The 57,671-nt window shown below is 62.2% G+C and carries 36 protein-coding genes, 1 tRNA gene and 4 pseudogenes (2 of these 41 cut by a window edge); 23 read left to right on the plus strand and 18 right to left on the minus strand.

Annotated elements, in window-relative coordinates; translation table 11 throughout:
- From AUL36_RS19420 to AUL36_RS19460, 8 genes are all read left to right on the plus strand, one after another.
- Positions 1–1,185: the 3' portion of a GumC family protein gene (locus AUL36_RS19420; RefSeq protein WP_062223408.1), read on the plus strand. 915 nt of this gene lie to the left of the window's left edge; only the last 1,185 of its 2,100 coding nucleotides appear in the window; the start codon falls outside the window, past its left edge; the stop codon is at positions 1,183–1,185.
- 1 nt (position 1,186) lies between these two features.
- Positions 1,187–2,530 carry a VpsF family polysaccharide biosynthesis protein gene (locus tag AUL36_RS19425; protein ID WP_192843869.1) on the plus strand — a complete coding sequence of 448 codons (1,344 nt, stop codon included), beginning with the start codon at positions 1,187–1,189 and terminating at the stop codon, positions 2,528–2,530.
- Positions 2,531–2,749: 219 nt separating this feature from the next.
- Positions 2,750–4,228 carry a glucosamine inositolphosphorylceramide transferase family protein gene (locus tag AUL36_RS19430; protein WP_062223489.1) on the plus strand — a complete coding sequence of 493 codons (1,479 nt, stop codon included), beginning with the start codon at positions 2,750–2,752 and terminating at the stop codon, positions 4,226–4,228.
- A 29-nt stretch (positions 4,229–4,257) separates the two neighbouring features.
- A complete protein-coding gene (locus AUL36_RS19435; RefSeq protein WP_082655944.1) occupies positions 4,258–5,451 on the plus strand; it encodes an FAD-dependent oxidoreductase in 1,194 nt (397 codons plus the stop codon).
- A 145-nt stretch (positions 5,452–5,596) separates the two neighbouring features.
- Positions 5,597–6,754, plus strand: a complete 1,158-nt coding sequence (locus AUL36_RS19440; protein WP_062223412.1) for a DUF1972 domain-containing protein — start codon at positions 5,597–5,599, stop codon at positions 6,752–6,754.
- 17 nt (positions 6,755–6,771) lie between these two features.
- Positions 6,772–8,046: a glycoside hydrolase family 5 protein gene (locus AUL36_RS19445; RefSeq protein WP_082655945.1), complete on the plus strand. Its 1,275-nt coding sequence runs from the start codon at positions 6,772–6,774 to the stop codon at positions 8,044–8,046.
- A 492-nt stretch (positions 8,047–8,538) separates the two neighbouring features.
- Positions 8,539–10,566 (plus strand): methyl-accepting chemotaxis protein, encoded by a 2,028-nt coding sequence (locus AUL36_RS19450; RefSeq protein WP_062223414.1) that lies wholly within the window; start codon positions 8,539–8,541, stop codon positions 10,564–10,566.
- 789 nt (positions 10,567–11,355) lie between these two features.
- A protein-coding gene (locus AUL36_RS19460) for an IS5 family transposase (RefSeq protein WP_156418488.1) occupies positions 11,356–12,125 on the plus strand; the annotation gives its coding sequence in 2 pieces (ribosomal slippage) (positions 11,356–11,671 and positions 11,671–12,125; 771 coding nt in all).
- Positions 12,126–12,314: 189 nt separating this feature from the next.
- Here AUL36_RS19460 and AUL36_RS19465 read toward each other — a convergent pair.
- Positions 12,315–13,166: a hypothetical protein gene (locus AUL36_RS19465; protein ID WP_156418489.1), complete on the minus strand. Its 852-nt coding sequence runs from the start codon at positions 13,164–13,166 to the stop codon at positions 12,315–12,317.
- 104 nt (positions 13,167–13,270) lie between these two features.
- On the opposite strand from AUL36_RS19465, the gene AUL36_RS19470 reads away from it, so the two are divergent.
- The 9 genes from AUL36_RS19470 to AUL36_RS19510 all read left to right on the plus strand — a co-directional run bounded on the left by AUL36_RS19470 (position 13,271) and on the right by AUL36_RS19510 (position 21,294).
- Complete coding sequence (locus AUL36_RS19470) at positions 13,271–13,846, plus strand: ABC transporter ATP-binding protein (protein WP_062223423.1); 576 nt, start codon at positions 13,271–13,273, stop codon at positions 13,844–13,846.
- A 718-nt stretch (positions 13,847–14,564) separates the two neighbouring features.
- Positions 14,565–15,503: a hypothetical protein gene (locus AUL36_RS19475; protein WP_156418490.1), complete on the plus strand. Its 939-nt coding sequence runs from the start codon at positions 14,565–14,567 to the stop codon at positions 15,501–15,503.
- Positions 15,490–16,632, plus strand: coding sequence for a DGQHR domain-containing protein DpdB (gene dbpB, locus AUL36_RS19480; protein WP_062223427.1), 1,143 nt, complete (start codon positions 15,490–15,492; stop codon positions 16,630–16,632). Before AUL36_RS19475 ends, dbpB (AUL36_RS19480) begins: the two co-directional genes overlap by 14 nt.
- Entirely contained in the window at positions 16,632–17,921 is a 1,290-nt protein-coding gene (dpdA, locus tag AUL36_RS19485; RefSeq protein WP_062223429.1) for a tRNA-guanine transglycosylase DpdA, read from the plus strand. The genes dbpB (AUL36_RS19480) and dpdA overlap by 1 nt, the downstream gene beginning before the upstream one ends.
- Positions 17,918–19,012: a DGQHR domain-containing protein DpdB gene (dbpB, locus tag AUL36_RS19490; RefSeq protein WP_062223430.1), complete on the plus strand. Its 1,095-nt coding sequence runs from the start codon at positions 17,918–17,920 to the stop codon at positions 19,010–19,012. Before dpdA ends, dbpB (AUL36_RS19490) begins: the two co-directional genes overlap by 4 nt.
- A gap of 3 nt (positions 19,013–19,015) precedes the next feature.
- Complete coding sequence (queE, locus tag AUL36_RS19495) at positions 19,016–19,648, plus strand: 7-carboxy-7-deazaguanine synthase (RefSeq protein ID WP_062223432.1); 633 nt, start codon at positions 19,016–19,018, stop codon at positions 19,646–19,648.
- Complete coding sequence (gene queD, locus AUL36_RS19500) at positions 19,645–20,001, plus strand: 6-carboxytetrahydropterin synthase QueD (RefSeq protein WP_062223434.1); 357 nt, start codon at positions 19,645–19,647, stop codon at positions 19,999–20,001. Before queE ends, queD begins: the two co-directional genes overlap by 4 nt.
- Before the next feature lies 1 nt (position 20,002).
- Positions 20,003–20,719 carry a 7-cyano-7-deazaguanine synthase QueC gene (gene queC, locus AUL36_RS19505; protein WP_062223436.1) on the plus strand — a complete coding sequence of 239 codons (717 nt, stop codon included), beginning with the start codon at positions 20,003–20,005 and terminating at the stop codon, positions 20,717–20,719.
- A gap of 176 nt (positions 20,720–20,895) precedes the next feature.
- Positions 20,896–21,294: a VUT family protein gene (locus AUL36_RS19510; protein WP_244497178.1), complete on the plus strand. Its 399-nt coding sequence runs from the start codon at positions 20,896–20,898 to the stop codon at positions 21,292–21,294.
- Positions 21,295–21,663: 369 nt separating this feature from the next.
- Here the strand turns inward: AUL36_RS19510 and dpdD are convergent, their stop codons facing one another.
- Genes dpdD through dpdE form a run of 8 tightly spaced genes read right to left on the minus strand, consistent with a single transcriptional unit; the run spans position 21,664 to position 39,201 of the window.
- A complete protein-coding gene (gene dpdD / locus AUL36_RS19515; protein ID WP_062223439.1) occupies positions 21,664–23,805 on the minus strand; it encodes a protein DpdD in 2,142 nt (713 codons plus the stop codon).
- Positions 23,802–24,329 carry a phospholipase D-like domain-containing protein DpdK gene (gene dpdK / locus AUL36_RS19520; RefSeq protein ID WP_062223441.1) on the minus strand — a complete coding sequence of 176 codons (528 nt, stop codon included), beginning with the start codon at positions 24,327–24,329 and terminating at the stop codon, positions 23,802–23,804. The genes dpdD and dpdK overlap by 4 nt, the downstream gene beginning before the upstream one ends.
- On the minus strand, positions 24,329–28,915 hold the full coding sequence (dpdJ, locus tag AUL36_RS19525; protein WP_082655946.1) for a protein DpdJ: 4,587 nt from the start codon (positions 28,913–28,915) through the stop codon (positions 24,329–24,331). The genes dpdK and dpdJ overlap by 1 nt, the downstream gene beginning before the upstream one ends.
- A gap of 8 nt (positions 28,916–28,923) precedes the next feature.
- Positions 28,924–29,637 (minus strand): hypothetical protein, encoded by a 714-nt coding sequence (locus AUL36_RS19530; RefSeq protein ID WP_062223446.1) that lies wholly within the window; start codon positions 29,635–29,637, stop codon positions 28,924–28,926.
- The gene (dpdH, locus tag AUL36_RS19535; protein WP_062223447.1) at positions 29,627–32,668 is read right to left on the minus strand and encodes a protein DpdH; all 3,042 of its coding nucleotides are present in this window, start codon (positions 32,666–32,668) and stop codon (positions 29,627–29,629) included. The genes AUL36_RS19530 and dpdH overlap by 11 nt, the downstream gene beginning before the upstream one ends.
- The gene (dpdG, locus tag AUL36_RS19540) at positions 32,665–33,582 is read right to left on the minus strand and encodes a protein DpdG (protein WP_210168874.1); all 918 of its coding nucleotides are present in this window, start codon (positions 33,580–33,582) and stop codon (positions 32,665–32,667) included. The genes dpdH and dpdG overlap by 4 nt, the downstream gene beginning before the upstream one ends.
- Positions 33,579–36,074: a protein DpdF gene (gene dpdF, locus AUL36_RS19545; protein WP_082655947.1), complete on the minus strand. Its 2,496-nt coding sequence runs from the start codon at positions 36,072–36,074 to the stop codon at positions 33,579–33,581. Before dpdF ends, dpdG begins: the two co-directional genes overlap by 4 nt.
- Positions 36,067–39,201, minus strand: a complete 3,135-nt coding sequence (gene dpdE, locus AUL36_RS19550) for a protein DpdE (RefSeq protein ID WP_082655948.1) — start codon at positions 39,199–39,201, stop codon at positions 36,067–36,069. Before dpdE ends, dpdF begins: the two co-directional genes overlap by 8 nt.
- A gap of 105 nt (positions 39,202–39,306) precedes the next feature.
- Between dpdE and AUL36_RS23965 the strand changes: the two are divergent.
- Positions 39,307–39,411, plus strand: a pseudogene (locus tag AUL36_RS23965) (transposase); the annotation flags it as partial.
- 157 nt (positions 39,412–39,568) lie between these two features.
- Here the strand turns inward: AUL36_RS23965 and AUL36_RS19555 are convergent.
- Positions 39,569–40,109: pseudogene (locus tag AUL36_RS19555) on the minus strand (transposase); the annotation flags it as partial.
- Between the two features lie 829 nt (positions 40,110–40,938).
- Here AUL36_RS19555 and AUL36_RS19565 point away from each other — a divergent pair.
- Complete coding sequence (locus AUL36_RS19565) at positions 40,939–42,660, plus strand: hypothetical protein (protein ID WP_210168875.1); 1,722 nt, start codon at positions 40,939–40,941, stop codon at positions 42,658–42,660.
- 152 nt (positions 42,661–42,812) lie between these two features.
- Here the strand turns inward: AUL36_RS19565 and AUL36_RS19570 are convergent, their stop codons facing one another.
- The 5 genes and pseudogenes from AUL36_RS19570 to AUL36_RS19590 all read right to left on the minus strand — a co-directional run bounded on the left by AUL36_RS19570 (position 42,813) and on the right by AUL36_RS19590 (position 47,950).
- Entirely contained in the window at positions 42,813–44,537 is a 1,725-nt protein-coding gene (locus tag AUL36_RS19570) for a type IV secretion system DNA-binding domain-containing protein (protein ID WP_062223459.1), read from the minus strand.
- The gene (locus AUL36_RS19575) at positions 44,534–45,064 is read right to left on the minus strand and encodes a hypothetical protein (RefSeq protein ID WP_062223461.1); all 531 of its coding nucleotides are present in this window, start codon (positions 45,062–45,064) and stop codon (positions 44,534–44,536) included. Before AUL36_RS19575 ends, AUL36_RS19570 begins: the two co-directional genes overlap by 4 nt.
- Positions 45,057–45,896: a hypothetical protein gene (locus AUL36_RS19580; protein ID WP_062223463.1), complete on the minus strand. Its 840-nt coding sequence runs from the start codon at positions 45,894–45,896 to the stop codon at positions 45,057–45,059. The genes AUL36_RS19575 and AUL36_RS19580 overlap by 8 nt, the downstream gene beginning before the upstream one ends.
- A gap of 155 nt (positions 45,897–46,051) precedes the next feature.
- The gene (locus AUL36_RS23970) at positions 46,052–46,780 is read right to left on the minus strand and encodes a hypothetical protein (RefSeq protein WP_156418491.1); all 729 of its coding nucleotides are present in this window, start codon (positions 46,778–46,780) and stop codon (positions 46,052–46,054) included.
- Between the two features lie 209 nt (positions 46,781–46,989).
- A pseudogene (locus AUL36_RS19590) lies at positions 46,990–47,950 on the minus strand (IS481 family transposase).
- Between the two features lie 696 nt (positions 47,951–48,646).
- On the opposite strand from AUL36_RS19590, the gene mobF reads away from it, so the two are divergent.
- Both mobF and AUL36_RS23430 read left to right on the plus strand, forming a co-directional pair.
- Complete coding sequence (gene mobF, locus AUL36_RS19600) at positions 48,647–51,367, plus strand: MobF family relaxase (RefSeq protein ID WP_082655950.1); 2,721 nt, start codon at positions 48,647–48,649, stop codon at positions 51,365–51,367.
- Between the two features lie 415 nt (positions 51,368–51,782).
- Complete coding sequence (locus AUL36_RS23430; protein WP_082655952.1) at positions 51,783–53,450, plus strand: recombinase family protein; 1,668 nt, start codon at positions 51,783–51,785, stop codon at positions 53,448–53,450.
- On the opposite strand, the gene AUL36_RS19620 is transcribed toward AUL36_RS23430, so the two are convergent.
- The 3 genes and pseudogenes from AUL36_RS19620 to AUL36_RS19625 all read right to left on the minus strand — a co-directional run bounded on the left by AUL36_RS19620 (position 53,421) and on the right by AUL36_RS19625 (position 54,904).
- A tRNA-Arg gene (locus tag AUL36_RS19620) sits at positions 53,421–53,497 on the minus strand. The two genes, AUL36_RS23430 and AUL36_RS19620, sit on opposite strands and share 30 nt — an antisense overlap.
- Positions 53,498–54,035: 538 nt before the next feature.
- Positions 54,036–54,239: pseudogene (locus AUL36_RS24710) on the minus strand (hypothetical protein); the annotation flags it as partial.
- Positions 54,240–54,295: 56 nt separating this feature from the next.
- A complete protein-coding gene (locus AUL36_RS19625; RefSeq protein WP_062223475.1) occupies positions 54,296–54,904 on the minus strand; it encodes a TetR/AcrR family transcriptional regulator in 609 nt (202 codons plus the stop codon).
- A gap of 23 nt (positions 54,905–54,927) precedes the next feature.
- Here AUL36_RS19625 and AUL36_RS19630 point away from each other — a divergent pair, with 23 nt between their 5' ends.
- Positions 54,928–57,423: a TonB-dependent receptor gene (locus AUL36_RS19630; RefSeq protein ID WP_202814769.1), complete on the plus strand. Its 2,496-nt coding sequence runs from the start codon at positions 54,928–54,930 to the stop codon at positions 57,421–57,423.
- 44 nt (positions 57,424–57,467) lie between these two features.
- On the plus strand, positions 57,468–57,671 hold the beginning of the coding sequence (locus AUL36_RS19635; protein WP_062223477.1) for an MFS transporter. Its footprint extends 1,059 nt past the window's final position; only the first 204 of its 1,263 coding nucleotides appear in the window; the start codon lies at positions 57,468–57,470; its stop codon lies off the right edge, out of view.

Raw genomic sequence — 57,671 nt, forward strand, 5'->3', positions numbered from 1 at the left:
GACCGCGAGGCCGCGCTCGACCAGCGCATTTCCGAAATGACGCTCCAGCTCGGCGCGCGCCACCCGACGCTCCAGGCCGCCCAAGCGCAGAAGGTCGGCATCGAGCGCCAGATCCGAACCGAGCTCGCCCGCATCGCCCAATCCGCCACGGCCGACTACAATTGGGCCAAGGCGGCGGAAGATGAGTTGAAGACCCGTCAGGCGACATTGGAAAGCCAGACGCGCGCCACCGATCAGGTGCAGGTTCGCCTGCGCGAGCTGGAGCGGGACCGGGATGCCGTGCGCGAGGTCTATGCCAATTACCTCAAGCGCAGCCAGGAGGTGCGCGAGCAGTCCAATATCGACAGCACCAACGCGCGCGTGATCAGCCGGGCCATCGTGCCGATCGACAAGAAGGGGCCGCCGACGCCGCTTCTGGCGGTGGCCGGCTTCTTCGGCGGGCTTGGCCTTGGCGCGGCGCTGGCGCTGCTGGTGGAATACGCCTCGCCGACCGCCTTGTCGGAGCGTCAGGTGCGCCAAGCCGCCGGCGCGCCGGTTCTGGCCGTTCTGCCGGGCTCGATCCTGCGGGGTCGCCAGCCTGTCCGCTCCGGGCGCCGCGCGCGCAATCTGTCCGGCCTTCTGGGGCTGGTGCTGCGGCGTCTTTCCACCAGCCGCCGGGAACGGCGCTCGCCGGTTTCCGTGGTGCTGCTTTGCTCGGCCGAGGCGGATGCGCGGGCGCGCGGGCGCGTGGCGAGCGAACTGGCCGCCACGGCCGCTTCGCGCGGGGAGCGGGTGCTGCTGATCGACGCCGATCTGATGCACAGCCGCGCTCAGGGGCCGGCCGGGTTGATCGACGTTCTGTCGGGCGAAAGCCGCCTGTCGAACGCCGTGCAGGATTGCTACGACGATCAGGTCCGCTTCATGGCCATCGGTGGCGACCGGGCCGTTCTGAAGGAGCGGGATGCGCTGCGCTTCACCGAGCGGCTCTGGATGGACGCAGCCGACAGTTTCGACATCGTGGTGGTCGACGCCGGCGATCTCACGACCAATCTGCGCGCCTCCGCGCTGGTCGCCACAGCCGAGGACATTCTGGTGGTCGCCCGACTGCGCTCGACCCCGCTCGAAGCGATCCGGGCGCAGGCGACGGCTGCCGGCGTCATGGGCCGCGATCTCTCCGGCGCGCTCGTGATCGGCGCGGGGCGCTGACATGTCGTTGCGCGGAGCGCCCTCCGCCGGCCTGCCGCGCGCAGGGCTCGGGGCGCACGCGCGCGAGGCGAGCCCTGCGCGCCTCGACCCACTCTCGCGTTGGGGCATTCTCGCCATCGTCCTGGCGCTGTTCACCCTGTCGGGCGGCGTCCTCTGGTATGCCGGCTATAATTACGACGGGCTGATGGGCAGCGCGCTGACCAAGCTGCACCCCGCCACCTATCTGACGCTCTGTGTGCTCGGCTGGCGCGCCTGCGCCTTCGGCAATCCGTTCGGCTATCTCGCCCATGTCGGGCGTCTGCGACCCGCCTCGCTGCTTCTGGTGCTGATCTCGGTGGGCGCGCTCGTCTCGGTGATTCTGCGCCAGCGCCCCAACATGGCCGGGCTGGTGGACACGTTCCTTGCCGCCGGCCTCTTGGGCCTGCTTCTGGCGGACATGGACGAGCGGCTGCGCCGACAGATGGAGATGCTGCTTCACGGCGTGATGACCGTGAACGGACTGATGGCGCTGTTCGAATTCGCCACCAAGATCCTGATCTTTCCCTATCGATTCGACGGCGAGACCTTTCCGACCGATCTGCGATCGGCCGCGCTTCAAGGCCATCCGCTGGTCAACGCGACGCTGGCGGCCTGCTACGTGCTGGCGCTGATGAGCGGCGCGCGGCAGATGTCCACCCCGGTTCGCCTCGGCCTCATCCTTCTGCAACTGGCCGCCATGGTGGCCTTTGGCGGACGCACCGCCATCGTCACGGTTCTGGCGCTCGGCCTCTCCTACGGGCTCTGGCATAGCTTCGGGATGGTCCGGCGTCGGCGCATTCATCTGATGGCGGCGGCGCTGATTCTCCTGGGGCTCTGTCTGGTGCCGGTGGCGCTGGCCGTTCTGATCTCGGGCGGCTTCTTCGACGATCTGCTCGGCCGCTTCGTGTCGGACGGCGGCAGCGCCAACGCGCGCGTCGAGATGTTCGGCCTGTTCCAGCATTTTTCGCTGCCCGATCTTCTGATCGGCCCCGATGTCGAACTCCTGGAAAGCCTTCGGCGCATTTCGGGCCTGGAATGGGGCATCGAGAATCCGATCATCCGCATGATGCTCTATCAGGGGGCCTTCTTCATGGCTCTGATGTTCGTCGGCTTCGCCCTCTTTATGCGCGAGATAGCGCGGGGCCGGGCGGGAAGCTGGCTGCCGATGATCGCTTGGCTGATCCTGATCAACGGTTCGGAGAGCTTGGCCTCGAAAACGACGCTCATGTCGAAATTCGCGGTGATACTTCTCTGTCTTTACCGAACAGGAGAGCGGGACCGATCGATGGTTTCCCCTCTTCAGCCCCGTCCCGTCATCAGGCACTGAGCGAGATCATCGGCGTCTGCGATAGTTGGTGGAATGGCCAAGCCCTTCGATATGCTGGGCTCGCAGAAGCTGATGGCAGAAAGAATACCGTGCATGGGTGATCTTTAACCTGCTTCCGTTAGCGTCACTGATAAATCACAAGAGAGTGAGCGGATCGGGGTCTGATGCCTCGATAGCCGCTTGTTCTCGATGACTTCGAACGGTGAGGAGTGGCGCCGCTTGCGGATCGTCCTGCATGTGAACGAGGCGGACCTTCGCCAGTGGCATGAGTTGCTGCTGGAGCGTCTTGCCGCGCTTCCCGGTTGCTCCGTCGAACTGGCTTTGTCGCACGGGCTATCGCACGTGCCCGCCGGAACCCATGCGCTGTTCCAGCTCGAATCCGTGCTGCACGGCCTGCCGCCTCGGCGCTTGTCGGCGACGATCGCGCCCTCTGCCTTGGCTGCTATCTCGCGCAAGAGCGCGACACCGGCCGATCTCGCCATCGACCTGTCGGGTGACGCGCAGCCGGACGCCGACCGGATTTGGCGTCTGGCCTTCAACGGCGCGGCGGGGGAGGGCGGGCTGCTCGCCGCGATCCTCGCCAACGAGCCGATCCTGGCCGAGATCGTGGAAGACGGGCGCGCGATTGCGCAAGGCCGGCTCGGGACGGAATATCCCGGTGTCGCGCTCGCCACGTTCGAGGACGTTCTCGCCCGCGCGATCACCCTGATCACCGCCTGCGTCCAAACGGGCGGGCCGGGCGCGCTGCCGGTTCTACCGGACGAGGCACCGCGCGCCGCCATCGGCGCCGGGCGGCCGCTGCCTGAGCGTGCGCTGCGCGCGACTGTTGGCGCGGTGCTCCGGCGCATCTATCGCCTGTGCTATCGCACGCCTCATTGGCGCGTCGGCTGGCGGCGATGCGAAGGCGGCGATCTGTTCGACCTGAAAGCCCATCCGGCCTCGGGCTGGATCGATCTCAAGGACGACGGCAAGCGGTTCTATGCCGACCCCTTTCCGATCGAGGCGGACGGGGCGGTCACGCTCTTCGTCGAGGATTACGTCCATTCTCTTGGCAAGGGGCTGATCTCGGCCGTGCGCTTCGGCCCCGACGGGCCTGTTGGAGCGCCGGTTCCTGTCATGGAACAGGATTGCCACCTGTCCTATCCCTTCGTCTTCGAGCGCGAAGGCGAGATTTGGATGATCCCCGAAACCAACCAGCGCGGTACGATCGAGCTGTTCCGCGCCACCGCCTTTCCGGGCGGCTGGGTGCGCGAATCCGTGCTGGTGAGCGGCCTGTCGGCCAGCGACGCGACGCTGGTGGAGAAGGACGGGTTGTTCTGGCTCTTCGCCACGGTGCGCGACGGCGGCGGGGCCTTTTCGGACGCGCTGCATCTCTGGTCCGCTCCCGATTTCCGCGGTCCCTGGACGGCCCATCCCCGGAACCCCGTGCTGATCGACATCGCCTCGGCCCGGCCTGCCGGGCGCATGGTCTGGCGCGACGGCGCGCTGTGGCGGCCGGTGCAGGATTGCCGCCGGGGCTATGGCGCGGCCATGGGGCTCGCCAAGGTTCTGCGCCTCGACGCGGACGGCTTCGAGCAGAGCGTGGAAACGCTTCTCACGCCCGGCCCGCTCTGGCCCGGCCGACGCTTGCATAGCCTGAACCGCGCTGGTTCTTTTGAGTTTATCGACGGGTCCGGGACGGCGCCGCGCTGGTCCTGACCTGGATTGTCCAACGAGGCTTGAAGCCCATGTCGTCTCAGCCCACGCCTTCTTCCCTTGATCGTTCAGGCCCGGACGGGGCAGGCGTGTCGGTGGATATCGCCATCGTCGGTGCCGGTTTGGCCGGCACGGCCTGCGCGCTGCGCCTCCACGCCTTGGGCTACAAGGTGGCGCTTATCGATGCCCATGCCGAGCATGGCGAGGAATTCCGGGCCGAGAAGATGGGCCTCGTGCATCTGGCGCTGTTCGAGAAGCTGGGTCTCGACCAGATCGCCAAAGCCGCGCTGACGCCGATGCTCGACAATCACACCTATCGGCTGGGCCGGCTCTACGCGCGCAAGGACATTCCCGAATACGGCTTTTCCTACGCCACGCTCGTCAACGCGCTGCGCCATGCCGTACCGGACGACCTGCTGCGCATCACCGGCAAGGTCACCGAGATCCAGCGGTTGGACGACGATGTCAGGCAGCTCATTCTGGCCGATGGCACGAGGGTCGATGCGAGACTGGTCGTCGTCTCGACCGGGCTCGGCGAGGCCATCCGGCGCATGGCGGGCGTCAAGCGAACCGTCATCTCTCGCGCCCATTCGCTGGCCTTCGGCTTCGATCTGGCCGGGTCGGCGCGTGATTACGGCTTCGGCACGCTGAACTATTACAGCAAGCGCTTCGAGGATCGTTACGCCTATCTGACCTTCTTCCCGATCGGCGACACGATGCGGGCGAACTTCTTCACCTATCGCGAGATGACCGACCCGTTCGTAAAGCGGTTCCGCGCCGAGCCGCAGGCGGTGCTGCGCGAGCTGATGCCGGAAATCGCGCCGGTCTGCGGTGGTTTCGACGTTGCCGGCCCGGTCTCCGTGCGCCCCGTCGATCTCAGCGTCAGCGAGGATTACGAACAGCCGGGGCTGGTTCTGGTGGGCGACGCCTTCTGCACCACCTGCCCCGTGCCAGGCGTCGGCATCAGCCGCGTGATGACGGATGTGGAGCGCCTCTGCAATGTCCATATCCCGGGCTGGCTGGCGACGCCCGGCATGGGGCTGGACAAGATCTCGACCTATTACCGCGATCCGGTGAAGATCAAGACCGATCGGGTCGGGATGCGCGTCAGCTGGTATGCGCGCCGCGTCAGCGTCGGGGAGGGGCTGGTCTGGAAGATCAGGCGCACGCGCAACCGCCTGGTTCGCCGCTCGCTGCTGGCCCTGCGCCATGCGCCCGCGCGATGAGGACGCCCAACAGGCCGGGGCTTGCGGTGCGCCGGCCGCACGCGCAGACATGACGCGACGACATGTCGGGCTTGGCCCGCTTCCTTCCGATCCTCGCCGGGGCTCTGGCGAGCCCAGCCCATTCCTGCCTCCAGAAAGCGGACCCATGCCGGACGAGACGAAGCCCATCCTGCGCATTCTGGGGACACGCGGCGTACCTGCGGCCCATGGCGGCTTCGAGACCTTCGCCGAGCAATTGTCGCTGTTTCTGGTGGCGAAGGGCTGGCGTGTGGTCGTCTATTGCCAGCACGATGTCGCCGAGGTGACGCGGCCGCTCGGCTTCAGCACATGGCGCGGCGTCGAACTGGTGCATATCCAGATCGCCTCGTCGGGACCGAAATCCACGCTCGAATTCGACTGGAAGTCCGTCCAACATGCTGGCGCTGAGCCGGGGCTCTGCCTCGTGCTCGGCTATAATAGCGGCCTCTTCCTTCCCTGGCTCCGCCTCAAGGGCAAGACGGTGCTCACCAATATGGACGGCATGGAATGGCGTCGGGCCAAATGGGGGCCGGCCATCAAGGCTTGGTTCTGGGTCAATGAATGGATCGCGGCGTGGTCTTCGCATCGCCTGATCGCCGATCATCCCGCGATCGCCGACCATCTCGCGACGCGGCGCCCGCGCCGGCATATCGCCACCATCGCCTATGGCGCGAACGAGGTACCGCCGCAGCCGGAGGGGCCGGTGCGCGATCTCGGCCTGGAGCCCGGGCGTTATCTCGTGTCGATCGCGCGTATCGAGCCCGACAACAACATCCACACGATCGTCGAGGCCTTCTCTCGCCAGCCGCGCGGCGCCACGCTCGTGGTGCTCGGCACCTTGCAGCGCGGCCAGCCCTACCATGATCGCCTGCTGGATGCTGCGGGCCCGGAGGTCGTCTTTCCCGGCGCCATCTATGACGGGGCGGCCGTCGCGGCGCTGCGCTATCACGCGCGGGCCTATGTTCACGGGCACACGGTCGGCGGCACCAACCCGTCTCTCGTGGAATCGCTGGCCGCCGGCAATGCCTGTCTCTGCCATGACAATGCGTTCAACCGCTGGACGGCGGGCGCGGCCGGCACCTATTTCACCGATCTCGATAGCTGCGAAGCCGCCATCGAACGCGTGCTGTCGGACGACGCTCTGGTGGAGCGCGCCCAGGCCGCCGCCCGCGCGCGGGCCGCGGCCGCGTTTCGTCTGGACGATATCCTGTCCGCCTATGAGCAGGAATTCATCGCCTATACCGGCCATCCCGCCGGCCCTCAGACCGTGGGCGCGATGACGTAACCAAAGGACGCCGAGCGATGAACACGGGGCTGACGCGGCGGTGCTTTCTGGGGGGCGGGCTGGCTGCATCCAGCATCCTGCTGGCGGGCGGCTTGGCGCGCGCGGAGAATGCTGGCGGGTTGGAGGCGATGCCCATCACGCTTGCGCGCGGCGTCAACGCCTTTCCCTGGTTCTCGCTGACGCGCGAATATCCAGCGCCCCACACCGATTACGGCGAGCCGCCCTTCCAGACCCAACGGCCGGTGCCAACGCGGGGCGATCTTCAGCGTCTGCGGCAGGCGGGGCTGGATTTCATCCGGCTGCCGGTCGACCCAGGCCCCTTTCTGGCTGCCGCGCCGGATCGTCGCCGCGCGCTTCTGGGCACGCTCTCGGATGCCGTGGCGCTGACGCTCGATTGCGGTCTGAAGCTCGTCGTCAATCTTCAGGTGAACGGGGCCACGCATTACTGGAACCAGGAGCGGCTGGTGTCGGGGCCCGATGCGCCGGGTTTTGCCGCCTATGTCACCTTCGCGGGCGAGGTGGCGAAGCTGCTGGCCGGGTTCGATCAAGCGCGTGTCGCCCTCGAACCGATCAACGAACCACCCCAAGCCTGCGACGCCATCTCGTGGCCGGTCATGCAGCAGCGCCTGTTCGAAACCGCCCGGCGGGCGGCGCCGGACCTTACGCTCATTGCGACGGGCGCTTGCGGCAGCATGATCCGAGGGCTGGAGGCGCTGGACCCCGCGCCGCTTCTGGGGCAGGGGCCGGTTCTCTTTACCTTCCATTTTTACGAGCCCTATCTGTTCAGCCATCAGGGCGCGCCCTGGATGCGCGAGCCGGTCTATCGCGCGCTCAACGCCGTGCCATGGCCCGCGCGCGAAGGCACGCTGGACAGGACGCTGCAGGCGGTACGCACGCGCATGGCCGAGGATCGCACGCGGCCGAAAGCGGAAGCGGACGCTGCCTACAAGGAAACGGTTCGGCTGCTCCAGCAGTATTTCGACGCCGATCCGGGCCGATCCTTCATCGATCATTATATCGATCAGGCCGCCGACTGGGCGCGCCGGCATCGTATTCCCGCTGGCCGCGTGCTGATGGGCGAGTTCGGCGCCCTGCGCACCGACGCCCGCTACACCGCATCCGGTGCGCCGGACCGCGCGCGCTATATCCGGGACGTGCGCGAAAGCGCCGAAGCGCGGGGCTTCCCCTGGGCCTTCTGGAACCTGTTCGACGGCATGGGCGTGATGGACGACACGACACGCCAGCTCGACCCGGCCATCATCGAGGCGCTCGGCCTCACCCTGCCTCGGTGACCGCTTCCGACACACGCCAAAGGTCTTTTTCAACTTCACCCCGCGCAAGCAGTTCGATCTGAAGTAAAGCATTAAGGCCAATCCGCAGTCGTGACTGAAATCGTTGCGACCTCCTGAGAAGTTAAAGGCCTGTTCGTCTTGATCGTGCATCGTCCCGGGCATGCGGCGACATTCCGTCGCTGTTGCAGAAAGACTGGCTGACTCGAATCGTCCGTGCTTCTAGCATCACGTTGTTCTTGCAGTTATTCTTATTGCGACATTACTAAATCGGTCTTTCCATTCCGAGCTCAGGAGAGATGGGCCGAGTTTGATTCATGTCCTTTGGGCGACCGTATTCGCGTTCTCAACGCGGCGGGTCCGGCGCTCACCCATCCCGTGACGGCGCGACGGCGGCGGCACGATCCTGCGGACCCGCTTTGCGCCGCCACGGCGGCGCTTGGCCGACCCGATCTGCCATTTCGATTTCATGCTTCGACCAAAAGGGGTCGCCGAATGCTCAATATGTCCGACCTTCGCATGAAGGCGAAGATCGCTCTTCTCTTCAGTGTTGTCGCGGCGACCACCATCGCGGCGGTTGGTTTCATCTATGTCGGCAAGAACACCTTGTCCGAGACAATGTATTGGAACGATCATACGCATGATGTCATCACGGAGGTCAGCCATCTCGTGGAAGGCATGGTGGATCGCGAAACCGCGATGCGCGGGTTCCTGATCACCGGCGCGCAGGCCAATCTGGAGCCCTACAATGAGGGCGGGCGCATCTTCTCGGAGGCCATGAACAAAGCCACCGAGCTGACGGCCGACAATCCGTTGCAGCAGTCGCGTCTGGCGCAGGTAAGCCGCCTGGCCGATCGCTGGACACGTGAAGTCGCCGAACCCGCGATCGCCTTCATGGCACGCCCCGAAACGCGTCAGCAGGCCTGGGACCTCGAGATCACCGCCGCCGGCAAGCGGGACATGGACGAGTTGCGCGCCGTCACGGGCCAGATGATCGCCACCGAACAGACCCTCATGGCGGAGCGTCAGGCGCGCGCGGCGGCGGCTGAGCGCATGATCGAATGGGCGATCGGCGGCGGTCTACTCGGCATGATCCTGGCGCTGGTCGCGGCCGGCATCGTGCTGGTACGGGCCACCAGCGCGCCGTTGCAGCGCGCCGTGGCTCTGGCCGAGGCGATCAGCCAAGGCGATCTCACACAATCGGCCGAGGTGCGCGGACGCGACGAGGTGGCCGATCTCCTGCGTGCGATGAACGCGATGCGCGACACGCTGCGAGCCACGATTCACGATGTGATCACCTCGGCCCAGCAGGTCGCGGCCGGCGCTCAGCTCTCGGCCACCACGTCCGAGCAACTGAGCCAGGCGGCCAACGAACAATCCGCCTCCACCGAGCAACTCGGTCAGGGAACGGCGGAACAGGCGACCTCCGCGCAGCAGCTCTCGCGCGGCCTCAACGAACAGGCCACGGCCACCGAACGTCTCAGCCGGGGTGCGGTCGCGCAGGCGGCGGCCACCGAGCAGGCTTCCGCCGCCATGGAGGAAATGTCGGCCAATATTCGCCAGACCGCCGAAAACGCCACCACCACGGAAAAGATCGCCGCCCAGGCCTCGCAGAACACCAAGCGCAGCGGCGAGGCTGTGATCAGTTCCCTCGAAGCGATGCGCACCATCGCCGGCAAGATCCGCATCGTTCAGGAGATCGCGCGCCAGACCGACCTACTGGCCCTCAATGCGGCGATCGAAGCGGCGCGTGCCGGCACCCATGGCAAGGGCTTCGCGGTGGTCGCCTCCGAGGTGCGCAAGCTCGCCGAGCGCAGCCAAGGCGCGGCCTCCGAGATCAGCGAGCTCGCCGCCTCGACCCTCACCATCTCGGAGGAAGCAGGCCGCATGTTGCAGCAGCTCGTCCCCGACATCGAGCGCACAGCCGAGCTGGTGAGCGAGATTTCGGCCGCCTGCCGCGAGCAGAATGCCGGTGCCGAGCAGATCAACCAAGCGATCCAGCAACTCGACCAGGTCACGCAGCAGACCAGCCAGTCCGTGCAGGAACTTGACGAGGTGTCCCAGCAGAATGCTGAGGCGGTGCGTCAGCTCGATGAGATCGCCCAACAAAGCGCTGCGGCCGTTCATCAGCTCGACCAGACCACGCAGCAGAACGCGGCGGCCGCCACCGAAATGTCCGCCACGGCCGAGCAATTGTCGGCCGAGGCCGCGCGGTTGACCGATCGCGTCAGCTTCTTCCAACTGGGCGAACAGGCGGCACCCGCGTCGGCCCCCCGTCCGCAGGCCTTTGCGGCCGCCCCCGCACCCACCGTTCGGGCGTTGCAAGTAAAGGTCGATCAGTTCGCCAAGAGCCGTCCGACCCCTCCTGCTCGCCCCGTCGCGCCGGCGCGCGCCGTGAAGCCGGCTCCCGAGCGCGAGACGCCCGCAGCCCGCCCCAGCCTCGCAAGTGCCGCGCGCGGCGGTGTGGCCATCGATCTCGGCCCGGAAGAAGGCACGGTCGGTTTCGAGCGCCTCAGCTCCTGATCGGACAGAGGATCCATCCGGTCATTGGCCCGCCCCGCGCCACACCCGCGCGGGGCGGGCTCTTTCATGAGCGGATTGTCCGTCAGGCGTGCCGGATACCGATCGCTTGGGCTGAGACTTTCACGGCTCCGTTGCGAGGACGATGCTCGCGCGATGGGTTGAGGAGGGAAGAGCCGGCTGCGATGGGGGCCATGGTGCTTCGGCCCCGACCGAGAGGGAGGAGGGGTTGGAGAACAGGCGCCATCTCGTCCCGATCGGCCGGGCCTTGCCTATCGCGGCCACAGCGCGCGCCACCAAGCGTCGCAAGCTGGCAGACCGGAGGTAGGGCCCTTGTGCCGTGACAACAGGCTTGGGGGGCGCTGGAGCAAAGTGGTGGACGTATCCCGTCGGGGTCGACGAGCTTAAGCTCCATCCGATGAGTGGGACTTGCGCAAAGCAAAGCCAATGTCATCCGCTTGAAGGAAGGCGGCGAGGGCTCTCGTCGGCGAACCAACATCGAGCTGTACCTATGTCTCAAGGCGGTCGACGGCTTGGTTTGGAGCTGTTTTTGAAATGGCGCGCCGGTCAGAACAAAACTGCGAACACGTATGTCATTGATATCGCTTACCGAAAAACCGTAGCGACGAGAAGTTGATGCGCCGCTAGAAGGGCTGCGGCTGCTATTCGCCCATAGTACGCGTTCAGATCGATCCAGCGCGGTCCTAAAGCCTGCCCTTCGTGAACTAGGGCCTGTTAGCGCTTGAAGCCGACTCTATGTCGCTGGCTTTTCCGATGAGGAGAAGCGCGCAGATGCTGAGCGACGAGCAATGGTCTGATCTGGAGCCGCTGATCGAAGCGTGCCGCCCGCATGCGAAGGTTCCGAGCCCGCACCTTCGCCGGACGGTGGAAGCGATCCTTTGGCGTCACCAGAACGGAGCGAAGTGGCGTGCTCTGCCGGCCGAGTTCGGCCCGTGGTGGATGGCCGCGCAGACCTTTATCCGCTGGGCGCGTCTGGGCGTCTGGGAGAGGCTGCTGGCGCTGGTCCAAGGGCGCGGCGTGCAGCTTGGCATGGTGTTCCTGGACGGGACCAACATCCGCGCTCATCAGAAGGCGGCGGGTGCCAGCCGAAAGGGGGATCTGCAAAAGAGCGAGATGGCCGTGAAGCGCTTGGCCGATCTCGTGGCGGCTACGGTACTAAGGCCTGCGTGATGGCCGACGGCGCCGGGCGCGTCATCGCCTTTCGCCTCGCACCAGGACAGGCCCACGAACTGCCGCATGCCGTTCCGCTTTTGGCCGATCTGCCGGGCGTGCCGAAGTGGGTCGTGGCCGACCGGGGCTACACCAGTCATGCGTTCCGTCAGCACATCTGGGACATCGGCGCTCGTCCTGCCATCCCGCCGCTTCGCCACGAAGCGCCCGTCGCCTGCCCAGATTGGATCTACAACAACCGCAATCGGGTCGAACGCCTGTGGGCTCGGTTGAAGGAGTGGCGCGCCGTTGCCACCCGTTACGAGAAGACCGCCGCCAGTTTCCTCGGCGTCCTCTGTCTCGCCGCAGCCCTCGATTGGATCAGGCGCTAACAGGCCCTAAGCCCCGAACGGCGGTAGAAACGACTGGCATTGGGACATACCTGCCTTCTCACAGCGATAGTTCGAACGGCATCTTTCGCCAGGAGCGGACATTCGCTGATTGCCTTACCTCAACCCCCGGGAATCCTGCGTGGATCAGCACGTTATCTAACAATTGGATGCATTCATCACGCGCTTGTTCTAGCTCGGCTGCAAAACCCAGGTCTGTGAAGTCCAGGAAGCCCTGCACGCGCCGTATTCGCTGATCCTTGAGTCCCTGCTCGATTTGCGTTCGCAGGTGCCGGAGGGCGTTGTCGACCAGCCGGACGCCATAGCGGACATGGGGTCGTCTATGTCGCGCCAGCCGCCGATCGACTTGCGGATCGGATGCCGGCTTTCGCGGTCAAGCAACTCGCCCGTCCGAACCGCCCGCTGCGTATCAGAGAGCGCCTGGAGAAATTCGTCGGGGCTCTCGCAGTAGAGCGGCACCTCGAAGGTAGGTCGCCCGAAGGCCATTGCGATCGTCGTGAGGATCACCTCGTCGAGATCCTTCGCCCTACGGACCTTAATGACCTCTTCGTAATACCAGCGCTGGAGTTCGGGAAAGGCGTTGAGGTAGCCAATGATGTCGTCCCAAGACCACACCATCACGCGGCGGTTCCGTCCGCCGTCTTCCCATTCTTTGTTTAGTTCGTTCACCCAGTTCTGCACCGCGGTATCGCGGCGCGCCGTCGTGGCGAAGATCCAGATAGATAGCTTGGACTTAAAGTGCAGCGACTTGGCGGCTTCGTCCCGTAGCAGCTTCCGGCTAACGGGCCCGCCCGGGTATGGGCTGCCGTGCTCGTCTAAATCGGCGAGCCACTTGCATTGGACGCCGATCAAGCCATAGCGCTTCGAGCGGCCGAACACGTCCACACCGTTCTGCGCTTGGCCCGGCCTGCCGAACGGCTGCGCGTCCGGAATGCCGTACACTTCGCCCAGTAAGCCGTTCGCGAGATCCTCGAACTGTTGCCAGTAGAGCGGCGGCTGGAAGAATTGATTCACTGTCGGCAACTGCACCCCCAAAATGACGGCCTGACTGGCTCACCGGCAGGACGCGCCATATCAGCCAGTCTGGCGCAACTGTACGTCGCTGATAACGGTCCACCCTTCTGAGGATGATCGCCGGACTGGAGGAGATCACCGCCGGCAACCTCATCATCGGTGGACGTTCTGTGAGGCGCTTGCCGCCCGCCGAGCCCAAGATCGGGATAGTGTTTAAGGATTACGCGCTCTATCCGCATATGAGCGTCGAGGACAACACGGCCTTCAGCCTAAGGATGCGGAATGCCGAGCCGTCTGCCATCACTGAGCAGGTCGAGGCTGCCTCCACCATCCTGAAGCTAGACCCGTTTCTGGATCGGCTCCCCGCGCAACTTTCCGGCGGCCAGCGTCAGCGCGTTGCCATGGGCCACGCCATTGTTCATGATCTCGGTACCTTCCTCTTCGACGAGCCTCTGTCCAATCTCGACGCATCGTTGCGCATCGAGGTGCGGCTGGAGATCGCCAAACTCCAATGTTGCATTAAGGCGACGACAGTCTACGTCACGCACGATCAGATCGAGGCCATGACGCTGGCGTACCGGATCGTGGTGATGAACGGCGGCAACATGGAAAAGGCGGAGCCCCGCTCGATCTCTGCCACCGGCTCCACAATCTCGTCGTGGCGAAGTTCATCGGCAGTCCGACCATGAACACGCTTGATTACGATGTCATCGCCGGTGGCGACGACCGCCTTCGGGCCCTCTGCCCACCGGAGAGGTCGATGTGCCACTCGTCGATTCCGCTCTAACGTCAGAGCGCGTCACGCTCGGAATTTGGTCGGAGACCTGCAAGTCTGTTCGCCCGAAGTCGCATGGTTCACGGGTGAACTGTCGGTCGTCGAGCGACTGGGCAGCCGGACTTTCGGTCATCTCGACAGTGGCCGAGACCGAATGATCACCGTGGAGTTCGCTGAACCAGCACGATCCGTGTCGGCGAGCGGATTTCGGTGGCAGGGCGAGGAGAGCAGGTTCACCTCTTTGAAGCGGGTGACGGCCATCGCATCAACTGAAACAGCTCGACGACCAAAGCGTTTGCTTCGGAAAGACCCGCTTCCGTATCTGTTGATTCTTACGGAGAGCTGTCGGAGTCGGCTCTCCGTAAGAATAAGCAAGGGCGCAGTTTCTGCGAGTGATCAGAAACAGAATATAAGAAAACTGTACCCGCCGAGCCGTCGGAGAGCCACCAACTTGAGATGCAGTGGAAACGTGACGCGGGATAGCATTTTCCGGTAGCTGCGCGGCAAACCTCTGTGGTATGGCGTCCTCCAACGGGCGGAGCGAGGGCGCGCCGGCCTATAGCGATATTCAGAGCGAGTACATTGGGGTGCAGTTTTCGCATAGAAATGGAATGAATCGCAGAGCGGATTGCATGGACGATGCGCCATGCGCTGCGGCTGTGCTGATTCCCTGCTCGAACCGAAAATCTGTGAGGCCAGATGCGAAAGCTACGGCAGTTGCATTGCCGCGTGACATTCAGGTGGAAGTCGAAACTGCTTGGCGAATCCGCTTGGCCGAGTTGCCGCTGGCTTGTGTCGCTGGTGCGCTCTACGCCGGCCGCGGGATTCAACTTGGGCGGCGGGCGGCTGCAGTGACGGGAGGGAAGCTCTTCATCGTATCCGCTGGCCTAGGGTTGGTGGCCGCGGATCGCAAGATTCCGGCTTACGGTCTCACAGTGAGTGGGCATGGGCCGGAAAGTATTGCACCTAAAATCGCCGGGCGGTTCGACGTTGAGGAATGGTGGCGCTCCGTCAGCGGCAGCAAATTCTCCACTGACCTCGCCGCAATCTTTCAGCGTGCCGATGGTGCAGTCTTAGTTGCCCTTACCCAGCCTTACGCTCGCCTCCTTTCTGCAAGCTTAGAAGCGCTTACATGCGCCGAAGTGGCTCGCCTTCGGATCGTCGGCATTGGCTTGGCCGAAATATTCTCAGCGCGAGTTTCTCGTCAGGTGCTCCCCTACGACGGGCGGTTGGAGAGCATTCTGCCTGGAACGAAGACGGACTTCCCCCAACGCGCCCTTTTGCACTTTGTGGAGAATGGTCTGTCCACTTGCCCGGGGGGCGACGTTAATGAACACCGCGCATGGGTCGAGAAGGCGCTTAACGGGCGAGTTGCGCCAGCGCGACCGGTCCGTCCCCGACTGACGGACGAGGAGATTGTCATTCTTATCCAGCGCCATCTTCCGGAGATCCAGGCTGTCGGACGTCTCCTCCGCGTGATCCGCGACCGAGAAGGTGTAGCTTGTGAGCAGGCGCGGTTTACCCGCCTCTATAAGCGAGCGATTCAGTGGGGGACGCATGACGCGTCGTAAGCCAAGTGAGGAACCGACACTCGCCGTGAGGGCTCTGCGTACCCAGCAGGCAGAAGGCGTCGACGTATACGCCTTTTTTGTTCCTGGTGCCGACCTCCTGCGGATCGCCGATATCAGCCGCGTTCACCGCGACGGCGAAGGTACGCTGCACGGGTTCCAGCGCAAGGAGATCCAAAGCCACGTTCGATCCATCGTCGAGTTTCTCGATCAAGGGCCGGTGCTGTTCCCGAATGCGATCATCTTGGCGATTTCGCCGCGCGCTATCTTCACGTGCAGCCGGGGTTCCAAGCCAGAGGGCGACGTTCGAGCCTCGGAGTCCGGAACGCTGCGTATTCCCCTCCCTAGCAATGGCTCGAAGGAAGCCTGGATCGTGGACGGACAGCAGCGCTCAATCGCTTTGGCGCAAGCTCAGAATAAGAGCTTCCCTGTTCCGGTTGTTGCGTTCGTATCGGAGGAACTTTCGACGCACCGCGAGCAGTTCATACTCGTCAATAAGGCGCGGCCGCTACCGCCACGCCTTATCAACGAGTTGCTGCCGGAGGTGGATGGCGATCTGCCCCGCGATCTCGCTCCCCGGCGGATCCCGAGTGAACTCGTCAATCGCCTCAACAAGGCCGCCGACTCACCTTTCCGAGGGCTCATTCGCCGCCCGTCGGAGGACAATCCAGCTGCCGTGGTCACGGACACCGCGCTTATCAAGGTCGTTCGGAACAGTATCAGCAGTCCTCTAGGGGCGCTTGCGCCCTACAAGGCCACCCCGGCACGCATCGCTGACGGCGGCGCCATGTATCGTGTGCTGGTGGCATTCTGGAGTGCAGTTAGGGACACCTTCCCCGACGCATGGGGCCGCCCCCCGACGGAAAGCAGGCTCATGCATTCGGCCGGGATCGAAGCTATGGGCGTGCTAATGGACCGGGTCATGTCGCGCGCGTCGGGGAATGCTGATCTCCGTCGGCATTCGATGGCTGCGCTCGCCCGCATAGCGCCACACTGCAACTGGACGAGCGGGCGTTGGCTAGATCTCGAGCGTGACTGGAACGACATTCAAAACGTCGGTCGCGATATCCGGCTCCTCTCCGATCAACTTGCTCGGCTCGATCACGTCTACGCGTTTGCACAGGTAGCGTAATGAAATTTGTGTTCGCCGACAGCTTGGATTTTGTCGATCCGGCTTATGATTTTATTACGGACAGGAATGGCGCGCGGCGCGCGGTACACCGTGACGACCAGTTCCCCCACGAGTTCCTCGAAAATGCTCCCTACGACGGCATCTTGGTGTCGCGCGGCATTGTCGGCGATGCTCTGATGACGGGGAAGTACACACAAGCGCAACTCATGCGGTTTCGTCGAGAAGGTGCGCGAAAATTTTTAAGGTACTCAGAAGAGAAGTACCCAGGGAGTATGATGATGGGAGATTGCGGTGCATTTACGTACCGCAATATGCCGGAGCCGCCATATCGTGCAGACGACACCGCTGAATTCTACGAGGATGGAGGATTCACGCACGGTTGCTCGCCTGACCACCTGATATTCGACTTTGACGAACACAGTCGGGAGCGCCAGAGAAGCGAGGTGCCTGAGAGCACGCAACGTCGGTTCGACATCACGTTGCAGAACGCTGCTGAATTCTTGAGGGCTTCGACGCCCCTCGGTCGCAAATTTACGCCACTGGGCGTCATCCAGGGATGGTCGGCGACGAGCATGGCGAGCGCTGCATCGGATCTCGCGCGAATGGGCTATGACTACCTCGCGGTGGGCGGCACGGTGCCGCTTAAGATCGAGCAGTTGCGACGCGCGTTGGCTGCGATCCGCGACGCTCTGCCGGCACACGTCCGCTTGCACGTGCTCGGCTTCGGCAAAATCGAGAACCTCCAAGATCTAGGGCGATATGGTGTGGCGAGTTTCGACACTACGTCCCCGCTTGTGCGTGCATTTAAGGACGCACGCAAAAATTACTGGATGCGTAGCCCCGAAGGCGAACTGTCTTACTACACGGCCATCCGTATCCCGCAGGCGATTGAGAACAACCGCCTTAAACATAAAGCGTTGGAAGGGCGGCTCCATCAGGAAGAGATACGCCGCTTGGAAGATGCTGCGCTCGATGGTGTGCGCCGCTTCGCGAGTCACGAAATTATTGTTGATGACGCTCTTGATGCCGTGATGGCCTACTGGGAACAGCTGAACTGGAACGACGAGTCGTCACCGACAAGGCGTGCGGAAAGTCTGGAACGCCAGCGCAAGTCGTATGCTCGTACGCTCTCGGACCGTCCTTGGGAGGCGTGCAATTGCCGCGTCTGTCGTGAGGGCGGGGTAGAATCTTTGATCTTTCGAAACTCAAATCGTAACAAGCGGCGCGGAATGCATAACCTGCACGTTTTTCATCGCCATCTTCGTGATTTTCGGGCGGAGGCAGCATGAGCGTCCCTCGTTTCCTGCACTATGACGTACTCGTCCCACGTCAAAGCGAAGGGCTGCCGGTCTTCACCTTCGCTGCGCGAGCGGCAGAAGTCGCGCGTTTTGCGCGCATTGAGCGCGCGGGACGCGACGGCGGTGGTACACTGCAGGGCTTCCAGCGGCCACAGATTGCCGGGCACATCCGGGAGATCCGCGACTATCTGGAGAAGCCGACGGCGATCCTTCCCAACCCTATTGTGGTAGCGTTCACAGGCGCTGCAACGCTTGAACCGTTGCTGTTGCCCGACGAAACATCGGAGCGGTTTAAGCGTCTAACAATCGACATTGCCTGCGGGCCGCCGGGCTGGATCGTCGATGGACAGCAGCGCTTCACTGCTCTAAGCGAACTCCGCGGTCGCGAGTTCGAGGTCCTAGTCTCCGGCTTCATCTGCGACAGCCTGGAGGAACTCCAAAAGCAGTTCATTCTCATCAATAATACACGGCCGCTTCCGAAGGCGCTAGTTTACGAGTTGCTGCCGCAGGTGAGCGATCTGCCGCAGCGGATGTCCAGCCGCAGCCAGGCGGCGCTCCTTACAGAAGCTCTCAATTACCGGCCGGACTCGTCACTTCGTGGCCTCATCCGCCAGCAGACAAATCCGAAGGGTATGATCCGAGACACGGTGCTCCAGCGGGTGATTATGAACTCGCTGACGGACGGGGCTCTTCGGCTATACGCAGACGACAACCGCTTGCTTCTTGATCAAGGCGCTCGGCTCGTCAGCGAGTTCTTCCACGCCGTTAAGTACGTGTTCGAGGAGGACTGGGAAGGAAAGACTCCAAAGAACTCCCGTCTCGTTCATGGCGCAGGTATCATTGCTATGGGCTACGTCATGGAAGCCCTGCATGTGATGACGGGTGCAGAGGATCGGGAGTCATTCGCACGCGGCCTCCGGCTGCTGCAGCCGAAAACCGCATGGAGTTCCGGCGAGTGGGTGTTCGGCGAAGAGCGGCGCCGTTGGAATGGGCTACAGAACGTGCCGTCCGACATCCGGCAGCTTTCGCTCTACCTTGTGGGTGAATTAAAGCGGGCACTCCCGCAGGCAGAGGCTGCGTGAGAAATGTCTTACGCTGTTAAGGAAATCTTCTACACGCTGCAGGGCGAGGGTCGGAATGCCGGCCGTGCGAGCGTCTTCTGCCGCTTTTCGGGCTGCAATCTTTGGAGCGGCCGCGAAGAGGACCGCGAGAACGCCGTCTGCCGGTTCTGCGACACCGACTTCGTAGGTATGGACGGGACGGGCGGCGGCCGCTTCCGCTCGGCCAACGAGCTCGCCGAGGCGATTGCGGCCTGCTGGGGCGCGGTCGACGGCGAGCGCCTCGTCGTGCTGACGGGCGGCGAGCCGCTTCTCCAGGTGGACGAGGCGCTGATCGGCGCCCTCCACGCGCAAGGCTTCGAGATCGCGGTGGAGACCAACGGCACTGTCGCCCCGCCGCCGGGGATCGACTGGCTGTGCGTTTCGCCCAAAGCCGGCGCCGACCTCCTCGTGACGGGCGGCGACGAATTGAAGCTCGTCTTCCCGCAGGCCGGCGCCGAACCGGAGCGCTTCGCCGCCCTTCCCTTCCGCCACCTCCTCCTCCAGCCGATGGACGGGCCGGACCAGGCCGAGAACACGGCCCGCGCCGTCGCCTACTGCATGGCGAACCCGCGCTGGCGCCTCACCCTCCAGACCCACAAGATGCTCGGAATCCGATGAAGATCACGCAGAGCTTTTTCTTCGAGGCGGCGCACCGCTTGCCCAACGTGCCGCAGACGCACAAGTGCTTCCGCATGCATGGCCATTCCTATCGCGTCGATCTGGAACTCGAAGGCCCGGTCGATCCCCACACCGGCTTCGTGGTCGACTTCTTCGACGTCGAGCATGCCTTTGCGCCGCTGATGGAGCGGCTCGACCACCACACGCTGAACGAGGTCGAGGGCCTGGAGAACCCGACCGCCGAGCACATCGCCGTCTGGATCTATGATCGCGCCAAGCCTTCGCTGCCGCTCCTGTCGCGCGTGCGCGTCTTCGAGACCCCGCATTCGTTTGCCGAATACGAAGGCCGCTGAGATGGCGGGCAGACGCGAGACCGCGCTTGTCCTGTTTTCGGGCGGCCAGGATTCCACCACCTGCCTCGCCTGGGCGCTCGACCGCTTCGAATGCGTCGAGACGATCGGCTTCGATTACGGGCAGCGCCATCGGGTGGAACTCGACGTGCGCCCGCGCATCACCCAGCGTCTGAAACGCGACTTCCCCCATTGGGGCGCACGGATCGGAGAGGACCACCTCCTCGACATGGGGCTCCTCGGCCAGATTTCGCAGACTTCGCTGACGCAGGAGACCGAGATCGCCATGCAGGCGAACGGCCTGCCGAACACGTTCGTGCCGGGCCGCAACCTCCTCTTCCTCACCTTCGCGGCGACGATCGCCTACCGGCGCGGCGCCAAGCACCTCGTCACGGGCGTCTGCGAAACGGACTATTCCGGCTATCCGGACTGCCGCGACGACACGATGAAGGCGATGCAGCTCGCGCTCAATCTCGGCATGGAGGAGCGCTTCGTGGTCCACACGCCGCTGATGTGGATCGACAAGGCCGAGACCTTCGCGCTGGCCGAGCGGCTCGGCGGGGACAAGCTGCTCGACCTCGTTTGCGAGGAAACGCACACCTGCTACCAGGGCGACCGCACGCACCGGCACGAATGGGGCTATGGCTGCGGCACCTGCCCCGCCTGCGAGTTGCGCGCGCAGGGCTGGGAGCGTTTCCGGACCATTCAACTTCCTAGGTGAGAGCTCTCGTGCGAAAACTTAATCGTCAGCGTCGCCTCGAAGGGTCGTTTCTCTTCGCCGGGTTTGCCGCGTGTGTTCCCCTAGCCAATTGGCTGATTGACAACATCGGGACTGTCTGTGTGCCGGATGGCCCTTGCCTGATACCAGTGGCGCCGGGACTAACGGCACCAAGTGGAGTGCTTGCCATAGGCGCAGCACTCGTACTGCGCGATCTGGTACAACGCCGGCTAGGCCTTCTTTGGTCGGCAATTGCTGTAGCCTTCGGCTCTGTCCTGTCAGCGCTTTTCGCACCGCCGGCGCTTGCCGTGGCATCGACGGTGGCTTTCATCGTCTCGGAAACCATCGACTTGGCTGTTTTCACGCCCTTACAGCGCAAAGGCCTGCTCCTCGCGGCGTTCGTTAGCGGGATCGTCGGCCTTGTGATCGACAGTGTGGTCTTCTTAGTCCTCGCCTTTGGCACCCTCGATTTCCTTGCCGGCCAAGTCGTAGGGAAATTGTGGATGATACTATGCGCGCTCCCGATACTTCATTGGACAAGAGATAGAGACCAACAGAGCGCCCTTCATCCAGCTTAGTGCGTCCAGAACGCACTGCGAAACTCTGGATTTGATTGAGAAGATGGCGGCAAATATTGACGCGAGAGACCTTCTGGGAATTCAAATGCGATCGTGTCGTCGGAAGTATTTCGTGGATCACTGATGAAGGCGCTGAAACACTCTGACGTTGTCAACGGCGGCAGAGTTCCGCGAGGCCCAGTGCGTATGTCTAAGGTACTGGTCCTTCGGGCCCTCTACGACCCCCATGACACCTGTGCGCGAAAGAACTTTGCGTCGGCTCTGCGTACGACGCCATGCTGTTGCTGGTAGGAGTTGGCAATAGCAAGGCGTCGAACAGAGAGATACGAGTTCGTTTTTCCACAGTTGTTCTGGCCGTTCTCGACTGCATCACACTGGTTTATTCATCAGATAATTCTCTATAGCACGTAACATGCTTGAAAATCCCGTACCTTGTGCGTAGAGTAGCACTCGGTCGTCGCGATGCGCACGGATGAAATCTGTGGCTGCATGCTTTGCCGATAACCAAGTCACCACGAAGAGATCGGAATTCTCCGCTAGCGCGCGCAGCCGGTGGCTACCGTCGTGATCAGCATTCGTATCGACCGTGACGGACGGCGAGATCTCCTCCAGCACAGCCTTGGCTTGTCGGCTTGAGGATTCGGACAGCGAATAGATGGCGATGCGCAAGCCGGCCAGGCGGCCAGCCAAGCCATCATTCACGGGCTCGACATCGGTTGCCGCGGTTACTGGCGGCGACCAGCCGAGTTCGCTTGACAACAATCTGACCGCGATCCGCTGAATGCGGGTAAGTCGGCCATAGATTGGAACGATGCGGGCAAGAATGCGATGGAGGAACGTCTCGCGGGCACTCGCATCGGGCGTGGCGGCGTTCATGAACCTCTCGACGAGATCCAGAACCCAATAGATCATATCGACGCCAAAGCCGTCACCGGCGATTTCGTCGATATCGGCAATGAGGTCGCGATAGGCCTTCTGGTCAAGGCCCGTGGCCAGAAGCCCTTCAACCAATACTTGGCTCGACTCGTAAATGGTTGATCCGCGCGCACTTCCGAGCGCAAAGAGGGTCAATAACCCACCATAGATCGGCGACAGAGCAGCCCTTGGGAATTCGTCGTCCCTCTGCAGCCAAGCGACCAGATAGGGTAGGGCCCGGGTAGTGCGACCAGCGGCAAGCTCATCGCCTTGGACCTTTTCTAGTGCCGCGACAAGGGTACGCACCGCGACCGGATCACCCGTCGATACGCCGATCTCCCACTCATCCTTGCCTCGCCGCGCAATATCGAGTGCGTCGGCGAAGGTTGGATCTCTAGCGCGATCAAGCCAGGCGATCCAGGATGTCGGCGGCGCGACATTCGCCAGTTCATCGGTCGCCTGCACGATGGGTTGGAATGGCATCGTCTCACGCAGCAACGCCAATTCATCAGGAGTGAGCCGCGCCATCGCTGTCATTGCGTCAGCAAGGAGGTCTATGCTGTCGACCGCATCAGCTTGTACCAGCGCTTTACGCGCGGCATCGATCGGGGCAGCAACCTCGACCCCTTTAGGCGCGAGCGGCGCTTGCACCGGCAACAGGTCTGCGATCCAGCCCAGGTCCTGCACCCGGTCGGCAAGTATGGCGAGCAGATCTTGGCGATCGGGATTTGAGAGTGTTTCCAGTCCTAGGAGGCGCCATCCGCCTATCTGCAACCCTGCCGGTGCAGCAGCGATACTCATCGACTGGACGAAGGACTGCACCGAACTCTCGAACGCAGCACGCGTTTCGGCCACATTCGCGGCGTCGAATGGTCCAGCAATATGGGTTTGATACAGTGCTTCCAGGAGGATCGCGGTGATCGCCGGCGTCCTGCGGGCGACGCAGAGGCTCTGGAATCCGGGGAGGTCAACGATTGCGGCCCATTCCTCGAAGACGGCGAGCAGTTGGGCTTCGAGAAACTTGACGTTGAGTGCGTCGAGACGGAGTTCGCTGCGGAGGCGGTCAAGAATGCCGGTCGCTGCATCGCGGCCCCCGATATTGAGATGATCTTGGAACCGCGCAAGCAGCCAAGAGGTCGGGACCGGGGCCGAGCGCTGCAGTTCGGGCGCGCGCGCAAGCGTATCACGCGCGCGCAGGAGCGCGCGCAAGGCTGTAACTCGTGCGCGATCGTCGGCCGGTAAGCGCATGATCGCGGTGACAGCAGGCGCGGCAAGTTGAAGGCGGGCGCCGATCGGATCGATTTCGGCCAACGGTTCTGGCACGCCCTCGAACCCGGTAAGGGTTGGTCCGGCGAACGCCAGCAGGACGGGCTTGAGCCGCCGCCAGTCGGACATGGTCGACGCCGCAACATCGATCTGCATCGATCCGGCACTGTCGATTACAGGAACGAGCGCACCGGGAAATGTCTCGGAGATCACCGATTGGGTCACATCCGCGCATAATGCGGCGATTTCGTTGCTCGCGCTCGCGCACGGTTGGAGCGCGACGAGATCTGCCAACACGGCCCGCGCCGCATCGAGGTTTGAGCCGATCATGCCATCTGGCTTTCCCAGCGCGATCCAAGCTCGATCGATTGCTCCGCGACCGCCGCCGGGTCGGTCCGCAGTACAAGATGTTCGCCGTTGACCGAAATGCCGTTAAGCGTAAGATTCATCGAACCGCTCAAGAAGTAATCGACACCGAGCAGGCCCTTGGCGTGGAAACTCTTCTCCACGATCCATTTTATCTGATCGCCGTAGCGCGCCTTGAGCATCTTAAGGCGAGCGATGAAATAGTCATTGTGGCCGTCGACGCGGATCACCAGCCGAAGTTCGACGCCGCGGGCGAGGAGGGCGCGGAGCACCTGTGACAAGCGGATCGGCGACGCCGGCCAATCCGGCTCGAGCGCCGCGAACTCGCGCGCAGAATTGTCGATGATCTCGACATCGCTGATCCAGGCGAAGAACAACCACAACTTCGGGCTGGGATGGATGAGTTCGGCGACGAACAGGCTTTGAAGCAGGTCGCGGACTGCACGCGACTGTGTCGGGCCATGGAGATCGCGTGACGGATAGAGCATCAGACCTGCTCCCTCAGGGTCAGCGTCGCGAAGATTCGGCCATCGGCGCGCTCGACCCGCTCGATGGCGGGGAAGAACTGAAGCACGCCGACGCTGACGGGGGTCGCCGAGAGGCGAACGAGGACGGCGCGGAACACCCGGGCCTCGCCCGCATCGGCAACGAACCGTGCAGTACCCTGGGCTTCAAACGCGGTTGCTAGCAGAGTCTCCCAATCAGGATCGTCGAAGGCGATCGTCGCGACCGCCCGTCTGAGCAGTAGATTGCGGACGACAGCGGGGTCGGTCGAACGCGTCTGGCGGAACGGATGATAGGACTGCAGAACGCGCTGGCGCACTTCATTCGCGCGCGGCCAGAGCAAGCTCGTGATTGCCGACAGGACCGTTACATTCGCGACGGCGGCCGCCGGTAGTGTCGCCGCGAGGAACGCTCGAACGGCGCTCGAAATAGTGGCGTTGCAGCTCGCAATGTAGGCATATTCGCGCAAGCCAACAGCAATGCCGAATCGGTCCTGTGTCGAATCCCAATGCGTTTGCAGGTCGAGCAGCAACTGATCGAGTTGGGGACCTGAACCGGCGCGCAGCAGACGGTTGTTGAGCGAAACTGACAGTGCATGGCTCAGATCGATCCCACCGCGCTGCGCGAGCGTTTGTGAGAGCGTCCGCCACAGAATTGCCCGCTCACCGTGCGAACTCGTCGCACGCAATCGTGTAACTTGATCGCAGACCTCCGCATCATCAACGGCGAGGGTCAGGATCTCACGCAAGCTGCCATCGACCAACTCCAAGTCGCTGGGAGCAAGCGCCGCGTTGAGCGCCGAGAAGAAAAGGCGCGGTTCGGAGGCAAAGCGGTCGGCAAAGGCTTCGAGGACGCCAGCGCCGCCAGGTGTCGTCTCGCTAATCCAAACGTTTGCGACATCGGACATAGCGTCATCGCGGATGTCGACGAGGAGCGTGTCAATGGTGGCTTGCCGCGGTGCCGCGGCAATGCACGCTTGGAGCAAGGCCTCGCCAAGCGTTTCGAGTATCAGTCGACGGAGCCAGGCGCTGAATTTCGCAGGATCGACCGTTACAAGTTGCGCGGCAAGCGCGCGCAACCGGTCCCGGACTGCTGGACGGCCGAGTTGCTGAAACAGCGCATGCTGCAAACGCCCTCTACCGCCTGCCGCACCGGCGCTGGCGGTTCCGCCAGCGGGATAGCCGCTGCTACCAAATGCATCATCGTCGGCATCGCCATCTTGCGTCGCATCGCCGTCGGGTGGCGTCGGCGGCATCGCACCGAACACACCGTCCATAACGGCACCGAACACGCTTTCGATCCGGTCGTCGTCAAGAAGGTCGGCGATCGTCTCCGCCAACGGTCGATCGCCTGACGCAGCATCAGCAAGCAATGCAGATAGCAGGAACTGGACTAACCATTCGCGCTGAAATCGGTTTATGTCGTCGGGCAGTTCTGGGTCCAGCCGGATGAGGTCGCGTACATAAGCGAGTTTGCACGCAGCGAGAACATCGGGCGGCAGGTAATCACCGTTCAGCATGTCGGTATGCGGCAATGCGAGATCAAGCCGGAACCCGTCGACCTCAAGTTCGAAGCCCACCGCGGCGGGCCGGTCGTCATCACTGGTGAAAGTCAACGTGACAGGAAAATCATCTTGTAACGTTCGGATATTCGCCCTTGCCTTCCCGGCGAAGCGCCGGACACTGACGCTTGAGCGGAACCGGTGAAGGTGGAAATCGATGGCGCGGATATGGTGGCGCCATTCCGATCGCGCCGGGACCGGCACGCCGAGGGCGTCGCCATTGGCGACGATGTCGGATTGCCAGACGAGTTGAGCGTTGCTGCTCGGGAGCGCCTCGGTGCGGGCAGCACGTTCGAGACGCACGGTCCATGGTCGGAAGACCAGGAGCGGCGCTCCACTGACATGATCATTAAGGCTGTTGGAAAAGCTGCCTACGAATTCATACTGGAGCGCGTAGTCGCTGATCCGGCGATCCTGCTCGGGAAACGCCGGATCGATCGGGATCCAATGCGATAAAGCACCGCGCTCATGTGCGAAGCGGCGGGTCACGCGCCCGGGTACGAACTGGTTGAGCGCCTGGAGGATTGGCATCTGTTCGATGCGCTCCTCATGGTTGACCGTGGCGGGGGGAATGATGACCCGCACTTCGGGCAAGCTCAGATCGCTGAACAGGTTGCCTGGGACGAAGTCGGGCAAAGGATGGTGATCAATTTGAAGGTCTTGCGTCGCGCCGGCATTCGGAATCGCGAGTTGCCAGCGGCGGAACAGCCGCCGGACCAACGTCGGCACCGCTTCGAGCAGAAGCGAGCGCGGCGACTCCCAGAGCAAGATTTCGGCCGCCGCTCGGTCGATCCCGAGCGCTCCCATCAGATATCTGCGCAGATCGTCGATGGTGGCGGCGTCGCCTTGCACCAACTGGGTCAGCTTGGCGCGGGTGCGATCGAGGACGGCACGCTCGGCGAGGCTCGCCTGCGGCAGCGGGCGACTGAGGAGGTTCCATTGCCAGGCCTTCTCATAGCCCACGGTGGTCGCTGCCAGCCAATCGAACAACGCAAACACAGCCTGAATCTTCATCACATACGGATTGCGGATCGGGAGATATTGCGGTTCGAGCGAGGGATCGAACAGATGCTCGAACGCCTGATAGAATGCGCGGTCGCGGCCATAGTCCGAAAGGACGGTGAGCGTAATCGGGCGCATCGCGCGATCGCGGCCGGCGCGTCCCTTACGCTGAAGGAACGACGCCATGCTGCGCGGCGCCTTGTGCTGAATGACCGCGCCGACGAGTGGGTCGTTGAAACCGACCTCAAGCGCAGCAGTCGCAACCACGATATTGGCCGATTGATTGACTCCGGCGTCCTGTGAGGTGGTCCGTCCGACAACCAGGCGGCGATCGAGCGGATTGCCGATGTCCTCGCAGATCCGCCAGCGCTGGCCCTCGAGATCGCGAACCGCGGCATCAGGCCCGGCCCGGCGGATGTTCGCAAGGGGCATGCGCGCCGTGTCGGGTCGACCGAAAATCGTGAATGCTTCGGCATCGCGCAGATCGTCGTAGAGACGATTGGTGACGTCGAGGTCATCGGTGAAAAGAAAGGCGCGCCGGCCGAAGGCGCCTGATACGTTGGTCGCTCCGGGCGGATCGAGCAGCCGGGGCAGCAGCATCGAGGTCTGGATCGTCGTCGAGAGCAGCGACGCGCGCGAGGCCGGGTCGCCACGCAGCAGGATTTGATATTCGGCGCCCTGTTCCTCGTACTCTTCGAGCGTCGGCGTGATTTCGACGACATCATCCAAGGCTGCGCCGGTCAGATCAGAAAAGAAGCGCGCCGCATCGCCTAGCGTGGCGGAGAGACCGACCCAGGAAATCGGTGCCGCCAGCAAATGCCGCCATCGCCGCAGGGTCAGCGCGGCTTGCGCGCCGGTTCCACCCTCATAGGTGTGCACTTCGTCGAGCAGGGCTAACAATGGCTTACGCCCGAGCGGGAGACCGACGCCGAACAGGCCGCGCATCCAGTGATCGGACAGGCGCTGGTTCAGAATCTCGGTCGTGGTGAACAGGATGTCGGGCGGAATGCGCTGCAATCGTGTCCGGGTCAGCACGATCTGGTCGTCGCCGATCATTTGGCCGCAGCCGGGTTGAATACAGGCCAACCGCTCGTTGGTCGCGGAGATGTCAACACCGCGCCAGACAAGCTCGCCGTCGCAGCGCGGACAGCGCATCCAGGGGCAGACAAAGTCCTCGCCGCGCCGAACCCAACTCTTATCTATCAGTTCCTGCCGGGCCGCACGGGTCGGTGTCTTGCCGAACAAGGCACCGATGATCAGCGGTCGGCGCCCGTGAAAGGCAAGCGTCTGATCAATCGTCCGCGCCATGCGAAACGCCTCGGCGAACTGATCCTTGAGCAGCTCAATTCGCGGGTAGATCGCGATCGCTTTGACCCAATGATCGGCAGCGATCGCTTCACCAATCCGGATCATTCCGGGCACGTAGAAGGCGATGGTCTTGCCACTGCCAGTGCCGGCGGTGACGATTGTGCCGCCGTCGTCCGTCGCGGCCGACAGACGCAGCGCCGCTCGTTCCTGAAAGTCGGCAAGCTTCATTCCGTCGCGCGACGTCAGCGTCCGCCAGAGGTCCTCACGCAGTTGTGACCCGCCCAGCACTAATGCATGCTCGGCGAGGATATCGGCGGGCAAACGCCGTCGCTTGGGAAAGCGCCGCGGCCGGCAATCTACCCGAAAGTCGGCGACGAGCGACGGTGCACCCTGCCAGGGCTTGTTTGGGAAGAGCTGCCGGTTGGCAGCCAGCAGCCGCACCATCTCGGCAAAGCGCGACCGGATACGGACGTCGCCGGCGAAGCTCGTCATCTCAAAGACTAGCTTGGCATCGATCAGTTCCTCGACGAGATCCTGCCCGTCACTGCCACTTACTCCTGCCGCCTCGCAGACCTGATCGCCGAGATCGAAAGCTTCATCCTCGCTCAGACCGCCATCGGTGAACCCCCATTCGAGGGAGCGCATCTCAATGGCTTCAATGCGGTCGAGCAACGCGAGGGCATGGTCAGACACAGGCATGATTGTACCTACCTCAGCCTGATGCGGAACGCGCCGAGCAAGTTGCGGCTTTCAAGCCACGTCTGCACTTCGGACGTATAAGCGCTTAAAAGGGCCTCGCTGTTGGCTGCGGCGCGAATGAAAGCGACGACGCTTGATGGGATATCGGACGCCGCAAGACCGTTCCATGCCGCCTCGTGCTGGCTGACGAGCGTGTCGAGATTGGCAATCGCCGCCTTGGGGTCAGCAGGCAGGCTGGTACCCAAGGTCGCTATCTCGCTTCGGATCTGCCGTATCTTGGCAACGCTCACCCGAAATTGCGGCACCTGGCCGAGCGCACTCAAGACGTCATCGGCGCCAAAGGCGGCGCGCTTATCGACATAGGTTTTCCACGCAGCACCCGCCGCCTTGTGTCCCGCGCTAGCGATACCGTTGAGGCGGTCAATGAAGGCGTGCTTGATGTCGAACGGCGGATCATTGACCTTTGCTGGATCCTCCTTGATCGCGTCGCGCAGCGTGCGCGCCTTCTCGGCATAGCCGAAACCATCGCTTGGCTTGAAATCGACCGGAACACCGGCTTCCGCAAGTGCGGTTAGCTTCTCGCGAAGGCTCGCCATGAGCAGCGAAGCGGTCTCGAACTGCTTCGCGCGTGTACCGAACTGTTCGGCTTCGGCGGCACTATTCTTGAGCTTCTGGTAGGTGTCGATCTTTGCTGCGAGCGTGGTGGCGCGGTCAAGCAGCATCGGCTTGCTCCTCATCAATCGTCGCCATCGCGATCAAATCGGCCTCAATCGCGGTAAGCGCTGCATCAATCTGATTGAGACTAGCCGCCACTGCGCCGTGCTTGGCAACGAGACTCTGACTGGTCGCGCCGATATTGTTGTCAACGGTGTCGAGAAAGGCCTGTGCCGCGGCGACCAGAGCGGTCCCCGCATCGACCGCGCCGCGCCGGCCTCGACCAAAATGAGGAAGCGCGGCAACTGCATCGCCTTCGCTGCCAAGTGCCCGCGCAGCTGCCAGCGAGTCATCGAAGTATATTGTCCTGAAGCGGTCAAGCGCGTCGGTCAAAACGCGTCCCGTGGTGCTGGTGCCGATACCGGCGTCAGCCACGGCCTGCCGCGCTGCATCGAGCGCCGATATGATAGAGGCGCGCGTAGCGGTCGCGCCGAACGCGTCTTGCATCGCATTGAGCCAGGATTTGCGGACCGCCATCTCGGAGTTCGCTGCCCTGGGGAGCGCGTCCCTCGCCTCGCGATAGAGTTTGGCGGGCTCTTGTGTCTCACCATCGGGGGGCTGAAGACGCAACTGCCATTTGGCCTGACGAAAATCACGAATGGGCCCGAGGATACGGCCTGGATTGAGCATTGCACCGGCTCGGCCGCCCTTCATGCTCGACATTTGGGATTGCGCGATTCCCACCAGCTTTTCGCGTTGTCTTGTCAGCTTGTCGTACAGCGCCTTCATCTCGGGTGCCGTGCTCGCGCACCCGCTTGCCCATTGTGCGCTGAACGCTGCGTCGATCATATCGGCGATCTTTGAGTCGGGCTTGATCTTGCCGCCGATCGCCGCGCCGATGCAGAGGAGTTCGACCGCGGCCGCCGCCTGGTTCCACTGCGGCGTAGGCTGGCAGATGTCGCGCAATTGCGCCTCGACATCCTTCGCCCAGATCTCGACGCAATCGAGGAAAGCGCCGAGCATCTTTTCGCCATTGGAGAATTCCCAGCGGAACTGATCCTTGCTGGCGCGCAGCACCCCCTGAAGGGCCGCTGCCGCCGTTTCGGGCTGCACAAGGTTACCCGGGATAACCAGCTTGACCTGCAAGTCGGTGCGAACCTGCGTCGTTTGGCGATCGAAGCTGATGCTCGCTGTTTGGAACGCCTTACCGGTTCGACCGACGAAACTCGCCTTCGCCAGCCCAACCATGTCCCAATCGATGGCATTGGAGACGGCCGAATAGACCAGCAATCTGAGATTGTTTGCGATGGATTGGTCCAACCCCTGTCCGCCGACCCATTGCTCGATAAGCAGGTCTTCCTTGCTGGCAACGTTACGCTGCGGCGCTTCAAACGTCGGCGTGTCGGCAGTTGGCTGGTTCGGCTTCGCCGTGTCGGCGCCCGGTATCTCGGGAACCTCGAACGCTGCTCGAAGCCTCTCGTCGAGATTGGCGATCGTGCCGGTGCCATCATAAAGTTCGAGAAAGGAGGCCCAGCGCTGGTAATTCTGCGGATTGCGATTGCGCAGTTCGGCTTGAGCGACGGCTGGGAGGGCCGTGATGCCGCCGAGCTTCTCGAGAAGCTTGAAAGGCGGAAACGTGCCGGTCGTGATTTCGGGACCGAAATTGTCGAGCACCTCGACGAGCAGGTCGTTCTGAAGGACGCGGGGATTGAGCCGTTCCGGCATCGAAGCATCGGCACGCGACGCGGCGTTCCACAATGCGTCGGGGGTAAATGGATAGAGGCCATAGCCGTCGACCTCACCGAATACGGCGTGGCATTCGGTCTGATGGATGCACATGTCGCATTTGGAGCGCGGGCTTTCGCCCGGTGCCGCAGCGTCGCTCCATTGGGCGATGCCGTCCCGTCCAAGCCGTACGGCGTTAAGATAGCGCGCCGTGAACTGGCTGAGCGAAGCTTTAGTGATCGACCGGCCCTCGGCTCGGCCAGCGGACCGATCCATGTCGACTATATGCGTCGTACGCATATAGGCAGTCTCCGCCACGCTCTGGAAGAAGCCCGTGGTGACCGCGATCGCTGTTCGCATCTTGCACTGGCGCTCGTCGCCCTGTGAAGTGATTGCCTGCAGCAGCGCACGGTCGATGCCTTGAAGGCGCGCGAATTCCTCTACGAGAAGGACGAGTTCCTGGCCCTGCGATTTGAGGTAGGTGCGCAAACGGGTCATCAGTTCCTCGACCCGGTCGCCAGAGAAACTCAAGGTTCGTGCTACGGCGCGATCAAGATTGCGGTTGATGATCCGAATCGCGAGCGGAAGGTGTACTGCGGGGTCAAGTTCAATGAGGTCGATGGCGTCTCGCGCAAGGCGCGAGGCATGTGCGAAGTCCATGCCGCCAAGCGGCAAGTCACTCTCGACGAAGACGCGACGTTGATCGGGACGATCCTTCGCGTTGGACGGCGCAAAGATATGGTCGACGATTTCGGCGATGACGGTGTTGTCGCCGAGGAAATGCGCTTTGCGCATATGAGGATCTTGGAACAGATCGGGAAGGCTGCTCGCAAGCCCCTCCTCGAACTCGTCGGCATCCGTCGGCAGGACTTCCTCACGGATCACCTGTGCAAGATCGTTGAGTAATTGCTGCTTCTGGTCTGCCCGGCTTTGTGTTCCATCGCCCGCCGATTGCAGCGTTTCGAGGAAATTCGCCTGTTGCTCGGATGGTAATTCGGCGATGATCATCTTAACGATGTTGCGCAGCGACGTGCCCGACTTGCGCACCACCAGGACGACCCTCTCCCTGGTCGGCTTGATGTTGAGCCGCATCCAGTGAACGAGATGCGATTTACCCGAGCCCGTTTCGCCTAGGATGGCCGCCAGTGCATGCGGCCGCTCCTCACGCAGAAAATCCGCGAGAAAGGCCGGCGGCGTCATGTCCGCCCACGACGCCTCGCTGATCTCCTGGAACGACTTGCCGACCTGCGGGCTAACCTTGAGGTCCCAATCGCTATGCACCGCACGGAAAAGGCTATCGCTGATGTGCTCGGCGAATGGATTGATCACCTGGCGGACGGCACCGGGATCCCAGCAGAGAAAATTGCGCATCATGCTGCCACTCGCAGCGCAATACGGCTCACGCGACCTTCGCGCGAGCCGAAATCGAGAATGCGGCCGGGTGCGTCCGCGAGGGTCGCCATAGTCAGTCGCTGGCGGTCGGCAAGTCGCTGCAGCGCAAGACTGGTGGTGATCGACAGACGCTTGTCGCCGTCCGCCAACGGAGTGAGCCGCATAGCTTCATAATCCTGGCGAACACTTCCGGTCTCGAAGACCGGAAAGATTGCCGCCAACCGCTTCATGAATTGCTCGATCGGTAGGTCGTTGCTCTCGGAGAAAATGGCAGGGAGCGCGCTTTCGATTGCCTTAACCGGATCGGGGATCACCCGGCGCGAGGTGACGTCCTCGGCATCGCTGCCACCCCCGACGATGGTGGCGAAGCCGAGGTAACGCGCCCAATACAGGAAATTCTGGTAGCGATTGAGCGAGGTTAATTCGGTCTTCGACGCCTGATCCCCGATCTGCGCTTTCAGGTTGTTTTGCGGCGCCTCGGAGAAATTCATCGGCCGCAGCGGGCTGGAACTCAGAAACCAGGACAATGCGACCATGAAGCCGGCTTGCTGTGTTTCGACTGCGCGCGTCGGATCGAACAAAGTGCGTCGCATGAATGCTAAGAAGAACGTTTCGCTGCCCTTGTCTTTTTTCCCGCCGCCGCGCGCGTCGGCGGTCAGCCGCACCTTGTCCTCAACCTCTTCGACCAGACCGATGCGCCGTGCTTCGGCAAGCGTGTTACTGAACAACGTCGTGGTCGACTCGCCATCATCATCTCCGCCGCGTCCACTGAGTGACGGCGGCGTGGCCCAAGCCTCGATCCGGTTTTTGGCTTCGCCATTTTCGCTGTCGAACAAGGCGAAATAGATCGCAAACAATCGACTCGGAACAGCTTGGGCAGTCGTGATTATACTCATTGCGCTACTCTTGCGTTAAATTCGTCGAGCGTCAGCGTCCGACCACCGAAGACATCTTTCAACCTGCGTCCATCCGGTGCGGGCTGATCGATTGGCGCGAGGAAAATGCGGGGATTGTCAGGCCGCGGCGCGAGGTTCTGCGGCTCGATAGTTTGCCGATCCCCGACCATGACAAGTTCGGGTCCACGCGGAAGGCGCGATAAGGCAAGGGAGGACAAGTCACTGACGAAGAATGCCAACTTTTCCGCAAATTTGAGAACTCGGCCCATATCGAATGGTTGCGGGCCGAGCGTGATCAACTTGGCGAGACGGGCCTGCGCTAGGCGCTGCAGCGTGTCACCAAGGCGGCGCGATGCATTGCGCGCGAGGTCGTGAGGATCGTAGCTGACCAAAAGCCGGAGATCGTGGCCGAGAAGGTTGGCGACCAGCGGATCGAGCGGCACGGTCCATGGGCCGCGCGGTTCGCCGACTGCTACGCTGTTGAGACGAGAAGCCTCGTCGGACCGGCAGCGGTTGCAGCGACTGCACGTTCGTCCGACCCGGTTCGCACCGTACAAATCTTCAAGGATCGCGGCCGGACAGCGATCGTCGCGAAGATGCTCCCGCATAAGGTCGAGATTGCGCTTGGCGGCAAGCCAGCCGACCCGGCGCACGGGTTCGACGCGCGACTGCCATTGCGCCAGGTCGAGATGATGATCGTCGATAATCTCAATCTCGAGCCAGTCGCCCTCCTGTTCGATCCGCGGGTAGGGTGTGCCGAGTAGTCGCAGAATGCCGGCACGCGCCATCAGGGCGACTGTGCGCAAGTTCCAGTCGGTATTGGCATCGCCGAACATATCAATGTCGCGTTCATCGGTGCCGGGGCGGCCATCAATCCGCACGGCGAAGCGTCCGTTCGCAAGGCTGGTCTTGCGCGCGAACATCGCAGACCAGCGATGGTAGCCGCGATCAATGCTGATGACTTGCTGGGCGTTAATGCGCTCGGCGATCCCCAGGTCTTTTTCTGTCGGCACAACCAGCGAAAGCGCAGCCTTGCCGTCGCGCCCGCCGCGCCCGACCTCTTGGTAGAATCGATCGAGCGTCTCTGGAACGCAGGCATGGATCACGCTGCGGGCGTGCCCGTAATCGATGCCAAGCCCGAACGCGGAAGTTCCGACGACGATATCGAGTGCGCCGTCGCGCCACTGGCTGACAATTTCCTCTCGCTCGGCCCGCCCGGTCTTGCCGTGAAGCTTACGAACCCGGCGAAACCCCGCGTTGATCAGACGCGCATACCAGGCGTTGGCAGCCGCAACCTCGGTGACATAAAGCACCGCCGGCCTAGGCACGTGGTGAAGCGCCTCCAGGACTTGGATAGTTTGGCTGGCCTCGTTGGTCGATGGCGCAATCCAATAGTCCGGTTCGGGCCGCAATTGCACCGCCGCCAGGCTTTCAAAATTGCTTTCGGCGCCGAACAGAGAGCGCAAGGTTTCGAGCGATGTGTCGGTGAGTGTCGCTGACAACATGAGGGTGCGCAGCGCTTGGCCGAGCGGCGCTGCCGACAGCAGTTCGCGCCGCAAGCCGCTCAATTCCTGGAACTCGGTCCGAAAGCCCGTCCCCCATTGGTCGACGAGATGGGCTTCATCGATCACCAGCGCGCGCAACAGACCTGCCTCGGCCGCGCGCCGCAACGGGTCGCGCAGACGGCCGCATGCGGCTTCAGGCGACGCGAAGCACAGGCCTTGGGTGCCGTCGGCGATCCGTTCGGCGATAATATTGTTCTGGGTGTCGTTGCCACCCTGGAAAGCGAGCGGGCGCGACAGGCTGCAGACCTCGACCGCTTCTTGTTCGTGATTGACCCCGAGCGCGACGGTAGGGACGATCACCAAGGTTACGCCGCGGTTTTCCTCTTGGTCCGCGCCAACGAAGCCGACCGTCTGGACAAGCTGGAAGATCATGCTCTTGCCCTCGCCTGTAGGCAGAGCAATGACGAGGCTTCCGCCTGCGGGAGTCGAGAGCGCGGCACGTACAGCAGCGCGCTGTCCGCGGCTGCGATAGGAGGTTCGACCGACGGCGGCGAGCAATGGATCGCCCTCGCAACCCACCCTGTTAAACTCACGGCGGGTTGCCTCGGATGCAGCAAGAGTTTCGACTCCGTCGCCAGGAACCGCGAGCCATGCCGGTTTCCAGGGCCGGAGCGTCACCAGTCGCGCTCCGCCAGCGGGAGTGTTGTGTAGCCCGACCGCATCCCAACTGGTGAACCCGTCGAAGCGTGGGTGCGACACCAGGACAGCGGAGGGCACCATGGCGCCGCGCCGGGCATGCTCATAGGTCATGGCTTGACGGAGCAACACGGCCAGGTCGAGTGGGCTCGCCTGGCGCGCCGGATCGACCAACGCTTTGCGCAAACGCTCGACCGCGGGCGACCTGGCCTGCCAGTTCGCCTCTCTATTAGTACGGGTAAGCAATTGGGTCAGGGCGACAAAGGCGTCGTGGCCATCGAGGTCAACCATGAGCGGACCTCGTGAGCGCCCCACCCAGAATGAAACATCCCATGGCGTCGAGCCGGATGGCGGGTGAGGCGATGCTGGGCAGGATTGACTCGATCAGAGCGATATCTTCGCGTGCCATCGAGTCGCCAGCCGATTGGCGCCGTTGCAGCCGGTTTTGGCGCCGCTGCAGATCGCTTGCCGCCCGTGTCGTCGCCGCGGTGATCGCATCGAGCAGGGCGGGTTGCTCAGACAAGGTTTGCCGCGCGCCGTTCCGCACGCGACGGCACACTGCCGGAAACAACGCGGGGTCAATATAGTCGGCGAGGATATGCGGTCGGCTTCCGAGATTGATGTCGGCGCTAAAGCCTTTGCGATGCCCGTTATACGGCTTGGAGAGGATGGCGAGCAGCGCAGGATCTATGACCGTCTCACCATTGATGTCGATAAACAGGGTCTGCTCGCTCTGCGCAAAATAGCGCTGCGCGCGGCGTAGCGCGGCAAGTTCGGCGCGCGACGGCGCGAGCAAGTCGGCGATGCCGAAACTAGGCTCGATCGTGAAGCAGAGCTTGAATCCAATCCAGGCATCCCCAAGCCAGTTCTCGACCGGCCGATAAGTTACAAACGCGGTTCCGCGATCGTCCCAGCGCGTGAAGCGCATCAGCACGTCAATAAGCGGCGTACCCGGGCGCAGCAACGTCACGGCGGTCCGGCGTGTCGCGATCCGGCGCTTCCAACTCAGCGGTTGGCTGTCGTCGAGTTCTAATTGCTTTTGCCACGGCAAGCGCGGGATCAATGTCTGCTTGGTTATGCCGAGCTTGAATGGATCTTCCTCGGGCCAGGCATAGGGCCGCTTCTTGAGTTGCAGTGTGTCGATCAGCCACTGATCGACACCGGCCTCAAGCGCCGCCTCATCAGCTTCGGCGTTATCCAAAGCCTCTATAAGAGTTTCGACCGGTTCCTCTGCAAGCGCGATACGGTCGAGGGCGTATTGTTCGTCCTGCGACTTTCGCTCGTGGGAGATCTGGCCTTTGATCTCCTCAGCCAGCGCGATTAGCGCATTGGGCCCGGTCATCAGCAGGGTGTCGAGCGCGCGGGTCTCGAAATTATCCAGCAGGAATTGCACATCGCTGATCGAGCGGTGGAAAATCGACAGGCCGTCGGCGAGCAAGGCCTGCCAGGCTGCAAAGGGACTTTCGTCTTCGTCCGAAGGCAAGAGGATCCGGTGACGGATGATCCCCTGTCGCCGGCCATAGCGGTCGAGGCGGCCGATGCGCTGCTCGATCCTGGCAGCGCTCAGCGGCAGGTCGAGATGCACGATCGCATTGGAGAAGCTGAAATTGAGACCTTCTTCGGCCGTCCGGTCGCCAATGAGAACCGCGGCATCGGGCGCTTGCGTGAACGCCGCGACGACGTCCTCCTTGTCATCGCCCACGTCACCTCCCGAGACGAGTAGAAAGCACGGTATGTCGCAGAGCGCCTCCTGCAAAGCTCGGTGGAACGCGGTTGCCAGCGCCTCACGCGTCGCGAACACAACGATCTTGGGGTGATCGACGTCAGCCCGCAGCGTCTTGATCAGCCTCCGCACGCTTTCGACCATCGTTTCGATGCGGTCGGCATCGTCGTGGTCCTGGGCTTGCTCGCGCAGCGCGTCGAGGATTTCCGCCTCGCCGGCGAAGATCGGCATGACACCAGCCAGCCAGGCGCGAAGAGCGTCGGCGCCTTCAGACACCGCGCCGAGAAGATCGCGGTAGCGCCGGGCGAGAAGCGGCACCCCCGGATTGCCATCGACTAGCGAGTCGACCGCGGCCGACCGCCAGTCTTCAAGCGTGCCAAGCAGCACCGCCAGGCTGTCGTTCGGATCGCCTTCGATGCGCACATGGGTCATGGCGCCGTCATCAGGTCCGCGTGATCGAAACTCCCATCCCTGGGCATCGGCGCGACGCGACCGGATCAGACGCTGGTGGATGCGATAGCTGTCGGCGATATGCTCCTTGAGCGCGCCGCATAGGTTGGCGAGTCGTTCGGGTGCCTCTCGCGTTGCTTCAATCAACTGCGGTGCCAACTCTTGGACTACAGGATCGTCGGGAAAGCTACGGATTAGTTCAGCGCTGCGCTGCCGCAGCACAATGCCTGATGCGCCCGGGTCGAGACTAAGGAGTAAGCGGCCGATCGCCCGGCGCTGTTCGAGTTTTAGGCGAAAACCGTCAAGATCGTTGAGCGGATGGGTCAGTGGATCGAGCAAATTGAGCAGTGCTAGGAACCGAGCCTCCTCGCCGAGCGGCGGCGTTGCGGACAGCAGCAACAACACCGGCACGTCTCGGGCGAGTTCGCGCAACCGAGCCACCGATTCTGAAAGCAGGCCGTCCTCGAGTCCAACCAGATGATGCGCTTCGTCGACCACCAGAACATCGGGTGTTCGCGCGACCCGCTCGATTTCGGCATGCGAGCAACATTCGAAGGGCTCGTCGAACTGGTCGAGGCGGAGCTTTTCGGAAAGTTCGCGCCGCCACTGTTCGCACAGAGCCGATGGTGTTGCGATCAGCACGTCGGTGCCGGGATTGTCGATCAAATGTTGGCGGATGATCAGTCCGGCTTCGATAGTCTTGCCTAGCCCGACCTCATCGGCGAGCAAATAGCGTTGGATCGGGTCGCTAAGCACGCGTCGCACTGCTGCGATCTGGTGCGGCACGAAGTCGATCCCGGCCGAAAGCAGCGACGTCAGGCCTTGTGCGGCGCTGGTCAGCGACCGCAGCGGCTTCAGCGCGGCTTGCCGACGGTCGTGCAAGTATTGGCTTTCGGCAGCGTTGACCGCGAGCATTTCGGCCGGATCCTCGGGCGCATTCCACGGCCGGACGAACAGATCCACTTCGCTAAAATCCTCCCGCTTCCCGTTTGGAAATCTTACCTCGTATGTAACAAGGCCATTTGCCTGCTGGAAATAGTCGCTAATGCGGCCAACCCACATACGCTCGTCATCGAGAACATAGGCCCGAGTCTGCGGGCTCAAATAAGCGCGAGCGACCGTGTCAATCTCGCAGTCGACATGCTCGCTGCGATGGATCGAGTGGAAGATCGAGACGACGCAGCGGCCGTCGACCACGGACTGCAGCTTTCCTATGCCCTTTCTCCCGGGCAATTCGACTAGCATCCCTGTAAACAGACTCGCACCCCCCCCACGGGCGATTCGTAGAATCGCGCTCTTCCAGCATACTACTAAGGGTTGATAACCACCATAACAGCTGGAGGTGACATCGTCACCGACGCCATTCTGGAGGAGGTTGCCGCCTGGCAGGCCCGGCCGCTCGAGTTGGTCTATCCGCTCGTCTTCCTTGATGAAGTCAGGGTAAAGTTCCGAGACGGATGGGAAGCTTTGCATTGGCGGCCGCCTTGATCATGAAGGCGACGTCGACTGTCGGCGGCTTCGCGGCTCGATTTGGATGTTAAGCGTGGCGCCGCGGTTGTTGCCCGGTAAGTTAAACTGATCGCGCACAGGGTTCGGCTAAAGCGTTTTCCGATCAGTTTGCGTCATAGCCTGCGGCTCTGAAGTGGTTGGTGCATTCGGCAGGCTGGAAGAGCGGGATGAGTACGCCGACGGCGCTTCCAAAGCGCCTCGACGGTGCGCTCGGCCTTTGCCCGCATGAGGGCCTTGAGCTTCGAAAGGGCCATCTCAATTGGATCGAAGTCGGGCTGTAGGGCGGGAGGAAACGCGAGGACGCGCCCGCCGCTTCGATGGCCGTCCCACACGCCTTCGGGCTTGTGGGACGGAAGGTTGTCCATCTCGACAAGGTCTCTGGGCGAGAGCGTGGGCACCAAGACCTGCTCGACATAGGGCCGGAACGCCGCACCGTTCATCGGATCGTCGAGCAACATCGCCGCCGTCATGCCCGTCAGGCGCAGGGCCCCGGTGAAGGTCGTCGTCTTCTAGTGTCCGTGCGGCACGTTGAACCGGCACCGTTTACCTCGTGGGGCTCGGCCGCGGCGCCGCGCCATCTTGGTCGACAGGTTGGTCTCGTCGATGAAGACGAGCTTCGCGGAATCGAGATCGAACTGATCGTCGACGCGGGGGGCGCAGTTTCGTTTTGGTCCTTTCATTCGGCATGCTGTTCCACCAAGCGCGTGTTCCGGCGTTCGCTCGCGTAAAGCCATTCGAATTGCCTCGGCGACACGATGAAAGTACTACCGCTCGCTTTCGATTTCGGCATTGAGACTTTTCTCCTGCCCGGTCTTCGCACCCAAGGTGCACAGGTGTGAAGAGAACAATTCGAATGATAAGCGAGCGTTTCGGAAATGCTCGCAATTGCTCGTATCTGGGCTACGATTGCGCAATTCGTCCTCGTTAAACAGGGGGCATGACGTCGATCGATCCACGAGACTGGGCCCGTAAGTTCGCCGCCGACCTCACGGTAGGCGGGGAGCGTGTCCCGTTCGATCGGGTGCTTCGAGCCCATGCGACCGGCATTGCCACTCTTCGGTCGCAGGGCCTGACCTGGGCGAGCATGGCCCGGCTGCTGGCAGGCGCCGGCGTGCGACGGCCGGAAGGAAAAGTCTATTCAGCCGATCATCTCCGAGTCGCGTTCCAGCGGTGTGCACGCGGCGGCTCTGTTGCGCGCAGGCAGCCGATCGAGCGGTGCTCTGAAGCCGATCGAATCAACGCAGACTCTACTCAGCCGTCGACCTCCCCCAACCGCCATGAGCCGCCAATCCTTCCCTCTCGAGCGTCCCCTGCCGCATCGCGGTTGGGAGGAGCGTCGACGATGAAGACAACCGCGATGAAGACAACCGCCGGAGCGGCGAATGAGTGCCCCGACGACAAAGACATCTCGAGCGACGAGCTCGACAGTGTCCTCGATCGTCTGAACCGTAGCAAACAATGAGGATCGAAGTTTTGCCCACTGAGCAGCTCAAGTCGCCAATCGCGCCAATTAAGTCTTTCGCACAGCTCCAGGCGATGACGGCCGACGCGCATCGGCGCGACGGCGGATCGCTCGAGGGCATCCCCGACGAATGTTCGCCCGATCTTTCGGAAGAAACGATCTATCCATCCGATAAGCGCTGGGTGGCACGCATCTACGTCGACGAGACGCGCGTCGAGCCGGAGCTCCAACCAGATCGCTTGTTGGCTCAGTACGCAGCGACGGAGGAGTTCAAAGGCTGGACCTTCGTCGTGCAAATGGTCCATCCGCAAAGTCTGCACCGTTTCCGACTTTCGCGTCATACACTGATGGAGGCCTCTTTCTTCGAGAATGGATATGTTTCAGACCTTGAGTTTCGGCGGTCATCCGGAAAAGGCAATCCGCGTGATTCGGGCTATTTCCAAGAACAGAAGAGAACTGTCGATGTAGCAGTTTACATGCTTGGCGTTATGCTGAAAGCTGCAGGTCCGGGCCTTTTTGATTGGAATGGAGCGGATGCAGGTCGCATTGCCTCCACTAACGACAAGGTGATCGATTGTTTAGAGCAGTTGTCCGGCAGCCAAAACCTGCGAAGGCCACGGCGCCTAAAGGACGACGATGAGGTCCTCGGTGTGGCTAAGACTGCCGTTCGCAGGAAGTACGGCCTCGTTGAGTATCAAGGACTTCTGCTGGGCTGTCATACGTTTCAACCGAACGATCTGATCCATTTCGCCTACGGCAGTTCGCCTCGAACAGAGCGCTTTCGCAAGACCCACGATGAGCAGCCAGTGTTCGGTTCGTCCCTAAGCGATGTGCGTAAACAGATTGAGTTCGAGCTGAAGCCCGAGGCATCAAAAGTCTTCTTCAGCGCCGCCAATTTCCAGCAGGGGAACGCGGAAGAGCGAGACAATCGAGCCCTCCTTCAGCCCGTTGTTACACCGGCTATGATCTTAGCGTGGTTCAGCCAAATTCTTGGTGTGATGCGGAAGGCCGCGTGGTGTGCTGAGCGCGACGAACTGAGCGATATCGCCAAAGACTTTCTGCACCGTGAAGCCAGCGCTCTTGCTACCCTCGAGAATGGCGATCGAGCTGTCCCAATTGGTGCTGTCGATTTGAAAGCCGCAGGCTTCAAGCCTGCATCGTCCGTCCAGGACCGCGTGGAACAGATTGCCAGCGATTGGCTCGAGGACCTGCCAAAACGAGGTATGAGCGAACTGTCCAGCGAGCAGACCGTCGATACACTGAGCTACGAGCAGTTGCTTGTCGCGCTCCTTCATGGCGCAGGATCGGACACTTGGGTAAGCGAAGGGGAGCGGCCGGAGCCTTGCGAAACGTTGATGTCTTGGGTCGGGCAGTTGAAGCGACGTGGCCTCCACACGCTTAGCCCGAGCATAGCGTATGATCTCGTTGTTCTCGCGGACGAGAGGCTCCCCGCCTACCTTGAAGGACCGCGGATGGATTTGTTGTCGTGGGAGGTATGGTCGGCACTCGTGGACGCTGCGCATGACGTTGTGCGCACGCGTAACCCCATCGAGGTCGAGTACCATTGGTCGCGCGACCTTGAACGACCCTGGGCGGTCGAGCGGCAGAACGAGGGTAGACTGGTTATCCGTGGCCCGCTCTTGAGCTTCCCGGCACTCGATGCGTCGTACTGGACCAAGGTGGCGCAGTTTCTCCGCGAGAACGGAGACTTCACCGTACCGCTTCGACGGTGATCGTTGATCACCGGCAGTTATGGCGACCGGGGATGGGCTGAGTCAAACCACGCGCTCTGGAGGAACGTCTGCGTTCCCCCAGAGCCGCTGCAACAGAAAGCCAAAAGTGACGGTCTAGATCCACGTTGCCTTACGCCGGCAGGATGCTGGCTTCAGCATCCCTCGCTCTCACCAGCGGTTGGCTTCAGCGTCGGACGCTTTGTCCATTCCGCTGCCACAAAGCCTTGGCTTTGGGCTTGCCAACGTGTCGGGGGCCAGTCGATCCGGTAGGCGGTGCCTGCGAAATGCAAGATGCCGCGGATGGTTTCCTCCGGTGTGTCGGGATCGAACAAGCCAAGCTCACCAGCGAACTGAGTGGCTGAGAAGACGTCGAGCTTTTCCTCAAACCCTATGGTGCGGCGCGTGTCATTCGAGTCGCCAGTCTTGTTCAGCTTGGTGCCGGTGATCTTGCGGGCCCCAAGATCGCGGACTGCGCGCTCGGTGGCTTCTCCGGGTACCTGGCGCCCATAGATCTTGATCTGGAATAGATCGGAGATGAGCTCGTTGGCATCGCCATACAGCTTTCGAAGCTGCCAGACCGACTGGAGTGCGATCATACAGGCCATGCCGTGCTCGCGGGCGACCGAAAGGCTCTGATCGATGCCCTCGATCTGTCCCAGCGAATAGAACTCATCAAGGGCCATGGTGACCTGTGGCCGCGGTCCGCGGCCGGTGGGCGATGCGACGGCTTGGCAGAGCCGGCGCAACACGCCGCCGCAGATGCTCGTCGAGAGCACCTTGTAGTCCGGGTGCGACTGAACGATCAGCACACGGGGGCCCTGCCAGCCGGGTGCCAGCGCGCGCTTGACCGAGAAACGGCGCTCGGGAGGATAAGAGCTCCAAGCATAGGCCATTGGACGCAGCGTCTTCAGGGCGCCGGAGGTCATCGTGGCGAGGATACCCTCGACGGTCTTCGACATTCCGTCCTCGCCGCCGCCCGCTAGAACAGGGCTGGCGCTCAGATCAAGTCGTTCGATCTGTTCGCGGATCGCGTCTGGCGGTTGCAGCACCATCGCGAGCAGATCTCGGGCGTTCCAGTCCGCGCCCTTGTCGGCGATGATCATGATGATGAGGTCTATCAAGACAAGGCGTGCGGTGTCGGCCCAAAAAGGCTGGTCCGAGGAGGGGATCACGACGATGACGAATTCGGCCGCTGCCGCCGGTCCATCGATGTCGGCCCCGATGTCCCAGGCCCAGCCGTCGCGATGCGTCGGCGAGATCAGGACGATCTCCTTCATCTGGAACGCTTGCGTGACGTCTCCCTTGGTGCAATGGAGGACAACGAAGTCCCCGCGCTCGATCGCCTGCTGTGCGTAAGCTCGCAAGATGTTCGACTTCCCGGATCCGGGTGCGCCAAGAATCATGATGTTGCGCAGCTCGAGTTGCCTCGGGATGACGATATGTGGAGCGATCGCTAAACCTACGTTTGCGCCCGGCTTTGCCTCCACCCTAAACGCGTTATTGAGGCGCATCTCTGCCTCCTCGTCGCGATGGATCATCGGATCTGCGTCGTCGGGCTGAGAGAAGGGATCGGTGTGAGGCGTATCTCGCCAAGCAAGGCGCACCACCCGGCCCCCGACCAGGAGCGCGATTACCAGCGCAAGGTTGACCCGAGCCCGGAGAGCATCGTCATCGCCTGAGGCAATTTGATACTGCAGCTGGTGGGGTTCCCAGACGGCGTAATAGCTGTCCCGCGCATCGCGAACGGGCGCAAGCGCAAGCGGAACGGCAAGCGCGAAGGCGAACGCCGCCCCGCCCATCAGGGCGCTGGTAAGAAGGGCTTTGCCGGGGTGACGACGCGGATTGTAACCCACGTTGAGATTGCCGAACGGGATCATTGGAACACCTCCAATACGCGAGAAAATTGGGAAAGAATGCTGTGATCGGGCAAGGCGTGCAGAAGGATCGCGATGATGCCGGTCAGGAACAGCATGAGCTCGACTCCCTTCGCGCTCGCCCGCCGAGTGTAGGGTGGGCGTCGCTCCTGCCGTCCACGCCAATCCACCTCGTTGAGGAGAATGCGCTTGGCGGCCAACTGTACCGGCCTGAACCGCGGTGATCCTTCACCGCTTGCCGGTGGGAGCACCGAAGAATTGGCGGTTGCCGCAACAGCCAGGCCTTCGACCGCCGCCTTGGGCAGGCGCTCGTGATAAAGCCTGCGGCCTTCCGCGCTAAGCCGGCGCGTGTCCGCCTCGCTCGGATGGCGACCGTGTCGAAGGGCGCCGGTGATGGCAATCGCAACGCGCGCCTCCACCTCGGCCCGCCACTCCGCCACGTTACGTTGAATGTCTTCAGCGGTCGGCAGAGCCGGGGATGTCCTCGGCTCGCCGTTGTTGTCGCTCGACACTTCGTTCGCCTCAGTCATTGCCGTCTCCCTCGACGGGAAGTGACAGCACGGTGGCGATCTGCCCCTGCATCTGGCGGAAGAAGCGCGTGATGTTGCCCCGCGCTATCTTGAAGTCGCCGACGCTCATCGCGAACTTCTTCGCGCCTTCCTCCGCATCGAGCGCCATGACCTTGAGGAACCGGGTGCCGGATTCCTCGAAGGGTTGCCAGAAGTCGGTGACGATGGCGGGCATGATCAGGCGCGGCGCGCCATCGACAAGCGGTGCCAACTCCTTGTCGAACAGCTTCTTTGCCGGGCTCTGCGGCTTGAGGCCGTCGATGCGCCCGCGGTCGTGGCAGTTCTCGACCAGCACCATCCGGGCGTGCGGCAAAGCCTCACGAACACGCCGCCAGGTCATCGCTGCAGCCTCAATGGCTTCCGGATCGGCCTGCACCGGCACGAAAATAAGGATGGGCAGGTTCCAGCGTACCGCATCGTCGTCGAGTTCGACATCGACGAAGAAATTTGTGACGTTCTCCACCTCTCGTGCGCCATTGTCGAAGAGTACGCTCGTGCCCGTCTTCATCGCGTCCATGCAGGCCGTGTAAACCGGCGTATAAGCGGTGCGCAGCAGGGAAGGCTGCTCCATCAAGAGGTCGCGATCGACCGTCAAGTTGACGACACGCGAGCCGAGCATCGCCTGCAGCCGCGGCTTGTCGTCGGCCTGGAAGGCGACGAACCGTGCCTTGGCCAAGGTAAGGACGTCGGCGACGGCGGTCATCAGCGTCGTCTTGCCGACGGCAGACTCCTGACTGATCGTGGCAATGAACGCCGGGAAAGTGGCAGGAAACAGAAGATTCGGGTCGGACATGAACAGGTCTCCTTCAGGCGTTGGCTCGGGGACCAACGTCCCGAGTGACACCACGATAAACCCGGCGGATCGGCTCAGATTTGGAAGCCAGAATGGTGTGGATCAGAGCAGGTGGAGAAACGAAGAAGCCGGCGGAGTACCCGCCGGCTTCTTCGTCAGGCGTCAGAATGCGCCTTGCGCGTTTCATCGATCCATTCTTGATCGATATATCCTCGCCGCCCGATCTCTTTGAGGAACGCTACGTAGTAGGCGAGCTGCTTCGTATATTCCGGTGTCTCCTCATCGATGCTGTTGATCGACAAGCCTGAGTCGATCAAATCGATCGCAGCTTGAAGATGTGACATCTCCTGATGAACTTGTTGGATGCGTGAAGCGGGAATGGCGTACACATACGAATAAAATGGAACAATACCGATAAAATTCTCAAAATACGATCGAGGGCTTTCGGTCTCAAGGTGATTTTTTGGGACTATCGCTTTCTCGATGACAAGGTATGTCTTCTTGACCATCGTCCAGATCTCGTCTCGCATTCGCTGCATTTCCTGCGGTGAAGCATGGACTACTTCTTCTTGAGTGGTATGATCTGGCGAATGATTGTTTTCGTTTAAACTCCGCTTTTTGCGGAGGAAATTCGCTATATGCTTAAACATTTTAATCTCCTTTGATGATCGCTGACGCGCCAGCGGTTCCATGCTCGTCAGGGCAATCGTCACCGTGAGCAGGGCAGGTGTTTCGATTGACACGACACGCTGAGTATGGCAGCGTTTATCGGGTTCAGATTTGGAAGCCAGAACGCCCCTGAGAGACGTTCCAAAATCAGGTTCTGCGAGGCCGTCAGAGCACCCGCGCGAAACGGCGGTGGGAGGCAGCAGTGGCTCCAACATTGGGCTAAGACCGGCAGTGAGAGGCGGCAGCGCGTGCCGCCGGCTTTCGGATTATCATGCGATCGAGTTGCGCTTTGGGCGGTCGAAGCGACGTCCGCTCAATCGCGCTCACTATCGAACTCGTTGATAGCGAAGGCGAGGAGCACCATCGCGCGAACCCGGATCAGCGCCTCGTCGGCATTGTCCTCCGAGAGCATCTCGATCAATGCCTAGCTGTTCAGTCCCGGCATTTGGTGGATCGGATTGACGATGAATCGGTCTGGCGCTGAGGTCCAGATCCTGGCGATGTACTCGTAGGGCGTGAGACCGCCGAGCGTCTTGAACCGGCGGCTGAAGTTGTAGGCCGCCATGAAGTCGGCGAGGTGCGTTCGAAGCTGATCGTGGCTCTCGTAATGGAAGCGCTTGACGGTCGTGTCCTTGATCGTTCGGTTCATCCGCTCGACCTGACCGTTCGTCCAAGAGTGGTTCGGCTTGGTGAGGCGGTGCTTGATGCCGTTTGCCTCGCAGATCATGTCGAAGCGCATCTGCCGGGACCAGGCGGTGTTGCGGTTGCGTGGCTGCTCGGCGAACTGGATCCCGTTGTCGGTCAGGATCGTGTGGATCCGATAGGGCACAGCTTGCAGCAGGTGCTCTAGGAACTCCCAAGCCGTCCGCCTGTCCGCCTTATCGACGAGTTGCGTGACCGCGAATCTGCTCGTTCGATCAATGGCGACGGACAGGTAGAGCTTGCCTTCGCCCGTCTGCACCTCAGCAATATCGATGTGAAAGAAGCCTACGGGATAGCGCTTGAACCGCTGACGCTTCGGCTTGCCGCCTCCCACATCGGGCAATCTGGTATGCCATGCCGCTGGAGGCACCGGTGCAGCGCTGACCGGGTCAGATGCGGGATCGTTGGCTGCAATGCGTAGAGGCAGTCAGCCAACGGCAGCAGCGTGTGCCGGCGAAACGCTACGACCATCGCCTCCTCGGCCTCACTCATGGTTGTTGATCGCGGCTCCTTCGGTCCGGTCTTCTCATGTCCTCCAAAGTCTGACGCTTGCGCCACTTGGCCATCGTCTTCGGATTGATGTCGAGCTCCCGGCTCAGCGTCGCGAGCGAAGCTTGCGATCGCTGTATTGCTGCTCGGATGGCGTGCGTGGTCGTGGCGCTGCCGTGACGAACTTGTCCCATAGGGAATCCTTCCATTCCATGGAGAGGATCACACCATCAAACCCTGGGATCAAACACCTAGTGCAAAAATATAGACGCTGTATTGATTATTGATTTGTTATAAATGTGGTAACATCAGTTAAAATCTTTAGCATTTTTTCTGAATTAGATCGAATATTTTGATAAAATATTACTTAATTGCAATGCTAATTGTGTCTCTTTTGCCGGCATTCTGCAATGGTCGTGTCTCCCACCAAGATGGCGATCCTTGTCAGCAGGTCGGGATCTGCTACCGACAGGACGACTTCCAGCCCAAGCTCTAATCCTCAAATTTGGAAGCCAGTTCGAACAGCGCTTCGTCGCATGAACCCAACGCAGAGCCCATTTGCGCGTCGAGTTTCAACTCAACCGCTAAGCGATGGCGACACCCGATTGAAAGCTCAGAAGGTACGCCAAGTCCGTGGCCTTTGAATACGGATTAGGTGAGCCGCCGGTACCGTTATGTTCGCCTTCGATCGCGCAGGCGCTTTAAGCGTGCCGCAGGTCACCTTTGCTTCATCCCGTGGACCGAAGGGCGGTCCTTCAGTCCTTCATGCGAAGCAGCGAGAAGATCTTGTCTCGCAACGAAGGCGCATAACACCGCTACCCGATTTGGCTTTCAAATTTGGCCCAGTCGCTCGTGACTAATGAAGAGCCTCCTTTTGTTTGGAGGCATCCATGGTCGCAACCGTCGCAGCGGGTACATCGGCACGGTACTATCTCGCTCAGGTCGAGTATTATCTCGGTGGACGCGAGCCAAACGGCCGATGGATCGCAGGTGGCTCGAAGCTCGGCATCACTGCGTCCGCAGTCTTCGAGCGTGCCGATTTTGAGCGCCTCCATGCTGCACTGGACTCGTCCGGACGGCCGCTGATCAGCAATGACGGCGGCCGCGTCGAAGCCGTGGGCGGCTACGACGTCACCTTCTCGGCCCCGAAGTCTCTTTCGGTACTCTGGGGCACGGCGGATCAGACGCTTCGCTCTGAGCTGGAGACGGCGCAAGCGGCAGCGGTCGCGGCCGCGGTCGAGTTCCTCGATCATGAGGCAACCTTCTGCCGACGTGGGCACGGAGGTGCAATCCTTGAGAAGGTCAAGCTGACGGCTGCAGCCTTCCAGCATGGTGAAGCGAGGCCCGCACCGCATGCGGACGGAATAGTCTTCGCCGACCCAGCCCTCCATACGCATACAATATTACTCAATATTGCTAAGCGTGCGGATGGAACTGTCGGCCGTTTAGATGGTCGAATTTTATTTAAAATGAAAATGTGCTGCGGGGCGATCTACCACCAGGCTCTCGCAGCTGGACTTTTGCGACTTGGATTCGGCATTGATGTCGCCGGCTCGAACGGCATCTTCGAGGTCGCTGGCGTTGACCCCGATCTCTGTCGATACTTCTCCGCACGCCGCGAGGAGATCCAGGACGAACTCGCTGCTTTAGGTCTGGCAACGGCTGACGCTCCGGCCCTGGCGGCCGCAAAGGCACGGGCGACGCGCCGCTCGAAGGCAATCGATGGCGAAGGCGATCGACACGTCCTTTGGCGCCAGCGCACAAGGGCGCTCGGTCTAGAGCCGGAACAGCTTGTCGAACAGGCGCGCGCCATCGGCCGGGATCGATCGCTTCGGCTTCCGGATGGACTGCCGGATGCGCCCCAGCCTGCACGAGCCGTGCTGGCCGAGCTTACCGAACGGGACAGCCTGTTCGAGCATCGCCATCTCGTTGCAGCACTCGCGTCTCATCGTGTTGGGGTGTCCGAGATCGTGTCGATCGAGGACGAACTCGCGGAGCTTCGTGCCGAGGGCGCCTTGATGGAGCTCGGACGCGATCGTTGGGACCATCCGATCTACTCGACACCGGAGGTCGTGCAGCTCGAGCAGGACCTCTACCTGCGAGCGGTGCGTCTGGCGCGGGTGGAGGTGATGGCGCCATCGGCCAAGTGTGTCGAGCACCTGCTGGTTGATGCCGGGCTTAATCCCGAGCAGGAAGCGGCTGCCCGACTGGCCTGCGGTCCCGCGGCGATCGTCACCATTGAGGGCGCGCCCGGCGTCGGCAAGACGACCTTGCTGCGGCCGGTGGCTGAAGCATGGGACGAGGCGGGCTGGCGCGTCATTGGCGCGTCCACGGCCTGGAAGGTCGCGCACCAGCTCAAGAATGAGCTCGGCATCGAGGCGCGTGCCATCGACAGCTGGCTCGCTGGTGCCGAGCACGGTCGGCCGTTCCTGACGAACAAGACGCTTCTCGTCATCGACGAGTCGGGCCTCATCACCAGCCGGCAGATGGAACGCATCCTCGGAGAGGTCGAACGCGCCCGCGAGGCGGGGCTCGCGGTTGCGGTCCGCATGGTTGGCGATCGCCGCCAGTTGCAACCGATCGGTGGACCGGGCCTGCGCATCGTGGCGGAGGCGATCGGCACGCAGCGCGTCGATACGATCGTGCGCCAGCGCGAGGTCTGGGCTCGGGATGTCGTCGCTGCCTTTGGCGAGGGGCGAGCGTCCGATGCGCTGAACAGCCTGAAGGAGCATGGCTGCCTCCACGAGGCAGATAGTCCGACCAGGGCTGTCGACGCGTTGGTCGATCGTTGGGATCGCTGGCGTCAGGAGCATGCGGGCGACACCAGCCTGCTGATCGCCAAGACCAACGCCCAGGTTGCGGCGCTGAACCAGGCTGTCCGGCAGCGCCTGCGCGTCGTTGGTGAGCTGGCAGCTACCGATGTGGCGTCGCTCAATGCGGTCACACCATCTGGGCAGCCCGTCACGTTGGATCTCACTGAAGGTGATCGCGTCCGCTTTCTTGTGCGCAATGATGCGCTCGGCATCGTCAACGGTACGGAGGGTCGTCTCGAACGTATCGATGCGATGCAAGATGGCGCTATTCGGCTGCAAGCCCGAATTGGCGACCGTATCGTTGCGTTCACTCCGGGTGACCTCGCCGACGAGGCAGGACACGCACAGATCGCCCATGCCTATGCCACCACCTGCTACGGCTCACAGGGACTGACCACCGAGGCAGCTTTCGTTCTCGCTGATCCTTTCATGGATCGGCACGACATTCATGTGGCGGCCAGCCGAGCGCGCGGAATAACGCACCTCTTCGTCGATCAGCGAGGGCTGGATGCTCGCGTCAGGGCGGCGCGCCTTCTGGGTGATCGCGACCGGGAGGTCGAGGCCAAGGAACGAGGCGATGTCCTCAGCGCGGCACTGGGTCGGTCCGGCGTCAAGCAGACGACGCTCGACTACCTGACGCCAGCGCAACGTCAGGCGCTTCTCGACCGCTCGCATGAGATGGAACGGGGAGGGCTAGAAAGGGCTGAGGACCGAACGCGAGATCGTGTGATCGAGCACGCTTCACCGCTGGTCCGGTCGCGCGAACGCAGTCGCTCGAAGGGTCTGTCCCTTGAGTAGGCGGCGTCATCCTCCCGACGGCACTGTGCCTAGTGTGGCTCACGTCCCGCTGCGTGCCGCAGAAGTGCGCCGTGAGCGAGGTGCTGCGCTCGCCCGAACGAAGCGGGAGGCGGATCGTCCAGCGGTCATTGACAACTGGCCAGCAACGGTGCCGGTGACACATCGAGAGATCGACGTCATTGAGACGTATCTCGGGGCGATGCTCGATGTGCTTCTGAAGGAGCTCGACCCGCGAGGTTGACGGGATGCGGAAGACTGGGACGGGCGCTGTTGTAGTTGATAGCGCTTTACCATCTCCGCAAGTTGCCGTCGCTGCCGGGCCGCCGAGTCTGCAGCGAGTCCTGCTGAATGCTAGATTCTCTACGCTGGCAGGACGTTGAGAAGAAGGTTGCTAGATATGGGTGTGGCTTCGCGCATGACGATCGATGACGCCGAGCGGCTCGGCTCCGTGCGGGCCTGTGCCTATCTTCGTGTATCGACGGGTCGGCAGGCGGAAAGCGATCTGTCGATCCCGGACCAGCGAAAGCAGGTGGCTGCCTTCTGCAAGACCAAGGGGTGGCCGCTGCTGGCTGAGTATGTCGAGCCGGGCGCTTCGGCGACCGACGATGCTCGTCCGGAATTCCAGCGCATGATCGAGCGCGCGGCCGACGGCGATCGGCCGTTCGACGTCATCGTCGTGCACAGCTACTCCCGCTTCTTTCGCGACTCCTTCAGCCTTGAGATGTACATCCGTCGCTTGGCCAAGGCCGGAGTGCGCCTCGTGTCGATCACCCAGGAACTCGGTGATGATCCGGCGCAGGTGATGATGCGCCAGGTCATCGCTCTTTTCGACGAGTATCAGTCCAAGGAGAACGCCAAGCACGTCCTGCGAGCAATGAAGGAGAACGCGCGGCAGGGCTTCTACAACGGTTCGCCCGTGCCCCTCGGCTACCGGACGGAGGAGATAGAGAAGCGCGGAGCTCGCATCAAGAAGCAGCTGGCGATCGACCCCGTCGAGGCGGAGACCGTCCGCATGATCTTCCGCCTCTACCAGCATGGGGATGCAGCGTCCGGTCCGATTGGTATCAAAGAGATCACCAAGCGTCTCAACGCTGCCGGGCATCGCACCAAGCGTGGCGCCCGCTTTGGCGTCGGCACGCTGCACGGCATCCTGACGAACCCGGTCTATGTTGGCGAATGGACCTTCAACAAGCGCGAGTCGAAGACGCTCCGTCAGAAGCCGGCGGCTGAGCACATCACGATTGCTGTTCCGCCGATCATCGAGCGTGCGGCCTTCGACGCTGTGCAGTCGACCTTGAAAGCGCGCAACCCACGTGTCGAGGCGCCGCGCGTTGTCACCGGGCCGATCCTGCTGACGGGGCTAGCGGTGTGCGCCTCCTGCGAAGGCGGCATGACGCTTCGCACCGGCACGTCGCGCAGCGGCAAGGTCCACCGCTACTACACCTGCTCAGCCTGCGCTCGGTCGGGCAAGGTCGCCTGCAAGGGCCGCTCGATCCGGATGGATACGCTTGACGACCTCGTCGTTGAGCATCTGTCCGAGCGTCTGTTCACAACCGAGCGACTGACAGAGCTCCTTGCCTCCATCGCCGGCAGCCGCGCTGAGAAGGCGGCGGAAGTCGACGGGCGAATCATCGCGCTTCAACGCGAAGCGACCGATGCCGAGGACAAGCTAAAGCGGCTCTACCGGATGGTCGAGGACGGCATTGCCGAGATGGATGACATCCTCAAGGAGCGGCTGACCAGCCTTCGACTCGACCGCGAGCGTGCCCAGGCGGCGCTTGACCGTATGCGTGCTCAGATGGTGCCGACCCATGCCATCCCATCGGGGATCATTGAGCAGTTTGGTCGGGCAATGCGGGAGAATATCCAAACTGGCGACGTGCCGTTCCGCAAGGCGTATCTGCGCTCCGTCATCGACCGCGTTGAAGTCGATGACGCGACCGTCCGCATCGTGGGCGACACCGCCACGCTCGAACAGGCGATTGCCGGGCATGCGAGCAGAACAACCGATGCACCTGGGCGCACGTTCGGTGTTCGCAGATCTGTACGGAAGTGGCGCGCCCGAAAGGATTCGAACCTCTGACCCCCAGATTCGTAGTCTGGTGCTCTATCCAGCTGAGCTACGGGCGCCGATGAAGCGGGGAGGCGTTGGCCTCTGCCGTTCGTGAGCGCTTGATACATTCGACGCTGATCGAATGCAAGAAGGAAAAGGCGATTCGGACAAGAGAGCGAGTGCCGCGCCCGTCTTCAATGGAAGTCATCAGACGAACCACGCGGGTGGAGACATACTGGCTTTGAGGCTCCCTGTCTCATGCCGCCTGACCGACCGATGCCGAAGGGGCGAAACGCCGTCGCAAAACCTGCTGCGTCTCCTTGCAAGCACACGGGAACAGGAAGGCAAAGGCGAAGGGTGAGATGTATGGACTACGCCCGACTGGGCACGTCTTGCCACGACCCAATGTCGGTCGATCTGATGATGTTATGGAAATGGCGCGCCGCGCCGGGTGAAGACGAGAACTATGTCTACGCTATACCCCTACCTTGAGCAGGGTTGGAATGCCTCTCCGCCCGCCATTTCAGTCCCTGAAAGGGCGCTGAATTTACGCTGTTTTTCCGGTAAGCACCTATATCAATCGGAACTTCGATCCCAAGATCCTGACCTCGCCGTCCGCGACCTCGACACGCTGGGCCAGCGCGTGCAGAAGCCCGGTGTCGCCAGCACATGGGTGCGGTCGACCTTCATGCCCTGCGACTTGTGGATCGTCACCGGTTAGCCGTGGTCGATGCAGTCGTAATCCTTCAGGTCGAACAAAACATTGCGCCCGTCGTCGGTGCGCACTGTAATCAATTGGCTGCTGACCTCTTCGACGGTGTCGCGCAATGACCATGTTCAATCGCAAACCTGTGTAGGAAGGCAACCGGAGGCAACTAAGCCCCGACCGCGATCAGGCTCCACACATAGCGCAGGAACTCCTCGTCATCCGGCATCGTGCTTACGGTGACCGACAGCGCATCGGCCATTTCGAGTTCGCTGTGAAGGCGATACTGGATCAGAGCCCCCGTCGTAATCATCGCTTGCCCGGCTGAAATATCCGCACGGACGAAACCGGCCTTCTGCGCCTGCGCGAAGAGCGGCACGATCTGACGGTTGAGACGCTCGACACGCGCGCGCCGCTCGGCTTCGGGCGCGCCGAGAACCCGCCAGAGCTGCAAGCGCAGGGCCAATGGGTGGCTGCGCCAGTAGGCCATATAGGCGGACAGCAGGGCCGGAATGGTGCTCACATCAACGGCCCCGGCGTCGATTGTCGGGGTCAGATAGTCGAGAAAATCCTCCGAGACCCTCTCGCCGACGAGATTCCAGAGCCGTTCCTTGTCCCCGAAATGATGGGTGATGAGCCCCTGCGATACGCCTGCGCGCTGGGAAATGTCCCGAACGGTCGCGCCATGGAAGCCGTGTTCGGCAAAGGCCGATAGCGCGGCTTCGAGCAGCTTGTCACGAGCATCGAGGGTCGAAAACACAGGCTTGAGTTCGGGCATTTCCTCTCCAGACGGTCGGGCGCGTGACGAGCATCTTAGAATGGTTTGAACAAACAGGCAATTTACTAAACGTTTGTATAGTGAGATTGATCCGCAGTGATCACGACAGCGTCTTTCGCGTGGAAAGGTTGGACATGCCCGCCGCTTGCGAACCAAAGATGAATCGAAGCCCGATCCCTGCGCCAAGAGGTCAGTGCCTGGTCTTACAGAACCTTGCTGCCTGCCCTGACACTGTGAACCGTGGCCGCGAAAATCGTCGACCGGCCTTGGCGCTGGTTAGCTTGCTATCCCTGTCGACGACGTTGATCCCAGCCCCCGTCCGAGCTGAAGACGCGGCGAAGCCGATAGCTCCGGCAACCGTTCCCGAACCGGTCACGGTCACGGCCGACGAGCGCCCCAGAAAGACGACCAGAGCGCGGGTTCGGGCGGAAGACGGAAAGAACACAACCACACCGGTAACGGTTCTCGACACGATCATCGTGACCGCCCGCAAGCGCGCTGAGAACCCGCAGGATGTGCCGATCGGCATGACAGTGCTGTCCGGAGAAAAGGCCGATGCGACACCTTCGGCATCGAATGCCGGGCTGGCGCGCTCCGTTCCCAACCTGTCCTTCGTCGATGGCGGTGGCCTGTTCGGCAACAGCGCCAATATCCGGGGTATTGGTTCGATGTCGCCTCTGTCGTCGGACGACACTTCGGTCGTCTTCTACGCGGATGAGATGCCGCTTTCAGTCTACAGTATTGCACCGAACCTGTTCGATACGGAACGGGTCGAAGTCTTGCGCGGACCGCAAGGCACGCTGTTCGGCCGCAACACGCAGGGCGGCGCGGTCAGCATCGTCTCCAGGCGCCCGACCTTCGACCGGTCCTTCTCGCTGACCGGCGAAATCGGTTCAAACGGCTATGGGCTCGGAGAGTTCATCGCCAACGGTCCCCTCATTTCCGAAACGTTGGCCGGCAGGTTGGCCGTGCGCTGGAACCGCTTCGGCGGCGATATTCCCAATATCGCGGCGGGCGGTAAGGATGGTGGCCTCGACATCGGGGCGGCCCGCGGCAGTCTCCTGTTCACGCCGTCCGATCGCACCGAGGCGCTGCTGACTTTTAACTACGGCAAGGAAACCACACATTCGCCGCGCTTCCTGCTGCGCGACACGCCCGATTTTCCTGCGAGCGCGACCGACCCGCGCACGCTCGTCGAGGGCGAGAACACAGGCGCCAATCTGAGGATCAAGCACGAATACGAGTCCTTCGTGCTGAACACGCAGACATCCTATCAGCACAGCAATTCACGAAACGATTTCGATCTGACCGACGCGCTCGTGTTCGGCAAGCTCTATCAAGCGTTTCCGAACGTCACGAGCTACCGCGTCCCCGGTGCCGACAATTCCCGGCTGACGCTTGGCGAGGACAGCTTCCTTCAGGAGTTCCGCGTTTCGTCCCTGCCCGAAAGTCCGATCGACTGGACGGCGGGCGTCAACTATTTCCGCTCCGCATCCACCGCCGGACGAAAATCTCGCGCCTCGACAGCGACCTTCTCGACCCTCAACGGCATTCAGGACAATGATCTCCTCGTCAACAGCTATGCCGGATTCGGCGAGTTCTCGGTGCCGCTGACCGATCGTCTCAAGGCAACATTCGGCCTGCGCGCCACCCATGAAGAGAAGGAGGCGCACTACCGCTTCGACGGCAACGGCTTCCCGCGCGTGGCGAGCGGCTTCTTGCAGGATGTTTCGCTCAGCGACGATTTCGTGACCGGGCGTGCTGCGCTCAGCTACGACTGGACGCCGGACGTCATGACCTATGCCTCGGTGGCGCGGGGCTATGTCAGCCCCGGATTTCCGGCCTATTCGGTCAACAGCTTTCTCGGCAAGTCCGAGATCCCGTTCCCGGCCTCAACGAGTTGGGCCTATGAAACCGGCTTCAAGTCGAAATTGCTCGACGACCGGCTTTCGCTCAGCGGCTCGGCCTTCTTCAACGACGTGAAAAACGGGCACCTGATCTTCTTCGATCCCGCGCAGGCGCTGTTCACGACAGTGGCACTGAACTATCAGAGCTATGGCGGCGAACTGGAGCTTGCCGCGCAGATCACCCCGGACTTCGATGTCTTCGGCGGCATCGGCTACACCCATGCCGCGCTGGTCGATGTTCCGTCGCACAGTTTCACCGGCGCGCGGTCCGGCAACGAAGTCCCCAATGTCCCTGCCGTCACCGCCAATATCGGCATGGATTATCGCTGGGCAGCCGAGCCCTTCGGTCTTCCGGGCGACTTCACGGGCCGTATCAGCTACCAATATGTCGATGCCCGTGCGGCGGACGTGAAAAATACCTTCGATCTGAAAACCTATGGCATCGTCAATGCGAAGCTGACGTGGCAGCACAGCGATGTCAGCGTCTATGCCTTCGCCAACAATCTGTTCGATGAGCGTTACGATGCATGGGGGCAGGCTTTCGGCACTGTGCCCACCGTCCGCGTCAGTCAGGGCCGGATCGTCGGTATCGGCACCTCGTTCCAGTTCTGAGGCGAAGTCCCGCCATGACTGAACATCCGTTTCGAAAGCCTACCGTGACTTCCGTCCCTGCCGACCGCTCCGTCTGGCCGCTGCTGGCATCGACGGCGATCCTCTATGCCGCCTTCGGTTTGATCTACGGGTTGATGCAGGGCGGCTTGCCGCCCTTGCTTCGGGCAAGGGGCGTCGATCTGGCGAGCATTGGGTGGAGCTTCATCGTGCTCGTGCCCTTCGGCCTGACCTTCCTGTGGGCCCCGTTG

This window comes from Aureimonas sp. D3 (assembly GCF_001463805.1).
GTDB lineage: Bacteria > Pseudomonadota > Alphaproteobacteria > Rhizobiales > Rhizobiaceae > Aureimonas > Aureimonas ureilytica_A.

Coding starts and splice junctions, on each gene's coding strand:
- AUL36_RS19425 (WP_192843869.1), top strand. CDS start 1,187: ATGTCGTTGCGCGGAGCGCCCTCCGCCGGCCTGCCGCGCGCAGGGCTC.
- AUL36_RS19435 (WP_082655944.1), top strand. CDS start 4,258: ATGTCGTCTCAGCCCACGCCTTCTTCCCTTGATCGTTCAGGCCCGGAC.
- AUL36_RS19440 (WP_062223412.1), top strand. CDS start 5,597: ATGCCGGACGAGACGAAGCCCATCCTGCGCATTCTGGGGACACGCGGC.
- AUL36_RS19445 (WP_082655945.1), top strand. CDS start 6,772: ATGAACACGGGGCTGACGCGGCGGTGCTTTCTGGGGGGCGGGCTGGCT.
- AUL36_RS19450 (WP_062223414.1), top strand. CDS start 8,539: ATGCTCAATATGTCCGACCTTCGCATGAAGGCGAAGATCGCTCTTCTC.
- AUL36_RS19470 (WP_062223423.1), top strand. CDS start 13,271: ATGATCGCCGGACTGGAGGAGATCACCGCCGGCAACCTCATCATCGGT.
- AUL36_RS19475 (WP_156418490.1), top strand. CDS start 14,565: ATGGACGATGCGCCATGCGCTGCGGCTGTGCTGATTCCCTGCTCGAAC.
- dbpB (WP_062223427.1), top strand. CDS start 15,490: ATGACGCGTCGTAAGCCAAGTGAGGAACCGACACTCGCCGTGAGGGCT.
- dpdA (WP_062223429.1), top strand. CDS start 16,632: ATGAAATTTGTGTTCGCCGACAGCTTGGATTTTGTCGATCCGGCTTAT.
- dbpB (WP_062223430.1), top strand. CDS start 17,918: ATGAGCGTCCCTCGTTTCCTGCACTATGACGTACTCGTCCCACGTCAA.
- queE (WP_062223432.1), top strand. CDS start 19,016: ATGTCTTACGCTGTTAAGGAAATCTTCTACACGCTGCAGGGCGAGGGT.
- queD (WP_062223434.1), top strand. CDS start 19,645: ATGAAGATCACGCAGAGCTTTTTCTTCGAGGCGGCGCACCGCTTGCCC.
- queC (WP_062223436.1), top strand. CDS start 20,003: ATGGCGGGCAGACGCGAGACCGCGCTTGTCCTGTTTTCGGGCGGCCAG.
- dpdD (WP_062223439.1), bottom strand. CDS start 23,805: ATGATCGGCTCAAACCTCGATGCGGCGCGGGCCGTGTTGGCAGATCTC.
- dpdK (WP_062223441.1), bottom strand. CDS start 24,329: ATGCTCTATCCGTCACGCGATCTCCATGGCCCGACACAGTCGCGTGCA.
- dpdJ (WP_082655946.1), bottom strand. CDS start 28,915: ATGCCTGTGTCTGACCATGCCCTCGCGTTGCTCGACCGCATTGAAGCC.
- AUL36_RS19530 (WP_062223446.1), bottom strand. CDS start 29,637: ATGCTGCTTGACCGCGCCACCACGCTCGCAGCAAAGATCGACACCTAC.
- dpdH (WP_062223447.1), bottom strand. CDS start 32,668: ATGATGCGCAATTTTCTCTGCTGGGATCCCGGTGCCGTCCGCCAGGTG.
- dpdG (WP_210168874.1), bottom strand. CDS start 33,582: ATGAGTATAATCACGACTGCCCAAGCTGTTCCGAGTCGATTGTTTGCG.
- dpdF (WP_082655947.1), bottom strand. CDS start 36,074: ATGGTTGACCTCGATGGCCACGACGCCTTTGTCGCCCTGACCCAATTG.
- dpdE (WP_082655948.1), bottom strand. CDS start 39,201: ATGCTAGTCGAATTGCCCGGGAGAAAGGGCATAGGAAAGCTGCAGTCC.
- AUL36_RS19570 (WP_062223459.1), bottom strand. CDS start 44,537: ATGATCCCGTTCGGCAATCTCAACGTGGGTTACAATCCGCGTCGTCAC.
- AUL36_RS19575 (WP_062223461.1), bottom strand. CDS start 45,064: ATGACTGAGGCGAACGAAGTGTCGAGCGACAACAACGGCGAGCCGAGG.
- AUL36_RS19580 (WP_062223463.1), bottom strand. CDS start 45,896: ATGTCCGACCCGAATCTTCTGTTTCCTGCCACTTTCCCGGCGTTCATT.
- AUL36_RS23970 (WP_156418491.1), bottom strand. CDS start 46,780: ATGTTGGAGCCACTGCTGCCTCCCACCGCCGTTTCGCGCGGGTGCTCT.
- mobF (WP_082655950.1), top strand. CDS start 48,647: ATGGTCGCAACCGTCGCAGCGGGTACATCGGCACGGTACTATCTCGCT.
- AUL36_RS23430 (WP_082655952.1), top strand. CDS start 51,783: ATGACGATCGATGACGCCGAGCGGCTCGGCTCCGTGCGGGCCTGTGCC.
- AUL36_RS19625 (WP_062223475.1), bottom strand. CDS start 54,904: ATGCCCGAACTCAAGCCTGTGTTTTCGACCCTCGATGCTCGTGACAAG.